We start from the raw sequence: 53,153 nt of genomic DNA, 5'->3' as shown, positions 1-53,153 counted from the left end.
GCTGGCGCAGCTGGCTCTTGTCGAGTTTGCGGAGATCTGCGGGCGTATCGACCGTGTCGAGCAGCGGCGTATCGGGGCGCGTCGTCATGGGAAGCGGCCTTACACGCTGAATTCATGCCTGTCGATGAACGCTTCATCGCTGACCGGCCCCGTTTTGTCGCTCCGAGAGAACGCCTTGCAGTCGAAATGCAGGCGCCTAGAATGTCGGCAAGAAAAAACGGGATTCGCCCAATGTCGCTGCCTCCGCTTTCGCCACCGATTGCGTTCGTGCTTACCGCTAATCGCTCGCTGTCCAAGCCGTTCTATTCGAAGATTCTCGGCCTGCCTTTGCTTGGCGAAGATGATTTCGCCGTCGCTTTCGATCTGGGGCACGGAGCGATGCTGCGCCTCACAGACATGGCCAGCCACATACCCTCACCGCATACTGTCCTGGGCTGGCGGGTGGAGGACATTGCCGCGACCATGGCGGACCTCACGGCAAAGGGCGTCGCGTTTCAGGTCTATGATGGGATGGGCCAGGACGAGAACGGCGTCTGGTCGGCAGGACCGGTCAAGGTCGCCTGGTTCCTCGACCCCGAAGGCAACAACCTCTCGATATCGCAGTTCGACTGATCAGGCAGCGCAATCGTCGCATAGACCGCGCAGTTCGACCACAGGGCGCACGTCGGTAAAACCGGCATCCTTGCCCGCCTCGCGCAGGGCGCCGGTCACGCGCTCGTCGTCGATGTGGGTCGCCTTCCCGCAATCGTCGCAGATCAGGAAGATGCAGTCGTGCCTGCACCCGGGGTGGGTGTTGACGAGATAGGCGTTGGCGCTCTCGATCCGGTTGGCAAGGTTGGTGCGCACGAAGAGGTCGAGGATGCGGTAGACGCTGTTTGGCGCGACACGCTTGCCGCGGGCAGCGGAAAGGTTGTCGGCGATATCGTAGGCACTGGCCGGCTTGTCGTGCTTGGCCAGTTCCTCGAACACGGATTGACGCATGCCGGTCCATTGCTCGCCGCTGTCGATCAACGTGCTGCGGGCCGCATCGATGAGGGCAGCGCCCTCGTGTTCCTTGTGAGCGTGGGAATGTCCTGCCATGCGCACCGAGGTAAGCCCGCGCAGGGCGAGTATCAAGCTAGTTGCGCTGGAAGCTCTCGCTGTAGGCACTGGGGTAGAGCCGCTTGAGCGCAGCCACCTTGGGCGCGTCCCACCGAACTATATATCCGTGACGCGGGTTCTTCAGCATGAAGTCCTGGTGGTAGCTTTCCGCAGGATAGAACCCCTGCGCACGCTCGATCCGGGTGACGATCGGCTTGTCCCACAGTTTCGCTGTTCGCAGCTGGGCAAGGTAGGCCTTTGCGACGGCGTTCTGCTCTGCCGACATCGGGACCAGGGCATTTCGGTACTGACTGCCCGTATCGGGACCCTGGCGATTGAGCTGGGTGGGGTCGGTCACGACCGAAAAGAAGATGCGCAGCAGCTGGTCGTAGCGGATCACGGCAGGATCGTAGGTCACCTTCACCGCTTCGGCATGATCGGTGACGCCGCTCGATACCACCTCATAGCTGGCGGACCGCTCTGTCCCGCCGTGGTAGCCCGACACCGCGCCTTTGACGCCCTTCACGTGGCTGAAGACGCCCTCCACGCCCCAGAAACAGCCACCGGCGAATACTGCGGTCTTGAGGCCCTTGCCCTCTTTCGCGACCCGTTTTGCCGCGGGCGCCTCGACCACTTTCTCGGCGGCAAGCGCCGGGCCCTGGCAGGCAGCCGTAGCAATTGCGATGGTGGCCGCGAGGAGAGAAGCGGCCCTGCGCATCAGAAGATGGACGCGATGACCTGCGGCACGGCGGACAGGAAATCGCCGCCGTTGGCGATGAGGATCGCAAGCGCGCCAGCACCGAAACCGATGCCGAAATTGCGATAGAGGTCAGGGGTGAACAGGCTCATGTCACGGGTTCTTTCGTCAGCATTGCCGACGTGGTTACAGTTGGAGCTATTGCAACATGCTTAATGCGCATGTCGTTCGAGGTTCATAAACATGAACGCGCCGGTAACTCAGTGGCGGAAGTGGCGCATTCCGGTGAATACCATCGCCAGCCCTGCCTCGTCGGCAGCGGCAATGACCTCGTCATCGCGGATCGAGCCGCCCGGCTGGATGATCGCCGTCGCACCCGCTTCGGCCGCAGCAAGCAGTCCGTCGGCGAAGGGGAAGAAGGCGTCGGAGGCGACAGCACTTCCCACTGCGCGGCTTTGCGGCCACCCGTATTTCTCGGCAGCCTCGGCGGCCTTCATCGCGGCGATGCGACTGGAATCACGGCGGTTCATCTGGCCCGCGCCGATACCCGCAGTCGCCCCGTCCTTGGCATAGACGATGGCGTTCGACTTGACGTGGCGCGCGACGGTCCAGGCGAAAAGGCAGTCCTTCAATTCCTGCTCGGTCGGCGCACGCTTGGTCACGACCTTCAGCTCTTCCGCGGTGATCGCGCCATTGTCGCGGCTCTGGACGAGGAGGCCGCCGGTGATCGGCTTGATTGCCAGCCCCCCGCGGCGCGGATCGGGCAGCTCGCCGGTGACGAGCAGGCGCAGGTTCTTCTTCTTGGCGAAGGCAGCCTTGGCTTCCTCGCTGACCGACGGAGCGATCACGACCTCGGTGAAGATTTCGCAGATTGCTTCGGCCGTCGGACCGTCGAGTTCGGTGTTGACCGCGACGATGCCGCCAAAGGCCGAAACGCTGTCGCAATGAAGCGCTTCATTCCAGGCGTCCAGCAGGGTGTTCGCCTGGGCGACACCGCAAGGATTGGCGTGCTTGACGATGACCACCGCCGGGTCCTGCCCGCGGAACTCCGCGCAGAGTTCGAGCGCGGCGTCGGCGTCGTTGTAATTGTTGTAGCTGAGTTCCTTGCCCTGGAGCTGCTCGGCCTGCGCGATGCCGCGACCGTGCGGACCGACCGGGGTGTAGAGCGCCGCTTTCTGGTGCGGATTCTCGCCATAACGCAGTTCGGTAACGCGGTTACCGTTCACAGCGAGCATGTCGGGGAAGAGCTGCTGCTGGTCGGCGAAGGCGAACCACTGGCTGATCATCGAATCATAGGCAGCGGTTGCGCTGAAGGCCTTGGCCGCGCAATTGCGGCGGAAGTCGAGCGTGGTGGCACCGGTGGCTTCCAGTTCGGCGATCAGCGTCGGGTAATCCGCCGGGTCGGTGACGATGGTCACGAACTGGTGGTTCTTGGCTGCCGAGCGGACCATCGAGGGGCCGCCGATATCGATGTTCTCGATGATCTCATCACGCGAGGCGCCGCGCATGACGGTCTGGACGAAGGGGTAGAGATTGACAACGACGAGGTCGATCGCGCCAATCGCATGTTCGGCCATCGCCACAGCATGCTCGGGATTGTCGCGCACGGCGAGAAGGCCGCCATGGACCATCGGGTGGAGCGTCTTCACCCGCCCGTCCATCATTTCGGGGAAGCCGGTCAGGTCCGAAACGTCGCGCACTTCGAGGCCCGCGTCGCGCAGCGCCTTGGCGGTGCCGCCGGTCGAGACCAGTTCGACGCCCTTGGCTGCCAGAGCCTGCCCCAGTTCCGCCAAGCCGGTCTTGTCGGACACCGAGAGCAGTGCCCGCTTGATCGCTACGTCGGTCATGAATTCTATCCCATTCGTTTGAGCAGCCAGGGGAAGCGTCCCCCGCTGCGCGGCGTCAGTCCTTCGACCACGATCTGGCGTGTGGCGCGCGGGCGGCCCTGCCCGTCGACCCACAGGCTGTCCTCGAGTCCGATTTCGGCCTCGCCGCTATCGCCTCCGAGGCGGAATTGCCAGTAGCTTCCGTCGGGAAGTGCGAGGCCCACGCCGCGCTTGTCTTCCGACAGGCCCGCCTCGATCCCGTATCCGAGGTGGAAGCGGATGGCGAAGCCGATCTTGCCGCGCTGCCCCTTGCGACCCGAAGGCTCGAGCAGGTCCTCGCCGCGGAGCTCTTCCCCGTCGGCGGAAAGCAGGAGGATGCGCCGGTGCATCAGCCCGTGGCGCGCGGCATAGCCGTTATGCACCGCCTCCAGCCGCGTCGCGTCGCGGCCGCGCTGCTTCACGGTCGTGCGGGCGACGTCGACTTCCTCGACGCCCTTGCCGATCTGGCCCTTGATCAGGACCGCGGTCGAATTCGCTTCGTCGAGCACGAGCGTCGAATGGGCCGCCGTGCCACGCAGCCCTTGCTCGATGCGGATCGGGGTCTGGCCACCTGCGAGTTCGGCACCACCGCAATTGACGATCAGGCGCTGCTCGCCATGCGACAGCTCGAACGCAAGCGTGGAAGCGCAGCCGAAACGCGCGTGGCGGGCCCGCGGGGGTGGCGCGGCATCGAGGACCAGAACGGCCTTGCCGGCATCGACGCGCTGGTAGCCCCAGTGGCGCATGTCCTTGGCTGGGCGTGCGCGCACCCCGCTTGCAGAGACCAGCGCGTCGAGGCGCGAGGCCGAAGTAGCGCCCGAACCCTGCCAGCTGCCGAGCGCGCGGTCGCCCATGCGCAAGGTGAGGAGCGGCGGCACGAGCAGGCCGATCATCGTGTCGAGCGCCTGCGGCGGGTCGCGGTTCACTGCGGCATAGCAAGCCTTGAGATCGATCAGCAGGGCGATGGCTTCCATTTGCGCCAGCGGGCTGCGCGAGAGAACGCCGCCATCGTCGCTGACCAGTTCGCCTAGCGCGCGCAGAAGGCCCGCCTCGCCATAGAGACGACGCGCACGACCATCGGGCAGCAGCAGCCCTGCAGCCACGATGGCGCACCATCCCGCGACTTGGCCCAGCCGGTCCTCCGCCCGGGCAACCTGCCGGTCGAGCCAGCGGGCGGTCGCTTCGAATTGCTCCAGTGCGCGGGCGCGGAGCTTGGCATCGCCCGACAGGATCAACGGCGCATGGGTGAGCCATGCGAGCAGGCGAAGGCCTGCATGTTCGACGGTCCAGGCGGCACCCTTGGCCGGCTCGGGGTTAGCGGCGAGCCATTTCTTGAGCAGCTTCTCGCCGATGCCGGAGCATTCTTCGCGCGGGCCGCTGGCGGCAAGGTCGCGCAGCCAGGTGAAACCGTGCACGGCGCGCAGGAAGGGGGGCGTGAGCGGCGCGCTGCTGGCGAAATCGACTTTGTCGACGGGAGCCTTTAGTCCGTGGACGAGGAACTGGCCCGCACGCAGGGCCATTCCCGACGCCCGATCTCCGTTGAGCGCGCTTGCCACCGTGCCGAGCAGGCGCGGGGCAGCCGGCTTGCGCAGTGGCGAGGCCAGCACCGACCCGGGTATGCCGAGGCGGTAAGCCCAGCGCAGCATGCTGTCGACGGCCCCCGCGTGCGGCGGCTGGAAATCGGAAAGTACGAGCGAACGGGCAGGTTCGAGCGGTACGGCATCGGCCAGCGTTTCGTCGGTGCGGGTGACGACCAGCGGCTCATCCGCATCGCCCAGCGGGAGCGCCGGGGAAGCCGCAGCAGGCGAGGCACCCTTCGCCTCGCGGAGGAGGGTGCGCGCCATGTCGTTCACTGTCCGCCTTTCAGCGCGGCGATGTTGGCCGCGTAATTTGCCGGTCCGCCCTTGAATGTCGCCGATCCCGCCACGAGCACGTCCGCCCCCGCATCGACGCACAGGCGCGCGGTTTCGACATTGACCCCGCCATCGACCTCGAGATGGATAGGCCGCCCGCTCTTCTCGATCATCTTACGGATCGCCTCGACCTTGCGCAGCTGGCTGGAGATGAAGCTCTGCCCGCCGAAGCCGGGATTGACGCTCATCACCAGGACAAGATCGACCTCGTCGATGAGGTAGTCGAGCATCTTCGCCGGCGTGCCCGGATTGAGCACCACGCCCGCCTTCTTGCCCAGCGCCTTGATCGCCTGGACCGTGCGGTGGATATGCGGCCCCGCTTCGGGATGGACGGTGATGATGTCCGCGCCCGCCTCGGCAAAAGCCTCGAGATAGGGGTCGATCGGCGCGATCATCAAGTGCACGTCGAAGGGCTTGTCGGTGTGGGGACGCAGCGCCTTCACCACGGCCGGGCCGATGGTGATATTGGGCACGAAATGGCCGTCCATCACGTCGACATGGATCCAGTCGGCCCCGGCCTCGTCGATCGCACGCACTTCTTCGCCCAGCCGTGCGAAATCGGCCGAGAGGATGGAAGGGGAAATCAGTGGAGTCATTTGCGCGGGGGCCCTGTCGCCTTAGCCTTGCCCAGCCCTACGCGCGCGAAAGGACGGTTAACAAGCGCGCCGCGCCGCCTTTTCCACATGGTGCCGAGGGGCTAGGCCCATGGCATGGCGATTCCCCGCAAGCTGACCGCGAACTTCGTCGCGACCGAGGTCGACGACGAGACTCTGATCGTCGATCTCGACGGCGGTTTCCTGTTCTCGCTGTCGGGCACGGCCCGCGCCGTCTGGCATGCGATCGACGGCGTATCGGATGCTGCGCTCATCGCCGAAAGCATGGCGATTGCCCATGATGGAGATGTGCGCCTGATCGCAGACGATATCGATGAGCTACTCTCCGACCTCGAACGGGCTGCATTGGTCGAATTGGTATGACTTCCTGTGCCTGCAGTGATTTGCTAATGTACCGCCAACCAGTGAAGGGCGCGATGCTATGACGGAAGAGCAAAAGAGCGGCAGCAATGCGAAGCCGACATGGAGCAAACCGCGGCTCGACAAGGTTGGGTCGATCCGCGACATCGCCGTGCGCAATTTCCCCAACAACCAGGCCGCCAATTCCAAGAAATCCTGATCACGCTTTCCGGCTCCCGAGATCATGATCGCTGCGTGGAGCCGCTGGGGCGGCGCGGAAGAGCCGCCCGCCCAAGCCATCAGGGCCAGCCTCGCGCTCTATGATGACACGGGCGTCGAAGTCCGCTCGGCAGCCGGGTTTTGCCTCGGCGCAGGGCCTCGCGACCGCATCGCCACAAGTCACGCGACAGGCTCGGCCTTCTGCGGGTGGATAGACAACGCCGCGGAACTGGCCGGGACGCTGCAGGTGGCTGCGGACGACCTTGCGGCTCTTTATGCTGCAGCAGTCGCAAGTTGGGGAAGCGATGCCGATGCCCGCATCATCGGCTGCTATGCTGCGGTTCTGGTAATGCCGAACGGCTGCCTGAGGCTGAGCAGGTCCCCCTGGGAGGCGCCGCCACTCTACTATCACCGCGACGCGAACCGCGCGGTCGCTTCGCCCCTTCTCCGAGTGCTGTTCGCCGCAGGAGCGCCGCGCGAGCTCGACTACGAACGCATTATCGACGAACTCGCACTCGACTGGCGCTCTGGCGACGAGGCGGCATGGTACCGCGGCATCGGTATGGTCCCTTTGGGCGCGATCGTGTCGCTCACGCCCGGCGGACGGGAAACCCACCGCTGGTATTCGCCTCCCGCTCCGGCGCCGGACAACGAATTCGACGAGGATGCTGCCGTTGCGCAGGCCATCGCCTTGCTGGACGAAGCGGCCGGCAAGGCGCTGGCCTGGGCAGCGAAGCCCGCCCTGGCGCTTTCGGGCGGCCTCGATTCCCCGCTCGTCGCACGCGCCCTGCTCGACAGGCTTCCGCAGGCGGAGACTCTGACGGCCATTACGTTTGCCCCGGACGAGGAGTGGCAGGGAGAAACGCCACCCGGTACCATGGGCGACGAGACAAGCCTCGTCAGGGAATTCGTTAAAGGAAACCCGGCACTCGACTGGCATCTTGCCGACCGCCACCCCGGGGCATTCGACCGCCGGGCAAAGGAAATGTACGCTGCATCGGGCGTGTTTGCGCAGGGCCTGTCGAACGTTGGCATGTACCACGATGTCTACGCCAAGGCGCGCGAACTGGAATGCGACGCTCTATTGGTTGCAGACTTCGGCAACCTCACTTTCAGCAATGAGGGACTGGAAGCCTATACCGAATACGTCCGACCAGGACGGTTCCGGCAGCTCAAGCGGTTGCTCGAAGCGAGAAGCGGCGATCCCCGGTCTTTGCACCGCAAGTTCATCGCCTTGAGCCTCCTTCCGCGCGCGCCGCGCTCGTTGCGCAGTGTCCTTCGCGCCCTCGTCCATCCCGCCCGGCGTGACTTCGCGGCATTCTTGTCACCTCTATCCCCGAGAGGGTGGAAGAGGCAGAGACGGCTTGCAGCGGCAAGGGGTACTGAGGCCGCGCTCGAAGACTTCACCTACGATCTCACCCGCCGGGCGATGATCGAACGCGAATGGCAGGACGCGGACGGTCCGGCGCGCGACGTCGATTTGGCGTTCGAACAACTCTACCGCATCCGCAAGCGCGACGTCTGCGCCTATCGCCCTCTGGTCGAGTTCTGTCTCTCGCTCCCGCTGCGCGCCTATGCCTGGGACGGGACCGACCGGCGCCTTGCCCGACTGATGGGACGCGGCCGGGTTCCGGAGAGCATCCGCACCAACGTCCTCCACGGGCAACACAATGTCGACTGGCACGTGCGCATGTCGCGCGAGAGGGAGGCGATGCGCGCGGCCTTTGTTGCCGCCGCGGACCATGGCTGGCTGGCCGAGAACCTCGATCTCGAAAGGTTGATCGGCATGCTCGACACCTGGCCCGAAGCACCCGACTTCACGATCGAACATGACTGGCCGCTGCGCACTGCCTTGCCGCGCGCCCTGATGGCCGTGCGCTTCATTGGGACAGTCGAGGGAAGGAACGAGTTTTGACAGCGCCGGGCGAGCGCGGGCAGACGGGATGCGACATGAACCGGTTCCTGGTCTCGCTCCTGTCCTACGCCGGTGGCAAACGCGTCGCCGGCTTCGTCATGCTGGCCGCAATTGCAGCCGCGACCGAGGGCTTCGGCCTGGTCCTGATCGTCCCGTTGCTGGCATCGCTCGGCGGAGGCGAGAACCTCATTCCCGGCTTCCCCGACTGGTCGCTTGGCGTTCTGCTGGCGATTTTCGTGGGACTGGTAACGCTAAGAGCCCTTGTCGATGCGTGGCGCGGGCTCGCCGCCTTCGATCTCCAGGTGCGCCTCGTCGACGGTCTCCGCAGTGAGGCCGTGGCCGCCCTGCTCGGAGCGGAATGGCGTGTGCTTGCGGCGATGCGACAGAGCGCCAATCGCGCTTTGCTGATAACTTCGGTAGACCGCGCCGGCGAGGCGGTGGGCCATGCCACGGCGTTCGTCCGCAGTCTCGTTGCCCTGCTCGCCCTGCTGGTAGCCGGGCTGTTTCTGTCGCCACCCTTCGCGCTTTCCATGCTCGTTGCCGCAGCGCTGGCCGTTGCTCTCTTCGCTGGAACGCGGCGTACGGCGCGCTCGCTCGGCGAGGCGCTTTCGGTACGTTACGAGCAAGTCTACCTGAGGCTTGAGGAAACCCTGTCCAGCATCCGCATAGTGAAGAGCTATGGCAGGGAGGCTGACGAGGCAGTCCGTGTCAGTGTGGCCTTCTCCGACCTGCGCAGAGCGGAGCGGCAGTATCTTCGCCAGTCGGCCTTCGCGCGCTCGGTCCTACAAGTGGCAGCAGCAATCCTCCTGGCGATCTTCCTCTGGCTGGCGGTCGAGCGCTGGGGTGTGCGGCCGGCCCACCTCATCACCTTCGCAGCAATTGCCGTGCGCGGCATTCCCCTGCTCGAAGCCTTGCAGGAAGGTTGGCAGGGATGGAACCACGCCGCACCTGCCATTGCGGAGGCGCAGGACCTTATCGCCGGCGTCGAGGCTGTTGCCGAGATGCCTGCCGAGGCCTGTCCGCCGATGCAGGAAAGCATTGCCTTGTCCTCGGCCAGCGTCTCGCACGCTGGAGGCCGCGCGGCGCTCGATGGTGTCACGCTCTCGATCCCGCGTGGCAGCATCACAGCCGTCGAGGGTCCCTCGGGCGCGGGCAAGAGCACGCTCGCGGATCTCCTCGGTGGCCTGATTTCCCCTGACACCGGCCAGATGCTGCTTGATGGGCGCGGATTTTCACCGGCTCAGAGGCATGGCTGGCGGGCGCGGGTCGCCTACGTCCAGCAGGAGCCGGTCCTGTTCACCGGTACCGTGAGATCCAACCTGCTCTGGGCGAAGCCCGATGCCAGCGACGCGGAGTGCGAACGCGCACTGGATCGGGCGGCAGCGCGCTTCGTGGCAGACCTGCCCGATGGCCTCGATTACCAGCTGGGAGAAGGGGGGCGAAACCTGTCGGGCGGCGAGCGGCACAGGATCGCCCTTGCCCGCGCATTGCTGCGCGAGCCCGACCTCCTGATCCTCGACGAGGCAACCAGCGCGGTCGATCCGGAGAGCGAGCGCCTCATCGCCGGAGCTGTGGCTGCCCTCGCGGGTTCGTGCACCGTCCTCATCATCGGCCATCGCGGCGCGCTGGTTGACGTGGCGAGCCTGCGTTTCCATCTGCGCGGTGGGCGGCTGCAGGAAGCATGAACGGCACTTGGCGGGCAAATTCAGCCGCAATTCAGTGCCAAATGCTAATAAGCCCAATGAAGAGGGCCGTGGTTCGGCCTTGGCCGCGATGTCCGCGGCCGTGTGAATGAAGCAACAGGGATCGAAATGACCAAGACGAAACTCGCCCTTGCCGGCATGGCCGGCGCTGCCCTGGCCGCCACGGCAATCGCCGTTCCGGTCCAGGCCCAGTACCGCGACAAGATTTCCAACAATCCCGCCAACTGCAGCGCGGGTGCCGGCTCCGCCGTGCGCGTCACCATCACCGACATCAAGGAATCGCGCGGCACCATCCGCGTGCAGAGCTACCGCGCGACCAAGCAGGACTGGCTGGAGAAGGGCAAGTGGATCAATCGCATGGAGGCACCGGCAAAAGCCGGCAGCATGACCTTCTGCGTTCCCGTCCCCGGACCCGGGTCCTATGGCATCGCCGCAAGGCACGATCTGAACGGCAACGGCAAGACCGACATCTTCGGCGATGGCGGCGCCATGTCGAACGACCCGAGCGTCAGCGTCTTCAACTTGGGCAAGCCGAACTACAAGAAGGCCGCTTTCGACGTCGGCCCTGGCGTGCGCTCGATCACCATCGAGATGCGCTACCGCTGAGCGCGGCGCTTTCTTAGCAGCTCGACCAGTGCGCCCGGCATCGCAAGCAGCGGATGGCGGGCGCGGAACGGCGTGACCTTCAGTTCGATGCCGGTATGCCGGTGGAGCTTCCACGCGGCATAGTCGGCAGCGCCGTCGAAAGTCGTTGTCGCCTTGGCCAGACGCAGCACGTTGAGCGGCTTGCCGAGGCGCGCACGACTGTTCCACCATTTCAGTATCGAGCGGCGCCGTTCCTCCGGTAAGTCCGGATGTAATTCCGTACCCTCGCATTCGAACGCGATGCCCTCGGCCTGCCATGCCGTGGGCAGCAGCCCGTCGAAATGCTCGCGGTTGACAGAGAGGATCGAATCCTCGCGCCCGGGCTTCTCGACCCGGAACTCCGCGCGGTAGGTCGCCCTGAAAAGCGCCCGCCAATAGTCCTCGGCCTCGCCGGTTTCCGGACCCAGAGCCGCTGCGAGCCTTGCAGCAGTCCGCGCGGCACCGGTCACCGCATCGGCGATCGCTTCCCGCGCAGCCTCGTCTCGCACCCAGATCAGCGCGCTGGGCTGGACGAAACGCGCCCAAATCGTCGTGTCGCGAGACTTGCCCGTTGCTGCTGCCGCAAACTGCTCGAGCGACATCGTCGCGATCTTGGCGCGCAGGACTTCGCCGCCGTACTCCCACTCGCGATAGCTCACGCGCGGCCACACGCGCTCGCGCTGCGGGCCGGGCAGCAGGACATAGAAATCGAGTACCCCCTCAAGCGATCCTGAGCGCAGGTTCGAACCGTAGAACAGCACGCCGAGCGCGCCCGCCTCCTCGCCCAGCTTGCGGGCATAGGCAGCGACTTCGGGACGGATTTCGCGCGCCAGCGAAGCGCGCACGCGCTGGCCGAGCGTTTCGCTCACGGGGTGACGAAGGTCAGTTCCGGACCTTGCCCGATGATGTAGCGGCCCGGCGGGAAAGCCTCGCCATCAAGGATTACCGCCTCGTCGATGTCGACCGAGAACGCTTCCGCGTCCAGCTGGTGGAAGCCTGCTTCGCCCAGCCAGGCCGGTCGCCAGCCGAAGAGGATAGCAGGTGCGGACACGATGATCCGGCGCAGCGGCTTGTCGAGCAGGCACAGTTTCAGCCCGTCACGCTCGGGCCCGAAAAGCTGGATGCCGCCAGGCATCTTGCGCAGGGTCGACGACAGCAGGAACGCCCTGCGCTGCTGATTGCCATGCCGCGAGCGCGGCACCGGTTCGCGCGAAGGCAGGTATTCGAGCACCATTCCGGTCCCGCGACGCCACTTGTTCTCGTCACTGCCGAACAGCGCCTGCGCGAGGCCCCATGCGCCCGACACGCCCACCGCGAGGCTATTGAAGAAGCCGAGCTTGTGCGCATCCTGCCCCGTCTCTACGCCCAGCGTGAAACCGCCGGCGCCGAAGATGAAGCCGATCATCGGCGGCTCGCCAGCACCCTCGCGAACCACCTCGAGCGGGCGGCGAACGATGCGCTTGCCATCGCCATAGGCTGCGATGGCATCGGCAAGATTCCATCCCGCGGGTGCGCCAAGGTCCACGTTCAGCGCATTGGTCTTGCCCTTGGGTAAGATGGCGAGCGCCGGCCAGTTCGCCCCGAAGACGCCCTGGCCCATGGTGAGCACATCGCGCACCGTTCCGTCGCCGCCGTTGATGATGAGATAATCGATGCCACGCTCGGCGAATTCGGCAAGCGCGGTCGCTATGTCCTCGCGCTGCTTGGGCTGGGCAACGGTAATGTCCGCACCCTGCGTGCAATCAAGGTCCTGCCCGCGGTTGCGGTGGCTGCGGGGATTGTAGATGACCCCGATCCGCGGCCGCACAACCCTTGCCCTTCCCGCGGCACGCGCAGGCATGCGCTCGCCCTCGCCGCCGAAGGCGTTCATCTGGAGCTGGTCGAAACGGTAAATCGTGCGGTCCATGGTCGGCCCAAGCCTTAGCCCGTGCAGTGCCGGCTTATCTAGGAATTTCTCTGGCAGTGCCAACCGCGTGGCGCACCCGACAGGATTCGAACCTGTGGCCTCTGCCTTCGGAGGGCAGCGCTCTATCCAGCTGAGCTACGGGTGCCTGGAGCCGCGAGGGCAGCCTTTCGGCGAGCGGGGCGCTTAGCAAAGGGCGGGGTGGCTCGCCAGTGCAAATCGCGAGCGGGCCATGGCTTCACGCGTTAGCCATTTGGCAAGCATGCCGGGTTAATCATCGCATGCATGAGCGCGATGTCCCACGAATTCGACCTGAGCCAGGCCACCATGTTGCCGCCGGTTGCCGCGTCGCCCCGCCTGTTGGGGGATGTGGCGACATTGGCGAACCAGTGGGAAGCGGTGCACGAGGCCGCCGCCGCAGTCGGCCACCTTGCCCAGTTGGGTCGCGAGGAACCGAGCGACGAAGTGCTCGCCCTGCCTTTGCGCGCTGCCGAAACCGGCGGCTACACCTTCGAGGCGGTCGCCCGCGGGATCGACGATCTCTCCGCCGTGATGCAGCCTGGCCTGCGCGCCCTCCTGGCGATCACGGCGCAGGGCAAGGACACGACCGCCGCCGCCCTGACGCTGTGGCGCGAATTCCACCACGCGCGCGCTGCTATCCTGAGCATCGTCGAGACCGACTGAGCCAACTTTCGCGTTCGATCGACGGTTGACGTCGTTCGCCATCTGTTCCAGTTTCGCCGGATGACGGATTCGGCATTGGCACAGGCGGAAACAGCGGCAAGCGTGTCGCGTGGCATTGCACGGCTGTTCGCCCGCAACGACATCTGGTGCATTCCCGAAATGCCCCTGCGCAACGGCCGCCGCGCCGATCTCATGGGCGTCGACCCCAAGGGTCGGATCATCATCGTAGAGATCAAGGTCCAGCGAGGAGACCTGCTGGGCGATGGCAAGTGGCCCGACTATCTCGACTTTTGCGACCGCTTCTACTGGGGTCTGCCGCCGGGGCTCGATCGTTCTCCGCTGGAGGGGCCCGACTATCGCCCTGGTTGCTGCGGCATCATTGTGGCCGACGGGTATGACGGCGAGATCCTGCGCCCCGCACCACTGCACCCGCTTGCCGCTGCACGCCGCAAGGTCGAGGTCGAACGTCTCGCCCGCGCGGCGCTGCGCCGGATGACCGTTGCCATCGATCCACACTGTGCGCCCTGGGGCACCGCCGAATAGCAACGCCCCTGTTCGCATTTGCACGCCTCGGGCATAGGGTGGCGCAAGCATGTGGACCGGGATCGCCTTTTCAGCACTCGCCATGACCGCCATCGTCGCGGTGCGTTACCTGGCGACCAGCGGCGGCTTCGCCCTGCTAACGCGGCATGTCCGCCCCGGCTATCACACGAAGCTCGGCCCGCAGATCCGGCGCGAGATCGGCTGGTCGTTCGCCTCGGCGGCCATTTACGGCATCCCCGCGGGCGTCGTCGCCTGGGGCTGGCAGGAGCATGGCTGGACCCGGATATACACCGGTTGGACCGACTACCCCGTTTGGTACCTGCCGCTGGCGCCGCTCATCTTTCTTTTCGCGCACGACACCTGGTTCTACTGGACCCATCGCTGGATGCATCGGCCGCGCCTGTTCCGCATTGCCCATGCCGTCCACCATGCCAGCCGCCCGCCGACGGCCTGGGCCGCGATGAGCTTCCATCCGTGGGAAGCGATTACAGGGGCGGTGGTAATCCCGGCGCTCGTTTTCCTCGTACCCATCCATGTCGCCATGCTCGGACTCGTGCTTCTGGTCATGACGGTGATGGGCGTCACCAACCACATGGGCTGGGAGATGTTTCCCCGCCGGCTCGTTCATTCGCGGTTGGGAGAATGGTTGATAACGGCCAGCCATCACCAGCGTCACCATGAAGAGTATCGATGCAATTACGGCCTCTATTTCCGTTTCTGGGACCGGCTCTGTGGCACCGACCACGGACTGAGCGCGAACATATGAGCCGCTTCGCCGCCTTACTGGCCCTGCCCCTGGCCGCCATGCTCGGTGGTGCAACAACGCCCGCCGGCGGGGCAACGATTACCGTCAAGGTTACCGAGGTGCGCAACGCCAAGGGCATCGTTCGCGCCTGCATGACCACCGATATGAAGAGTTTCCCGAAGTGTCGCGGTGTGCCCGGTGCCTATGGCGCGACGGCCCAGGCGCACGAGGGTAGCGTGAGCTTCACCTTCACCGACGTAAAGCCGGGCCGATACGCCATTGCTCTCCTCCATGACGAAAACTCCAACGGCAAGGCCGACCGGGCACTGGGCATGATGCCCAAGGAAGGCTTCGGCTTCTCACGCGATGCGGCAGTGCGCATGGGCCCGCCGAAGTTTTCCGATGCTGCCATCGATATCGGTGGCCAGGACCAGGCACTTACCATCCGCATGCGCTACATGCTCTGATGCGCCGACCCTGCCGCCGGGCAGAGTTGGCAAACGTATTTAACCCAATGTTTACCACGCAGGGGTCATACCCTCTTCCGAATGAGCACAACTCTTTCGGGGGCAGTGGAATCCAATGGACAGGCTTGGCGGCTATTTCGGCACGCATGACGAAGAAGAACTCTTCGACGATTACGTCGATGAGGGGGATGCCGATCTCGATCCGCCGCCCTCGCCCGTGGGGCAGGACGAGCGGCGCATGCAGGTGCGCGCCTATAATCATTGGGCAAGCCTGCTCGGCGACCTGAACTACCCCAATATCGATGATCTCGAGCCGGAGAAGCTCGATGATTTCGGTCCTTATTCCGTCCTCCTCGGCATGGTCGACGGTATCGAGGATCCCGATGTCCTGTTCGTCGGCTCCGAGCTCGTCGAGGAATGCGGCGAAGCCGGTGCCATGGGCAAGCTGTCCGACGTGCCGAGCCGTTCGGTCCTCAGCCGCATCACCGACCATTACATGCAGATCCTCGCCAACCAAGCGGCGATCGGCTTTGAAGCGGAATTCGTGAACGAACGCGGTGTGACCGTGCTCTATCGCGGCATCCTGCTGCCCTATTCGAGCGACAACGAGACGATCGACTACATCTACGGCGTGATCAACTGGAAGGAGATGGCCGACCAGCAGACCGCCGACGAACTGCTGCTGCAGATCGGCCAGGCCCTGGGCGACTTCGACGACGACCTTGCCGACGAAGAGCACCACATCGAGACTGCCGAAACCCTGACCGCCGTCGATGCCGATGGCTGGGACGATGACGAAGCCGAGAGCGAAGAGGACGATGCCGACGTGCTCGAGCTAGGCAGCATCGCCGGAGCCGCAGACGCTTCGCTTTCCGCACTGCCCGAACCGGCTTTCGGCGCGGCCGAGGAAGTTTCCGACGCAGCGATCAAACCGCACCGCGGCGTCGATGCGCTTGGCAATCCGATTGGCAGCCTGCGCGACGACGAGGGATACGAGCTCTCGGACGAGGGCGAAGATGATTTCGACGGCGGCCTGAAGACTGCTGCCGACTACGGCCTGCCCGATTGGGACGACGAGGAAGACCTCGAGAACGAGGACGTCGACGACGTGGTCGATCCGCTGGCGGACGAAGACGTATCGAGCAGCCTCACTTCGCTGGTGAGCCGCGGCGAACGGACCAAGAAAGCCGTTGACCTGTCCGCCATGGACGATGGTCCGGCCACTCCGCAGGAGTTCGTTCCGGAACCGCCGACCATTACATTCTCTTTGCCCGATCCGTATGAGGTCGCGGACGAGATCGACGAAGACTTCGCCGCATCCGAAGTGGTCGAAAGCGAGGCATTCGAGCTCAGCGATGAAATTTCCGTCGAAACCTCCGGCTTCGATGCCGATGGCGAAGACGAGGACGACGCCTACGAACTCGGGTTCGAGGCAATCGCCGAAGACGACGACAGCGAAGACGAGATTTTCGAACTCGAGGAAGTCGTCGAAGACAGCGTCGAGGAAATTGCCGAACCGGTCGCTACAGTCGATGCGGAAGTCTCCGAGGAAATCCAGGATGACGAGCCGGTCGTGGTGCCGGAGGAATCGCCGGAGGGCCTCTACGACTGCCTCGCTGCTGCGCGCGAACTGGCCCAAGCGGCTCAGAACACCGAGGACCGCAGCCGCAAGGCGCTCTACGCCGCAGTCGGCCTTGCCTACGACTTCAGCCTCGAGACCGAGGCAGACCCCGAAGGTTTCGACGAACTGCTATCCGACAACGGCCTGACCGTTCAGGATCGCGCGCCGATGACCCCGGTCGTCAAGCTCGTGTTCGGCGCGGAATACGACAAGACCCGCCTCACCGAATATGCCGCCGTGCTGATGCACGCACATCGCATCGGAGTGGAACGTGGCGCTCTCGCCGGCTTCCTTCACGAAGCAGAGGGCGGCCTCAAGGGCGTCGTCAATGCCGAGCGCCGCGCGCGCAAGGAAGAGCAGGGCAAGCCCGTCGAAGATACCGACGGCGTACGCTCGACCCTGGCGAAAAAGCTGCGCAAGATCGATCCGGTCGATTTCGACGCGCTGCCCCAGGGCGGGCCCGAGTTCGCGCTTGTCATGGTCCGTCGCACGCCCGAGGGCGAACTGGTGGTGCTGGGCGAAGTGCCAGAGGACGTCCCGCTGGTCGAACGCGCCGCGCGCAAGCTGCTGGGCTAAACCCCTTCTACACCGAGAAATTCCTTGTCGCCCGGGCGCTCCATTGGGTAGCGCCCGGGCGATGCCGTTTTTCCCCACCGCTCCGGTCCGCATCCAGCCTTATTTCGGATACCGCAATCGCGAGCGGCTCCACATCACTGCCCGGGCCCTGCGCTCGCGAGTAGACCGGTTCGAGAAGGGCGGCCGCTGGCGCGCAGTGCGCACCATGCTGGCGCAGTTCGTCAGTCACGAGGTCCCCGACCTCCCCGTCGAGCTCGAAATCGCGCGCCCCGGCGGTACCAGTCATCGCCACCAGGGCCTGACCGACAAGGAGGGCTACGTCCACTTCGACATCCGGCTCGATCCGGAGTGGGCCCTGGCCGAGCAAACGCAATGGGAGACGGTCGTCTTCCACTGGACCAACGGGACGGGGGCGCACTGCATCGATGGGCACGTGCTCGCTCCGGGCACTGCAACGGGTCTCGCCGTCATTTCCGACATTGACGACACGATTGTCGAAACCGGAATCACCGGCGATTTTGGGGCGGTCATGCGCAATTGGCGCCGCGTGCTGCTCGAAATGCCCGAGGAACGCATCCTCGTTCCAGGTGCCGACATATTCTACAATGCCTTGGGAGGCGGGGCCATTTTGCCGGCGGGTGACGGGCATGCCGGCGAAAGCCAGCCGGCAACCAACCGACCGTTCTTCTATGTCTCGTCCAGTCCGTGGAACCTGTTCTCCTATCTGGTCACCTACATTCGCGGACGCGGACTGCCGCTGGGCCCGATCATGTTGCGCGACTGGGGCCTCAACCGCGACACCTTCGGTTCGGCCAGCCATGGGGCGCACAAGCTGGTCGCAATCGAGGCAATTCTCGCCACCTATCCGGAGCTCAAGTTCGCCCTCATCGGCGATGACAGCCAGGGCGACCTCACGGCATTCTCGGCGATCGCCACAGACCACCCCGGCAGGATCCGGGCGATCTTCATTCGCAAGGTGGGAGAAGCCATGAGCCCCGAGGAGCTCGCGGCGCAAAAGGCCATCGAAGCGGCCAAGATACCGCTTTGGCTGGGCGACAGTTACGCCACCGGACGCGATTTCCTTGCCTCGATCGGCCTCCTCGGCGACGAGGAGGCGCGAGCCATCGTCGAAACAGTAGAAACCACCGACCCGCAAAAGAAATGAGGCGCATGATCAAGATACTCGGCGGCATCGTGCTGGTGCTGCTCCTCGCCGGTGGAGCGCTCTTGCTCGCCATCCGCAACAACGGGCCCGCCGTGCTCGACGCGGTCGACCGGATCGCCGGCGGCAAGCGCGACGTGGTTCTGGTCGAAAAGGCCCGCTACGGCGATGCGGCGAAGCAGAAAGTCCGCGTCTACCGCCAGGGCAAGGCCGGCGAACCGATTCCGGTCTTCCTGTTCGTCCACGGCGGAAGCTGGCGCTGGGGCGATCCGGATGATTACGGCTTCGTCGCGCGGGCCATGGCGCCCGAAGGCTATCTGGTTGTGCTCGCCGCCTATCGCCTGGGCGAATCGGGACGATATCCGGCGATGCTCGAGGACACGGCAGCCGCGATCGCCTGGACCCGCGCCAATGCCGCAAGGCTGGGCGGCGATCCCGACCGCATCGTTCTGGCGGGCCATTCGGCCGGCGCTTACAATGTGGTCCAGGTTGCGCTCGAGCCCAAGTGGCTGGCAGCACGCGGCGTGCCCGAAGCGAGCATTCGCGGGGTCGTCGGCCTTGCCGGACCCTATGACTTCTTCCCCTTCGACAGCGATTCGACCAAGGCCAGCTTCGGTTCGGTCGGTGCCGGGGCCGAAAGCCAGCCGGTAAACCACTCCAGGGCCGGTGCGCCGCCGATGCTGCTGGTCCATGGCGAAGAGGATACCCTCGTGAAACCGCGCAACACGCGTGCGCTTGCCGCCGCACTCGAGGCCAAGGGGGCCAAGGTCGAAACGCTGTTCTATCCAGACGCGGACCACAATGCGCCGCTGATCTGGCTCGCCGCTCCATGGCGCGACCGCCGCGACGTCGCTGCGCGGATTTCCAGGTTTGCGCGCGAAGCCACCGCAGTTTCAGTTCCGGTTCAGGCCGGAAAGCCTTAGCAAGGGCGCAATGCGTTTCCTCTCGCGCCTGCTGGCATTCCTTGCCCTCGGCATTCTCGCCGCCCAACCGGTTGCGGCCCAGAGCGTTTTGCGCGACGCCGAGACCGAACACTTCCTCAAGGAAATCTCCGATCCGCTGGTGGAAGCCGCCGGTCTCAAGCCCGGCAATGTCGAAGTGGTGTTGCTCAACGACCCATCGATCAACGCCTTCGTCGCCGGCGGACAGACCGTTTACATCCATAGCGGGCTGATCGAGGCAGCCGACAGCGCCGAGGAAGTGCAGGGCGTCATCGCCCACGAAATCGGCCACATCACCGGTGGGCACATCCTGCGCTATGGCGAAGGCGCGGCGAATGCGACCAAGATCACCATCCTGTCGATGCTTGCCGGGCTCGGCGCGGCGCTGGCCGGGGCGGGTGATGCCGCCATGGGCATCATGGCCGCCGGGCAGCAGGCGGCACTGGGCAAGTTCCTCGCCTTCAGCCGGACGCAGGAATCCTCGGCCGATGCGGCGGGGGCAAAGTATCTGTCCGGCGCAGGGATTTCCGGACGTGGATCGCTGAGCTTCTTCGGCAAGCTGCTCAACCAAGAATTCCGCTATGGCTACAGCCAGAGCGACGAGGCCGGCTTCTACCGCACCCACCCCCTGTCGGGAGATCGTATCTCGGCACTGAAGCAGGTCTACGAGACCGATCCCGCGTGGGACAAGCCCGCCAATGCGCGCAACCAGCGCAGTTTTGAACGGATCAAGGCCAAGCTCACTGGCTATATCGCCAAGCCCAACGAGACGCTGCGCGACTATCCCGAGAGCGATCGCAGTATCCCCGCCCTCTATGCCCGCGCCTATGCCTATCACAAGAACGCCCGCGTGGACCGCGCGCTTGAAGCGGCCGATGCGTTGCTCAAGGTCGATCCGCAGGATCCCTATTTCCTCGAACTGAAGGGGCAGGTCCTGCTCGAATCCGGGCGCCCCGCCGAGGCGATCGAGCCACTGCGCAAGGCGACCGAACTGACCAATGCCGAGCCGCTGATCGCCGGCCTCCTCGGCCATGCGCTCATCGCTACCGAAGACCGCTCACATTACGACGAGGCTGAAAAAGTTCTGCGCGCCGCAGTCGGCCGCGATCGCCTCAACCCCTTCGCATGGTACCAGCTCGGCGTGGTCTATGCGGCCAAGGGCGACATGCCGCGCGCCCGGCTCGCCAGCGCGGAACAACAGGTGATGAGCGGGCAATACGCCTTCGCCCTGCGCAGTGCGCAGGCAGCGGAGGCCGGTCTGGAAAACGGAACTCCTGACTGGTTGCGCGCACAGGATATCGGTCTTGAGGCCCGTGCCATGCTGGAACGCGAGTGCGAGATGCAGCGCGGTCGCAATTGCGACAGGCTTTAGGGCCGCATAGGAGGGGGCATGAGAAACTACATCGTCACCGCAATCATCGCGCTGGTTTTCGGCTTTGCCGGGGCAGGTATCTGGTCCATTTCCGGCCTCGGTAATGGGCAGGTGCGCGACTATCTCGTCGCCAATCCCGAAATCCTTCCCGAAATGGCACAGGCTTACCAGCAGGGACAGTCGCAGGAGCGGCTGGCCGAGGTTAAGGATGCGGTCGACGACGTCTTCCCCGGCGCGGTGCTGGGCAATCCGAACGGGTCGAAGATCCTTGTGAAATTCACCGACTTCGCCTGCACCTATTGCCGCCAGAGCGTGGCGCAGGTCGATCGCCTGATTGCCGCAGACCCCGAATTGAAGGTCGTGATTCGCGAATGGCCGATCTTCGAAGGCAGCGAGACGTGGGCGCGCATCGGCCTCGCCGCGGCCAAGCAGGGCAAGTATGCCTCTTTCTATCACGAGATGTTCAAGCTCGGCCCGCCCAACGCAACGACCATCGAGCAGGCAGCCAGGATCGCCGGTGTCGATCTGGAGGCCGCAAGCGCCTACGCCACGTCGGAAGAGGTGACCGCGGAGCTCGAGCGCAACATGGCCCTTGCCCGGACGCTGGGCTTCACCGGGACGCCGAGCTGGATCGCCGGTGGCGAAGTGGTCGAAGGGCTCGTACCGACATCGCGCCTCGCCGAGGCGCTCGACATCAAGATCTGAGGCTTACTCTTCGGCGATAGCCTTAGCGTACATCGAAGCGAGCGGCTTCTCCATCACGCGGCGCACCATCGGCTCGAAGAATTCGAGCGGCTCGCTGTCGTAGTCCGGATCGAAGGCCGACTGGTCGTACTTCTCGCAGAACTCGCGGCACGCCTCGTAATGCGGGTGCCCCATGAACTTGTCGCGCGCGTTCTGGTCCATGCCGAGGAAGTGGAAGTAGTAATAGCCCTGGAAGGCCCCGTGGTTCTGGCAGATCCAGTGGACTTCTTCGGAAACGAAGGGCTTGATGATCGAGGCCGCGACTTCGGGATGGTTGTAGCTGCCGAGCGTGTCGCCGATGTCGTGCAACAGCGCCATCACGACATACTGTTCGTCCCGCCCGTCGCGATGCGCGCGAGTCGCGGTCTGCAGCGAATGCTCCAGCCGGTCGACGGGGAAGCCGCCGAAATCACCGTCGAGCAGCTTGAGATGGTCGAGCACGCGGTCGGGCAGGCCCTTGGCAAAGGCGCGATATTCCCCGCCGATGATCGCCCAATCCTCGGCCGTGCCTTGCTTCATCTCACGGAACTTTGCCCGTTCGCGGTTCTCGTGGTCGATCGTTTCGTGCACGCCCATCGCGTCTCTCCCTCGCTTCGTCAGCATGGGTGAGTGTAGCGACTGGTGCAATTCGTCGCAATTGGGCTAGAGGGGGCGGCAATGGCAGTGCTGCCCATTCGACCGACGCCGTTCTTTGCCAACAAGAACCAGGCGTTCTGGAACCTCCAGCTGGCCGGCTGGGGCGGGACCGCGATGCTGCGCGCAATGTCGTCGCTTGCCAATGGCCAGCCGACCGACCGCCTGGTCATCATCCTCATCGCCACGATCACCGGCTTTTCGGTCAGCCTCATCCTGGCGGTGATCTACTCTCAGCTGATCAAGCAGCGCCCGCTGATCACATGGGGCGCGACGGCGGTCGTGCTGATGGTCGCGACCGGGCTCTATGCCTTCATCGACAGCTGGGTGCTCGAACTTGCCGGGGGCGCGACTTCGGGCAGCTTTGCCAGCCTGTTCGTCGGCATCTACTTTATCGACCTGACCCTGCTGGGCGCGTGGTCGGCGCTCTATTACGCAATCAATTTCTTCCTCCAGGTCGAGGAACAGGCCGACCGGCTGGAACGACTGGAGGCGCAGGCAACCAGTGCGCAGCTCGCCATGCTGCGTTACCAGCTCAACCCGCATTTCCTGTTCAACACGCTCAATTCGATCAGCACTTTGGTCCTGCTCAAGCAGACCGAGACTGCGAATGCGATGCTGACGCGACTGTCCAGCTTCCTGCGGCATACCCTCGTCACTCAGCCCGGCGGCAAGGTCACGGTCGCGCAGGAGGTCGAGACGCTGAAGCTCTATCTCGATATCGAGCGCATGCGGTTCGAGGAGCGCCTGCGCACCGATTTCCGCATCGAGCCCGAAGCAGCGAAGGCCTGCCTTCCGTCCATGCTGCTCCAGCCGCTGGTCGAGAATGCGATCAAGTACGGCGTCAGCCCGCAGGAAGAGGGTGCCGAAATCAGCGTGGTCGCACAGGTCGTCGGCCCGCGCCTGCGCGTGACCGTCGCGGACACCGGGCCGGGCATGTCGTTCAACAGTGTCGAGGCGGGGCTCCCTGCAGTGCGGCCGACGAACGCCCGGCGCGATTCCACCGGCGTCGGCCTGGCCAATATCCGCGACCGGCTCGCCCAGGCCTATGGCGACGAGCACCGGTTCGAAATCCGCTCGCCCGAGAGCGGCGGCTTCTCGGTTCTCATCGAACTGCCCTATGAGAGCGACGAAGCGCCCGCTCCGTTCACCGCAGCGCCAGATAGCGGCGCTCAAATCGCAGCCTCCCAGAAACAAGCGGGCGCCTCGCCCGTTATTCCGCTGCAACCTCCCCGGAAAGCACCACAGGCATCATGACTATTCGCACCATCCTCGTCGACGACGAGAAGCTCGCCATCCAGGGTCTCCAGCTCCGCCTCGAACCCTTCGAGGACGTCGAGATCATCGAAACCTGCCAGAACGGGCGCGAGGCGATCCGCGCGATCAAGACACTGAAACCCGACCTCGTCTTCCTCGACATCCAGATGCCCGGCTTTGACGGCTTTTCGGTCGTGCAAGGGGTAATGGAAATCGAGCCGCCGCTGTTCGTCTTCGTAACCGCTTTCCAGGAACACGCGATCCGTGCGTTCGAAGCGAATGCGGTCAACTACCTGATGAAGCCGGTCGACGAGGACAAGCTCGCTGACACCATCGAGCGCGTGCGCCAGCGCCTTGCCGAGAAGAAATCGACCGAAGAAGCCGAGAAGCTGAAGAGCGTGCTGTCCGAAGTCGCGCCCGAGGCCGCCGAGGAATTCTCGACCGATGACGATGCCGAGGCCGCAAGCCGTTACGAGAAGCTGATCAACGTCAAGGACCGCGGCCAGATCTTCCGGGTCGAGGTTGGCACGATCGAGCATATCGAAGCCGCCGGCGACTACATGTGCATCTACACCGGCGACAATTCGCTGATCCTGCGCGAAACGATGAAGGACCTCGAGCGTCGCCTCGACCCGCGCAAGTTCCAGCGCGTCCACCGTTCGACCATCGTCAATCTTGACCAGGTCCGGCAGGTCAAGCCGCACACCAATGGCGAATGCTTCCTGGTGCTGGATAGCGGCGCCGAGGTGAAGGTCAGCCGCTCGTACCGCGACGTCGTGGCCCGTTTCGTCCACTGATGGCATTCACTCTCGAAGGCTTCGACCTCGACCGCTTCGTGCGCGATACGCTGGCGGAGGACCTCGGCGAGGGGCTTCCGGGCGGCGGGATCGACGTCACCAGCGAGAGCGTCATCCCCGCCGATGCGCGCTTCTCCGGTGTAATGGACACTCGTGATGCCATAGAGGTTGCGGGGCTTCCTGTAGCAGAGGCGTTCCTTCGCGCACTCGATCCGGACATGACAATCGACATCCTCGTGGACGAGGGTGCAAGCGTCCCGGCCGGCACCGACCTGATGCGGCTGGAAGGCAATGCGCGGGCCATGCTTACGGCCGAGCGCAGCGCGCTAAATACCGTCCAGCACCTCTCCGGCATCGCTACCATGGTCGCCGAGTATGTGCGGGCGATGGACAATCCCGATTGCACCCTGCTCGACACGCGCAAGACCATCCCGGGTCTCAGGCATCTGGAAAAATACGCCGTGCGCATGGGTGGCGGTGCGAACCATCGCATGGGCCTGTGGGATGCGGCGATGATCAAGGACAACCACGTCCTTGTCGCCGGATCGGTGGGCGAGGCGGTGCGACGCGCGGTCGCGGCGGGAGTGAAGGACATCATCTGCGAGGTCGACCGGATCGACCAGATCGAACCGGCGCTGGCCGCGGGTGCGACACGGCTCCTGCTTGACAACATGGACCCCGCGACGCTGCGCGAGGCGGTGGCGTTGGTGGCGGGCCGCGTTCCGACCGAGGCGAGCGGCGGAATCAACCTCCAGACGATCAAGGCCAAGGCCGCGACGGGCGTCGATTTCGTCTCCGTCGGGCGCCTGACGCAAAGCGCGCCCGCAGCAGACATCGGTCTCGACTTTACCCCGCTCTAGCTTTGCGGCATTTGCCGCGAGAACGAACTTGGGAGGTTGCATGAAGCCCGCATCGGTGAAGAAGTTCGACATGCTCTATCTCGGCTCGGTGGCCGTGGGGCTGGTCGGGGTCGCGCTCAATTACGGAAATATCGTCGATGCCGCGAATGCGGAGATGGCCGCACAGGGCCTCGAAGCCACGATGGGCGGCGGGGTGATCGTCGTCTCGCTGCTTTTCGGCGTCGTCATCAGCCTGGCGCTGTGGTTCCTCGTCTCGGTCCTCAGGATCGAGATGGTGAAGTGGATCATCGCCCTGTTCACCGGCTGGAGCGTGGTGTCCTACATCGTCTCGTTCGATTCCCGGATGGATCTGTCGATCATCTCGGGGCTTGTCAGCACGGTGATGACCGTGGCGGCGATCTATTTCCTGTTCCGGCCCGATGCGAAGGCATGGTTCGCCGAGAAGCGGGGCGCCTAACATCGGGAAGCTGTTGCGCGGCCTGCCGTCGGCAGCCGTAGCGCTGCTGGCGCTGCAACCCGCGACGGCGCTGGCACAGGCCTACCAGTGCCGCATTCCGGGAACGCTGGCGGTGCCGAAGGTCACGCCGGACGGGCCGCCACGGCGCAGCGCGGTCACCGGCTACACGCTGTCGCTGAGCTGGAGCCCGGAATACTGCCGCGGACGCGAGACCCGCGCTGCCGATCGCCAGCAATGCTCGGGGCGCAGCGGCAGCTTCGGCATGGTCGTCCACGGCCTGTGGCCGGAAGGCTCGCGCAGCTGGCCCCAATGGTGCGCCGCCGGGACCCAGCCGCGCCCGCAAGACCTCAAGCCGAACATGTGCCTGTCGCCCTCGGCGGCCCTGCTTGCGCGGCAATGGGCCAAACACGGAAGCTGCATGGCGCGTCGCCCGGCGACCTACTTCAAGGTCACCCGCATATTGTGGGACGGCCTCGCCATGCCCGATTTCGACCGCATCAGCCGCGAGGAAGGCCTGACCGCAGGGACTATCCGCACCCGCTTCGTCGACGCCAACCCGGGCTGGAAGGCCTCGGCAGTGGGCGTGAAGCTCAACTCGCGCGGCTGGCTGGAGGAATTGCGCCTCTGTTATGACAAGCGCTTCATGCCGAAGGCGTGCGAGAGGGGTCGGCTCGGCGCGCGCGATAAGGCATCGGTGAAAATCTGGCGAGGGTTGTAATAGCGAATTGATTGGCAGCGATCGGGTGGAAAACTGCTGGTTTCACATGTAAATGTCTCGGAATGCGATATTTGCTCCCCGCCGCCTTGGTCTGCGCATCTGTGTCGTCACCAATATATGCCGATGCCAACCTCGAGAGAGGGTTCGACGGCGCGCTGCGCGGTTGCGAAGAATGGCTGCTGAATCCTGCGAGCTGGGCAGATGGAACCGGCCTTTTCGTCGAGGCTGTGGGCCTTGGAGCGCAGATGGGTCTTGTCGACCGAGTAGAAGAGGTGAATTTCCCACCGCCACAACTCCGGCGCGCCAACCACTATTGGCGTATCAACTCTTCGCCGGATGCAGGATATGTCCTTGTTGTCTCTGATCAGCTGCCGATGTGCCACATTACTGGCGGCGGCGTCGATCTCCAACCAAGCGTCCAGAGCGTCCTTTCTTCCACTGACTTCGAAAACAGGTGGCAGTCCGAAACTTCGACGGTGAAGGATGGCATTGCGACGACCGTTTTCCGCAACAGGGAAGAACCGGCTCTGACCATCACCATCAGTCGAGCGGACAAGTCAGGTGAGCGGCTCGATAGGGTGCAAGTATTGGCAACTGCCATTTTCGAGATCGCCAGCTAGCCGCAACTGCCCGCCAATTTCTGCGGGTTGCTGGCGCATAAGCCGCGCCTACCGCCGCTCCCTGAAAAACTCGCGCAGCAATTCCGCCGCCCGCGCCTCACCCATGCCGGAATAGACCTCGGGCTTGTGCAGGCATTGGTCCTGTTCGAACACCCGCGCGCCGTGTTCGACCGCGCCGCCCTTGGGGTCGCTCGCGGCGTAGTAGAGCTTGGCGATGCGCGCATGCACGATGGCCCCGGCGCACATGGCGCAGGGTTCGAGCGTCACCCACAGCTCGCAGTCGGTCAGGCGCTCGCTGCCCAGCGCCTCTGCCGCTCGCCGAATCGCGAGGATTTCGGCATGGGCGGTGGGATCGTGCGTGGCGCGCGGCTCGTTATGCGCCTCGGCAACGACCTCGCCCCTGCAGGTGACGACGGCGCCGATGGGCACTTCGCCCGCAGCCGCCGATTGCTCGGCCTGAGCCAGGGCACGGGCCATGGGTACGGGAAGGGTCCAGCCGGTCATCGCAGCGCCGCGCTAGCCCCTCGCATCCGGGGGCGCAACGTGCTTGACGATTCGCGAGGTCGCCGCTATGCGCGCCGCTTTCCGGGATAAATGAGCCCCGCGCCCGCAAAATGCGGCCAAGGGAACTCGCCCAGCCATTTGAACGAGAGACGTATCATGTCGCGCATTTGCGAACTCACCGGCAAGGGCCGCCAGGTCGGTCACAATGTGAGCCACGCCAACAACAAGACCAAGAAGGTCTTCCTGCCGAACCTGCAGAACGTCACGCTGCTGAGCGAGAAGCTCGACCGCAGCTTCAAGTTCCGCGTTTCGACCCAGGGCCTGCGTTCGGTCGAGCACAACGGCGGCCTCGACAACTGGCTGCTGAAGACCAAGGACGAGAAGCTTTCGGCCAACGCGCTCAAGGTGAAGCGCGAGCTGAAGAAGGCTGCGGCGGCTTCCTAAGAACGCTGCAAGGTTTGGGGCGCTTCGGCGCCTCTTCCTCAACGGACAACAGCAAGGGCGCGCGGGTTCACTCGCGCGCCTTTTGCCGTTCGCGGCCCTCGTTCCAGCGCAGTTTGAGCAGCAGCGTGCGCTGGTACTGCATGAGATTGTCGTCCGAGATGAGCCAGACATGCGTGCCCTGTGAATCCCGGGTCAGGGCCATGCCCTCGTAATTGTCCTGCGGAATGCGCCCGTCGAACCTGGCGAGCACGCTGGTGCGGATGTCCCCGCCATCCTTCGCCGAATCCAGGTCAATGATACCGATCGCCGTGCGAAATCGCGGCGGGAGGCCGAAGACGAGGTCGCGGAAAAGCACCAGCGCCCGCCCGCCCCCGACTGCCACCAGGTCCACCGGACGATAACCCGCGATACCCACGAAGGTCAGCTTCCTCGCCTTGCCGCCCGCTACGGGGTCACCGTCGAACAGCACTGCGCGATGGCGCGCGCCGTCCCATTCCAGCTCCCGCTCCTCGATCGCGAGGAAGCGTCCGTCGGCAAGACGGGTAAATGCTTCGGGACCGGAATTGCTGCCCCAGTCGGCCATTGCCGCGGGACGTATTTCGCCACGCCGCTCCATGTCGGTGGTGAAGCGAACGATGGAATTGCTCATCTCATAGGCCCCCCAGATCGTGCGTCCGTCCGCATCGCTGGTCAGGGCTTCGAGATCGACCGATTGCTTGTCGGCCATTTCGGCCTTTGCCATCCAGCGCACACGTCCATTGCCGGGATCGATATCCGGCTGCTGGAAATCCAGTGACGAACCGCCATCGCTGCCTGCGCGCAGCGTACCATCGGGCAGCGCAACCAGCGCCGAATAGCCGCCGAAGTTCTTTTTCGGATTGATCAGCTGCCAGGCCTTCTCAAGCGTGAAGGGGCCAACTTTGGCGGGTGTCGATATCAGGCGCGCGAAGCGGATTGCGGGCTTGGGATCAGCAGCCGGCAGGTCGCTGCGCAACCACGTCGCAGCACCGAGCGTGCCGGCCACGAGGAGGCCCAGTAACAACCTTGCCCTACGCACCATTCCTCCCGGGGCCGTCAGTCCATCGGCCCGGTGAAAAGCAGCGGATCGAGGCGCGCCTCGTGCCACTTGATGCTCCAGTGCAGGTGCGGGCCGGTGGCGCGGCCCGACATGCCGATATCGCCGATATGCTGGCCCTGCTTCACCACGTCCCCTTCCTTTACATACAGCCGCGAGGAATGGAGGAAGGCGCTGTTGAGCCCGTTGCCATGGTCGATGATCAGGAGGTTGCCCTCGAGGCTGTAACCCTGCACCGCGAGCACGACGACGCCGTCAGCCGGCGCCACATAGGGTGTGCCGCTGGTCCCGGACGAGATGTCGAGGCCCGTGTGGTAGGCGCCGGGCTCGCCGCGATAGATGCGCTGCGAACCGAAGCGGCCCGAGATGCGGCCCTTCACCGGCCAGATGAACTCCTGCTGCCAGCCTTGCGCCCCGGTCTGCTTCTGCCGCGATGCCCAGATCGCGTCGAGCTCGGGCTGGCGGATCTTCATGTACGAATCGGATGCGCCGCCCGGGGTGCGGGCGACATTGATGCGCTCGATCTGCCAGTCGCGCGGGGATATGCTGACGGGACTGCGGATCTCGCGCCCGTCGGGCATGGTCGCGACCAGCGTGGCATTGGTGCCTGCGTCGCGGTCGAAAGCGGCGAAGAAGCGCCCGTCGCTGCCGAAGGCGACATCCTCGCCATCCAGCTTCACCGACACTGCGCCGCCGGGCACGGTGCCGCGCAGGAAGCCGCCCTGCGTAAGTTCGCCGGCGAAGGTGAAGACCTGCGGGCGCGAGGAGACTGCCGATGGCGGCATGCTGGCGGGCGCAGGGGTGGGAGCGGGGGTGCGAATCGGCTGGACCGTCTCCGCCACCGGCACAGGAACGCTCGTCCCGACCGGCTCGGATGCCGGGACGCAGGCGGCAAGGGCGATAGTCGGAAGGAGCGGTGCGACCCGGCGCGCGGTCACGGCTTCAGTCGCTCGGTCGCCAGTTGCGCAGTCGCGTAGGGTTCCTGGTACTCGACCGACCAGTAACGCAGCTCCTCGAGCGCGATGGGCACGCCGCTCATCGCACAGGTCACGAACTGGCCGGCGCGAAGTACGCGAAAGCCGCTCGGCCCGTAATGGAGCCGGGCCTCGCCGTTGGAGGGGGTCGAGTTCTTGTTCATCAGCATGGCCGCGCTCCTAGCACTTCGGGCCTATCCGAACAAATCGTCCTGCTTCGGCGGCGTTCCCTGGGGCGCGGGCTTGCGCCGCACCGGGGGCGATGCACTGGCGGATGGAGTAACCGCAAGGTCGCCGTCGCGGAACTTGAGGGTCAGCAGGGCCTCCTTCGCAGCGACCGCCTTGTCGGTCACCGTGCCGCCCGATCCGACCACCCGGACATAGCCGCGCTGGAGCACATTGTCGGGATCGAGCGAGATCATCAGCCGCGCCACCGCGCTCAACCGGTCCTGCGCCCGCTCGATTCTGGCCCTGAGCAGCGGGGCATTGAGCCGTGCGCGATCCGACTGGAGCCGCTCGCGCGCCCGATTGGCCCTTTCCCGCAAGCCATTTCCGAGGCGCCCCACCAGATCGTCGAGGCGCTGCGCCTGCGGCTGGAGCAGTGCCTCGGGCCGCGGCAGGCGCTGGACGCGCGCTTCCAGCCGTTCGCGCCCCAGCTGCACGGGCCGCAGAATAGCGCGCTCCTTGCGCGCACCGAAATCCTTGAGCGTCGCGGCGAGTTCGGCGCGCACCGGCACGGCCATTTCGGCGGCCGCGGTGGGTGTGGGTGCGCGGCGGTCGGCGGCATAGTCGGCCAGCGTCGTGTCCGTTTCGTGCCCGACCGCGCTGATCGTGGGGATCGAGCATTCGGCGATGGCGCGGACGACGACCTCCTCGTTGAAGGACCACAGGTCCTCGATCGAGCCGCCACCGCGCGCGACGATGACGAGGTCGGGGCGGTCCGGATGGCCCTCGGGCATGGCGGAGAAGCCGCGCACTGCCGCGGCCACCTGCTCTGCCGCGCCCTGCCCCTGCACCAGCACCGGCCAGACGATGACGCGAGTGGGAAAGCGGTCGGCAAGGCGGTGGAGGATGTCGCGAATGACCGCGCCGGTAGGCGATGTGACGACGCCGATGGTCCTCGGCAGGAACGGCAGCGCCCGCTTGCGGCGTTCGTCGAACAGTCCCTCCGCCGCCAGCCGTGCACGGGTCTTCTCGAGCAGCGCGAGCAGTGCGCCCTCGCCCGCAAGCTCCATGCGGTCGATGACGATCTGGTACTTGGAGCGGCCAGGATAGGTGGTGAGCTTGCCGCTGGCGACGACCTCCAGCCCGTCCTCCGGCCGGAACGGCAGGCGCTCGGCACTGCCGCGCCACATCACCCCGTCGATGACCGCCTTGTCGTCCTTAAGCGCGCAATAGAGATGGCCCGATGCCGCCCGCTTCACTCCCGACAGCTCGCCGCGCAGGCGCACGAAGCCGAAACGGTCCTCGACCGTGCGCTTCAGCATCTGCGAGATTTCGCTGATCGAGAGCGGCTCGGCGTTGTCCCCGGCGCGACCCTTCGCTACCAGCCCCTCATCTTCATCTTCGTAATCCTGGGGAACGTCGGCCATGAATATCCTTCTGCTCGGCAGCGGTGGGCGCGAACATGCGCTGGCGTGGAAGCTGGCGCAATCGCCCATGTGCGACAAGCTGTGGGCCGCGCCAGGCAATCCCGGCATTGCGCAGGAGGCGGAATGCGTCGCGCTCGACGCGACCGACCATGACGCAGTAATCGCTTTCGTGCGCGAAAACGACATCGCTCTCGTGGTCATCGGGCCCGAGGCGCCACTGGTCGACGGGCTTGCGGATTCGCTCCGCGCCGCGGGGATCGATACCTTCGGTCCCTCCAGGCAGGCAGCGCAGCTCGAAGGGAGCAAGGGCTTCACCAAGGAGCTGTGTAAGCGGGCCAACATTCCCACAGCCCGCTACGAACGCTGCGCCTCGCTCGAACAGGCCTGGGGCGCGCTGAAACGCTTCGACCCGCCCTTCGTGCTCAAGGCCGATGGCCTCGCGGCGGGCAAGGGCGTGATCATCGCCGAAACGCGCGATGAAGCGCAGCACGCGCTTCACGACATGTTCGACGGCCAGTTCGGCGCCGCCGGGAGCGAGGTGGTGATCGAGCAGTTCCTCACCGGCGAAGAGGCGAGCTTCTTTGCGCTCACCGACGGCACGACCATCACTCCCATCGGCACCGCGCAGGACCACAAGCGCGTCGGCGATGGCGACACCGGTCCCAACACCGGCGGCATGGGTGCCTATTCGCCCGCACCCGTGCTGACCGAGGCGCTGCAGGCCCGCGCCATGCGCGAAATCGTCGAGCCGACGGTCAGGACCATGCGCGAAGAGGGCATGCCCTATTCGGGCGTCCTCTATGCCGGGCTGATGCTGACGAGCGAGGGGCCGCAGCTGATCGAATACAACGCCCGCTTCGGCGATCCCGAGTGCCAGGTGCTGATGATGCGGCTGGAAAACGACCTCGTCGAACTGATGCTCGCCTGCGCGCAGGGGAAGCTGGGCGAAGTCGCCGCGCCGAAGCTGGCGGACGAATTCGCGCTGACGGTGGTCATGGCGGCCGAGGGTTATCCCGGCACGCCCAAGAAGGGCGGCGCCATCGATCTCGGAAATGCCGAGACCGACGGGGCCAAGGTCTTCCACGCCGGCACGACGATGGATGGCGGAAAGCTGGTCGCAAGCGGCGGACGCGTTCTCAACGTTACCGCCAAGGGCGCAAGCGCGACCGACGCGCAGCGCAAGGCCTATGCTGCCGTCGACGCAATCGATTTTCCCGATGGCTTCTGCCGCCGCGACATCGGCCAGCGCGAGGTGAGGCGCGAACGCGACGCGTGACGCAGGGCGCGCAAGCAGCAGTGCCGATTTTGCAGTTGATCTGACAGCCATGGCGGGCGCACAATTGTCCTATGGCCTATCGCACACCCGCCCTCATCGCCGGCTTCGCCATCGCGCTGACGTCCTGCATTGCGACCAGTGAACCCGGTGCGACCCATGTCTCGTCAGTTCCGAGACCTATCCTCGCGGAGGAAGGCGGGACCGACGCCGCCACCGACCTTGCCTTTGCGCAGGCAGCATGCGGCGGTTGCCACGCAGTCGAGCCGCCGGGCCTTTCGCCCAACCCCAAGTCTCCGCCTTTCGCCGATATCGCCAACAGCCCGGGGCTGACCGATGCGACCCTGGCGATCTGGCTGGCCGACGCGCACAATTATCCCGAGGAAATGGATTTCGACCTCAACCAGAAGCAGGTCGAAACGATCGCGCGCCACATGCTGCGATTGCGCGACCCGAACTACGAAAAGCCGGTCTATTGAACATGGGCGGCGTGCGATGATCAAGGGCGCACGCTTCAACCATATCGGCATTCCGACGCAGGACGGGTTCGAGGGCGAAATCGACCTGCCGCACCTGCAGATCACCGTCAGCGATCACCAGGACAACCCCTTCGGCATCCAGTGGCAGCGATACTGGGAGGGTGCGCCCTACCCCGATCTCGTCAAGACCGTGCCGCACGTCGCCTTCGAGGTGGACGACCTCGAAGCGGCAATGGCGGATCACAAGGTGCTTATCGCGCCCAACTCGCCGAGCAAGGGCGTGCGCGTGGCCTTCGTTGAAGTGCGCGGCGCCCCGGTCGAACTGATGGAGATCGACCGGACGCTGCGTCCGGACCTTTAGCCGAGCTTTTCAGCCACCAGCGCCCTCAAGTCGACCTCGCTGCGCGCGCCGTAGTGCGAGATGATCTCAGCGGCGCAGATCGCACCCATGCGCAGGCACCGCTCGAGACTGGCGCCACGGGCATGGCCGGTAAGGAACCCGGCGGCAAAGAGGTCGCCCGCGCCCGTGGTGTCGACCACCTGTGCAACCGGCTCCGCCTCGACTTCGGCGCGCACGCCATGCGCTACCGCGATGGCGCCCTTGGCACTGCGCGTGGCGACGAGCACGGGAACCTTGCCCGCAACCGCCGCAACACCCTTCTCGAAATCGCTCTCCCCGGTCAGGGAGGCGAGTTCGTGTTCGTTGACGAAGAGGATGTCGATCTGGCCTTCGTCGATGAGCGCGCGGAAATCGTCGCCATGGCGGTCGATGACGAAGCTTTCGCTGGCCGTGAAGGCGACCTTGCGACCAGCCTTGCGCGCGACCTCGATCGCGCGGCGCATGGCACTGCGCGGCTCTTCGGGGTCCCACAGATAGCCTTCGAGATAGAGGATCGCGGCGCTGGCGATGGTTTCGTCGTCGAGAGCGGCGGGCGGCAGGAACTGGCTCGCGCCGAGAAAGGTGTTCATCGTCCGCTCGCCATCGGGCGTAACGAAGATCAGGCAGCGCGCGGTGGAAGGCTGGCCTTCGCGTGCAGGCGTGTCGAAATCGATGCCGACGGCGCGAATGTCGTGGCTGAAGACGTCGCCAAGCTGGTCCTTCGCGACCTGGCCGATGAAGGCGCACTGCGCGCCCAGTGCCGACATGCCGGCAAGCGTATTGGCCGCCGAGCCGCCGGAAATTTCCTTCGCCGGACCCATGGCATCGTAGAGGCGGCGGGCGCCGTCTTCGTCCACCAGCGTCATCCCGCCCTTGGCGAGGCCGAGCTCCTCGATCAGCTCGTCGGTGCAGGGGGACATCACGTCGACGATGGCATTACCGATCGCGATGACGTCGTAGCGGGGTTCGGTCATGGGTACTCCGGGTAGGGGGATTCTGGATACGTCGGGCGCGGTTAGCGGTTCGTCGGGCATTGGCCAAGGGCGGCGTTGACTCGGGCGCACCACGCCGCCAAGTCCGCCGCCTGATGACCTCGCTCATGCGCGCCCTTGCCCTCTCGGTCGGCCAGCTCGGCGATCCGGCAATCCTCCGGGTTCTCGGCAAGACCGCGCTGATATCGCTGGGTATTTTCGCAGGGCTTGGTGTCGGGCTCTATTTCCTCCTCGAGGCCGCGCTGGAGCGCTATGCCGGGGGCGACCCGCAAGGGTTCGGCGCGCTGCTCGCCGCGGCGGGGATGCTGGTAGCCGCGTGGTTGCTGTTTCGTGTGGTTGCGCTTTTTGTCCTGCAATTCTTCGCTGACGAGGTCGTCGAGGCCGTCGAATCGCGACACTATCCCCACGCCGCTGCCAGCCTGCGGCGACTCCCGCTGCGGGAGGAACTGGCGAACAGCCTTCGCTCGCTCGGAAGGACCGTAGGGTTTAACCTCCTCGCCCTACCGCTTGCCGCGGCCCTACTGGTGACCGGTATCGGCACCGCGCTCGTCTTCTGGACGGTCAACGCGCTGCTACTGGGCCGCGAATTGCAGGACATGGTCTGGCTGCGCCATCGCCGGAATGCGGACGAGATCGCGCCCATCGGTGCTCTGACCCGCTTCGCGCTCGGCGGCATCGTCGCGGCCATGCTGCTCGTTCCCTTCGTCAATCTTCTCGCACCCGTGCTCGGCGCGGCGAGTGCAACCCACCTCGTCCATCGCGGGCGGACCGAAAGACTTCATGCGTAGACTCCCCATCCTCCTCATCCCGCTCCTCGCCGCATGCGGATCGAACCCCGCGCCCCAGGTGGGCGCGCCAGCGCCACAGCGACCGGTCGTCAGGTCCGCGCCGCCGCCGCAGGTGACGCAGCCCGCGCCCTCCACCACCGCTTTCCGCGCGCCCAAGGTGATGAACCTGCCGGGGTTGGAGGGCGTGATCGGGAAGAACGAAACCGCCCTCGCCAACATTTTCGGCCCGCCGCGACTGGCGGTGAAGGAGGGGGATGTGCGCAAGCTGCAGTTCGTCGGCGATGCCTGCGTGCTCGATGTCTACCTCTACCCGCTGCAGCCGCGCGCCGAACCCAGCGCGACCTACGTAGATGCGCGCCGCGCGAGCGACGGGCTCGACGTCGACCGTGCCGCCTGCGTACGGGCGCTCAGGCGCTGAGACACGGGAATTTCTTCAGGTTCGAGCGAAAGTCGTGACGACCGAGAACCGGAGCGGAGCGGGCATACGGCCCGTGAGCACCGGAAGCGCAGGACGGCGCGGTTTGCAGCCGAAGCTGGAGAAATTCAGACCATGAAACTCTCGCCGCAGCCGCACGCGCCCTTGGCATTGGGGTTGTCGAACACAAAGCCGGCGGTGAAATCGTCCTCGACCCAATCCATCGTGCTGCCGACGAGGTAGAGCACGCTGGCGCCATCGATATAGAAAATGCCGCCGGGGGTGGCGATCTTCTCGTCGAATTTCGTTTCCTCGCTGACGTAGTCGACCGAATAGGCAAGGCCCGAACAGCCGCGGCGCGGGGTCGACAGCTTCACGCCGATGGCATCGTCAGGCGCCTTGGCCATGAGTTCGGCGATACGCTCCTCGGCGCGCGGCGTCAGGATGACGGCAGCCTTGGGGGCGGGACGGGTGCGGGTTTCGGTCATCACAACATCCCCAGTTCGAGGCGCGCCTCGTCGGTCATCTTGTCCGGGCCCCATGGCGGATCCCACACGAGATTGACCTCGGCATCGCGCACGCCAGGCACCGAAGCGGCGCGCAGTTCGACCTCGCCCGGCATCGATTCGGCAACCGGGCAATGCGGCGTAGTCAGCGTCATGGTGATCGCGACATCGGCATCAGCGGTCACATCGATCCCGTAGATGAGTCCGAGATCGTAGATGTTGACCGGGATTTCCGGGTCGTAGATTTCCTTCATCGCTGCGACGACCGCCTCGTACAGCTCGCCGCCCGGCGCGCCTGCGGGCAGGTTTTCCGGCTTCTTCTGCAGGAACCCCTCAAGGTAGTCGCGCTTGCGCTCGAGCTTCTCGCCCGCGGTCTCGTCGGGATCGACGGCGTCCTCAACCCGGGCGCGGGGCGGCTTGCTGAGCACGTCCTCGATCGAAGCCGGGGCGGCGATGAAATCCTTGTCGTCCATGTCCTCGCTCATCCGAAGATCCTCTGGGTGCGTTCGATGCCGCGCAGCAGCGCAGCAATGTCGGTTTCGTCCGAATAGAGGCCGAAGCTGGCCCGGGCGGTCGCAGGTACGCCGAGGTGGTCCATCAGCGGCTGCGCGCAATGGTGTCCGGCGCGGATCGCAACGTTCTCTTCATCCAATATGGTGCCGAGGTCGTGCGGATGCACCCCCTCCATCGCGAAGCTGACGATGCCCGCGCTGTCCTCCGGCCCGAACAAGGTGATCGAGTTCAAGTTGCGCAGTTCCTCGCGCAGGGTCCGCGCCAGCGCCGCCTCATGGGTGAACAGGGCATCGGGGCCGAGCGCCGCGACATAATCGATTGCCGCATGGAGCGCGATCGCCTCGGTGATCATCGGCGTTCCAGCCTCGAAGCGCTGCGGCGGCGGGGCGTAGGTGGTCTTGTCGAAGGTCACCCGCTCGATCATCGCACCGCCGCCCTGCCAGGGAGGCATGGCATCGAGGATGTCCTCGCGCGCCCACAACACGCCGATGCCTGTCGGACCATACAGCTTGTGCGCCGAGAAGGCATAGAAGTCGCAATCGAGCGCGACCATGTCGAGCGCCATGCGTGGGGCCGCCTGGCACCCGTCGAGAAGGATTTTCGCCCCCACCGAATGCGCCAGGTCCGCCGCCGCCCGCGCGTCGAGCACGCTTCCCAGGACGTTGGAAACATGGGCCAGCGCGACCAGTTTCGTGCGCGGCGTCAGCAGCGCCTCGAGCGCGCCGAGATCGATCCGGTGGTCCTCGGTCAACGGGCAGACGTCGATCTGCGCGCCGGTCCGCTCGGCCACCATCTGCCACGGGACGATGTTGGAATGGTGCTCGAGCGTCGACAACACGATCCGGTCGCCTTCGCCGATGTGGACCATGCCCCAGCTCTGCGCGACGAGATTGATCGCCTCGGTCGCGCCGCGCACGAAGACGACCTCGTTTTCGCTCTTCGCGCCGATGAAATCTGCCACCCGCTTGCGCGCCGCCTCATAGGCCAGCGTCATGTTGGCCGAGCGCGAATAGACGCCGCGATGGACGGTCGCATAGTCGCGGCCGAGCGCACGGGTCATCGCGTCGATCACGACTTGAGGCTTCTGCGCCGTCGCGGCGGTGTCGAGGTAATGCCACGGCTGCCCGTCGGCGGTGACGAGGCCGGGGAAGTCCGCTTTCCGGGTGAGGGTGGCGGCGTCGCTCACAGCGCCCGGTCCACCTTGTCGAGCGCGACTTGCATCATTGCATCGCGCAGGTCGTCGTCGTCGAGCGCGACCAGTGCATCGCCGAGGAAAGCCTGCACCAGCAGTCGCCGGGCAAGGTCGGGAGAAAGCCCGCGCGCGGCCATGTAGAAGCGCGCCGTCTCGTCGAGCTGTCCGATGCTGGCGCCGTGCGCGCACTTCACGTCGTCGGCGAAAATCTCGAGCTGCGGTACCGCGTTCACGCTCGCGCCCTTTTCGAGCAGCAGGCCCTTGAAGTCCTGCGCCGCGTCGGTCTTCTGCGCATCGCGCAAGACGTCGATATTGCCGAGGAAATTGCCCGTGCCATGGCCCCAGTGGACCGCGCGAACGACCTGGTTGCTGGTCGCTTGCGGCGAGGCATGGACCACGCGAGTGACAAACTCGCGCACGGTCTCGCGCCCGCCGACAGTGATGCCACCCAGTTCGAAATGCGCGCCCCTGGCCAGCGTCACCTCAATCTCGAGCCGCGCATATTCGGCGGAGGAGAGCACCGCGAAAAGTTCGCAGGTCGCACCCTCGCCCACGGTGACGCGCCAGCGGTGGAGTTCGGTCGGCTTCGTCGCCGCGCCGTCGGCGATGACCAGCGTGTCGCGGAAGCTCTCGCCCGCCGGAACATCGATCACGCGCCAGTCGTCGAGCGCCACGCCCTGCAGCCGGTCGACCGCAGAATAGCGCCATGCCTCCTCGCGTCGCGTAGGGAGGGTCGCCGCCTCAGGCATCTGCCATCACCGCGTCGTAGCCCTCGTTTTCGAGACGCAGGGCGAGGTCGGGGCCGCCGGTCTGGACGATGCGGCCCGCCGAAAGGATAGACACGCGGTCGGGCTTCACGACGTCGAGCAGACGCTGGTAGTGGGTGATCAGCAGCACGCCCTTTTCGGGGCTGCGCATGATCGCATTGATCCCTTCGCCGACGATCCGCAGCGCGTCGATGTCGAGGCCGCTGTCGGTCTCGTCGAGCACCGCGAATTTCGGGTCGAGGATACCCATCTGGACCATTTCGGCGCGCTTCTTCTCGCCCCCGGAAAAGCCGACGTTGACGTGGCGCTTGAGCATCTCGGGATCAAGCTTGAGCAGCGCGGCCTTTTCGCGCGCGAGCCTGAGGAAGTCACCGCCCGACAGCGGTTCCTCTCCGCGCTGCTTGCGCTGCGAATTGAGAGCTTCGCGCAGGAACTGGAGGTTCGACACGCCGGGAATTTCGACCGGGTACTGGAAGCCAAGAAACAGGCCCGCGGCCGCGCGCTCGTGCGGGTCCATGGCAAACAGGTCCTCGCCGTTGAAGCGCACGCTGCCCCCGGTCACCTCATAGCCGGGGCGACCGCCCAGCACATAGGCGAGCGTCGACTTGCCCGCACCGTTGGGACCCATGATCGCATGCACCTCGCCCGCGGCGACGGTGAGCGAGAGGCCCTTGAGGATGGGTTTGTCGGCAACGGTGGCGTGAAGGTCGGTAATTTCGAGCATCAGTAGTCGTTCCTGCGCGGCGCCGGTTTACGGTTCGGCCGCGAATAGTGCTGGTTGGGATTGGCCGCGGCGTGGGCGCGTGCCTTTTCCTTCTTGTCGGCAATGCATTCGCGCATCGCGACGGTGAGGCGCTGGAGCACCTCGTCCATGTTCTCCAGGATATCGGAAGCCGCGACGCGCTCGACCCGGATGCCGACCGCCTCGAGGCTCTTGTCGCGGCGCTTGGCCAGTGCTTCGTCCTGCCCGTCCTCGTCGATCATGATCGCAAGGCCGAGGTTGTGGCAATTTAGGTCGACGATTGCGCTACCGACCACCGCGTGGCGGGTGAACTTGTAGCGGCCCATGTCGGCCTCGGCGAACTTCTTCGCCAGCGACTTGTGTGCCGGAGAAGAATGCCGGCGCATGTCGCGCGCACGCTCGTGCAGCGCATCGAGCCGCTTCTCCGAAATCTCCCACCCACGACCCTTCTTCTTGAGCGCGGGGGTGTCTTCGGCGGTTTCGGAGGGGGACTTGAGCTTGAGAGTCTTCTTTTCGCTCATCCGACCGATCCTTCCAGGCTGATGGCAAGAAGCTTCTGAGCCTCGACGGCGAATTCCATTGGCAGTTCTTTCAATACGTCCTTGGCGAAGCCGTTGACGATCAGCGCCACAGCCTCTTCCTCGTCCAGCCCGCGCTGCATGGCGTAGAACAGCTGGTCGTCGGAAATCTTGCTGGTGGTCGCCTCGTGCTCGATCTGCGCGCTGGGATTCTTGACCTCGATATAGGGCACGGTGTGCGCGCCGCATTTGTCGCCTAGCAACAGGCTGTCGCACTGGGTGAAGTTACGCACGCCATCGGCATTGGCCGCCACGCGGACCAGCCCGCGATAGGTGTTGTTCGACTTGCCCGCCGAAATGCCCTTGGAGATGATCGTCGAGCGGCTGCCCTTGCCGTTGTGGATCATCTTGGTGCCAGTGTCGGCCTGCTGGAAATTGTTGGTCACCGCGACCGAGTAGAACTCGCCGACGCTATCCTCCCCGTTGAGCACGCACGACGGATATTTCCACGTCACCGCACTGCCGGTTTCGACCTGGGTCCAGCTGATCTTGCTGCGCGCGCCCTGGCACAGGCCGCGCTTGGTGACGAAATTGTAGATCCCGCCCACGCCCTCGGCATTGCCGGGGTACCAGTTCTGCACCGTCGAATACTTGATTTCGGCATCCTCGAGCGCGACCAGCTCGACCACTGCGGCGTGGAGCTGGTTCTCGTCGCGCATCGGCGCGGTGCAGCCCTCGAGATAGCTGACGTAGGCGCCCTTCTCGGCGATGATCAGCGTGCGTTCGAACTGTCCGGTGTTCTCCGCATTGATGCGGAAATAGGTGGAAAGCTCCATCGGACAGCGCACGCCTTCAGGCACGTAGACAAACGTGCCGTCGGAAAAGACCGCGCAATTGAGCGTCGCGAAGAAGTTGTCGTGCTGCGGCACGACCTTGCCGAGCCACTTCTTCACAAGGTCAGGATATTCCTTCACCGCCTCGCTGATCGAGAGAAAGATCACGCCTGCGCGCTTGAGCTCTTCACGGAAGGTGGTGGCGACGCTGACGCTGTCGAACACCGCATCGACCGCGACCTTGCGCGCGCCTTCGACCCCGGCGAGCACTTCCTGCTCTGCCACGGGAATGCCGAGCTTGTCGTAGACCGCCTTGATCTCGGGATCGAGCTCGTCGAGCGAGGCCAGCGTCGGCTTCTTCTTCGGCGCGGCGTAGTAGTAGGCGTCCTGGTAATCGATCGCAGGATAGCCGAGCTTGGCCCAGTCGGGCTCTTCCATCTCCTGCCACAGGCGGAAGGCCTTGAGGCGCCATTCGAGCATCCACTCGGGTTCGCCCTTCTTGGCGCTGATGAAGCGGACGGTGTCTTCGCTTAGGCCCTTCTCGGCGAATTCGGTTTCGATGTCGGCCGACCAGCCGTGCTCGTACTCGGCAGCCTTGGCGGCGGCTTCACGAGCCTCGCGATCCTGGATTTCTAGCTCTTCGCTCATGCTACTTCTTCGATTCGCGCCAGTTGCGTCAGCGGGATGGCCGCCAGCGCACCGCGCAGTGCTTCGTTCACGACCGGCCAGTGAGGTCGCACCGAGCATTCGTGCTCGACCGAACACTCCGCGCCTTCGACGCAAGCCGTCAGCGCGATCGGCCCTTCGACCGCCTCGACAATGTCCGCGACCGTAATGGCGGCAGCGGGTCGAGCGAGTTGCAGGCCACCACCGGTCCCGCGAGTCGACCTGAGCAATCCCGCTGAGGACAGCTTGCTGACCAGCTTCTGCACCGTCGGCACCGGAAGGCCGGTTTCCGCCGCCAGCTCTGCCGCACTGGTCCGCCCCCCGCCGCAGTGGCGGGCCGCAGCGCTCATCGTAACGACAGCGTAATCGGCAAGGTTTGACAGGCGCATGTTTTAATCGGACCAATTCGTTCCGATTGGCGACCTATGCATGAGCGAAGGCTAATTCAACGCATTTCCGCTTATTGCGAGTCGTTAGCAGTCCAGCGGGTCCTGGCCCAACTGGCGTGCCTCGCTCGAGCCGAAGAGGTCGACCGAGCTGTATCCTTCGGGTCCAAGCATTTCGTTGATCGCCGACTCGCCCTCGGGCAGCAGGCGCTTGGGCGTGCGGCCGGTAAAGAAACGCAGTTCCTTGATGAGGTGCGCCTGGTCGTAGAAGGCCGCGTGAATATCGGCTTCCACCTCGTCGGGCAGTGCGGGAAGCGACAAGAGCGTCGCCGCGCGGACCGCACGATAGCGTCGGACGAGTCGCACGGGCGACTGCCCGAAGAACTGCGCGACGAGCCGCTGCACCTGGCGTTTCGAATAAGGCAGGGTCGAATAGAGCGACTCGAGATCGGGACGAAACGAACTCGACAGCCATTCGAGCGTGCGGTCGATCACCTGCAAATGGGTCTTCGGCAGCTCGCTTATGCCGCGCCTGACGATGTCGGCCATGGCATCAAGGAAAGCGTCGTCGTCCAGATCCCCCTTGCGCCAGCGCGGCGCCAGGGTGGCGAATTCGTCCGCGAGGGCTTCACCAATCACCATCTCAGAAGGGAGGAAACTGTCATGGTGATCGTGGACCGACAGACCGGACAGCGCCGCCCAGCCACGAAAGTTGAGGGAGACCCCGAAGAGCTTGGCCGGACCACGGACGCTGAAATGCCGTGCCTGGCAAAGCGGGGCGAGGAAAAAGGCATCGCTGGTCTCGCCGACGATGCCGTCATCGAACGCCATTCGCGCTTTGCCCGTGACGAACGCAGTCATTTGCGCCGAGTAGGCTGGCAGGACTTCGTCGAGAGTGGGGAATTCGGTCTGCCAGATGTAGAGCGAATTGAGGTACGGCGCCAAGTCGGCAGGCGCTGGCACAAAATGGAACTGGTGAGGTTCGTTGCCCCCTGGCGAACCGGACAAGACTATCGCTCCCGAAGTAAGTTGCGATTCGATATTGTATAAATTCGCCATCGGCAATAGCAGCCGACAACGAATGGATTCGCACCGAAAGTCAGAAATAAATCAAGTGCGAAAAAAAGGGCGGCCCTGTTAGGAGCCGCCCCTTGAAGTCGAGAACTCGTTGCAAAGCTGCTCCGAGCCCTTCGGGTCGCAAGCCCTAGATAGGCAGAATCGGTCGCGCTTGATTGTATGCAAGCGACACTTTCGGAAAAATCGAGACTGTCCCTCCGCAAGACAGGTGCGTGGGAGAGGCGATATGCGCCATAGTCGACACGAATCACCCGGTGCGTCATAGCGCGCCGCCATGTTCTTCGATCTCGCCCGCCCCGTCCTTTTCGCACTCGATCCGGAGCGCGCCCACCGCCTTACAGTCCGCGCACTTGCCGCCTCCCCCCTGCGCACTCCGCCGCGACCGGGACCGCTCGCCATCGGTGTCGCGGGCATCGAGTTCCCCAACCCGCTCGGCATGGCTGCGGGATTCGACAAGGATGCCGAAGTTCCCGACGAACTGCTTGGCCTGGGCTTCGGTTTCGCCGAGGTCGGATCAATCACCCCGCTCCCCCAAGCCGGCAATCCCAGGCCGCGCCTGTTCCGGCTGGTCGAGGACCGGGGGGTCATCAATCGCATGGGGTTCAACAATGCTGGTGCCGATGTCGCGAGGCGCCGCCTCGAGAGGCGGCGCCACCGTCCCGGCATCGTTGGTATCAATATCGGGGCAAACAAGGACAGCCTGGACCGGATAGCCGACTATGTGGCGATGACCCGCGTCATGGCTCCACTGGCTAGCTATCTTGCGGTCAACATCTCCAGCCCGAATACGCCTGGCTTGCGCGCATTGCAGGATGAATCGGCACTGACAGGCCTGATTGATGCCGTACTCGAAATGAGAAGTGACAAGGGGCCCCCGGTCTTCCTCAAGGTCGCGCCAGATCTCGAACCCGCCGACATCGACGCGATCGCACGTATCGCGCTGGACAAGAAGCTGGGCGCATTGATCGTCTCGAACACCACTATTTCCCGGCCGGAGCTGCGCTCGCACCATCGCGGCGAGACCGGGGGACTTTCAGGCGAACCCCTGCGCGACCTCGCCCAGCAACGCATGCGCGACTTCCGCAAAGCTACCGGCGGGGCAATCCCCCTGGTGGGCGTCGGCGGGATTTCCAGTGCCGAGGATGCCTGGGCGCGAATCCGGGCCGGGGCCAGCCTGGTGCAGCTTTACAGCGCCATGGTCTTCGAAGGGCCGGGACTACCGCGAAAGATAATCCGGGGGCTCGAAGGGTTGATGAAGCGCGATGGATTCTCTTCGATTGCCGAAGCGGTCGGAAGCGAATAGCACCCGCGGCATGAGCCGCTTACCATTAGTCTCGCTCGTCGCCCTTGCCCTCGCTGGCTGCGCGACTCTGCCGCAAGCAGCGGCGCCCACCGAAACCACTGCCTTCATCGGCGCCGTAAGCGCAGCGGATCCCCGCGCGCAGGCCGCTGGTGAAGAGGTGTTGCGCAAGGGCGGCAACGCCACCGACGCGGCAATCGCCACCATGCTTGCCCTTACCGTTGTCGAACCCCAGAGCTCGGGCATCGGCGGCGGCGGCTTCCTGGTGCGCGGTACCGAGGGCGGGGAGGTGACAACCTACGACGGGCGCGAAAAGGCCCCCGCCGGCGCTACACCCGAATGGTTCCTCGACGCCGACGGCAAGCTGCCCTCGTTCGAGAAATCCGTCCGCAGCGGGCTGTCGGTCGGGGTCCCCGGCAACATCGCTCTCGCAGCCAAGGCACATGCCGAGCACGGCAAGCTCGCATGGTCAGAGCTGTTCAACCCGGCCATCCGCCTGGCCCGCGAAGGATTCCAGATCAACCCGCGGATGAACGATGCCCTGACCCGCTCTCGCGAGACGGGGGCATTCAGCGATACGGCACGGGCAATTTTCTACGCACCCTCGGGAGAGGCCCTTCCCGCCGGTACGCTCGTACGCAATGAAGAGCTGGCCCGGACCTTCGAGGCCATCGCGAAGGAAGGCCCGAAGGCCTTCTACAGCGGAGCCAATGCCATCGCGCTGGCGGCAACAGTGGCAGCCGACACACCCAAGCCGGGCGCGATGACCTATGCCGACGTCCAGGCCTACGAGGCGAAGGAACGCGAGGAGGTCTGTTCGAGCTACCGCTCCTACCGGATCTGTTCGATGGGGCCACCGACTTCGGGCGGCATCGCGGTCCAGCAAATCCTCGGCCAGCTCGAGCGGTTCGACCTCACCGCGCTGGGCAAGGACAATCCGGTCACCTGGCACCTCTTCGTCGAGTCCCAGCGCCTCGCCTACGCCGATCGCGAACTCTACCTCGGCGACAGCGATTTCGTCAGCGTGCCGGTCGCCGGACTGCTGGACAAATCCTATATCGCTTCGCGCAGTGCGCTGATCTCGCCGCAAACCTCGCTCGCGACGGTCGAGGCAGGTCGCCCGGCCGGCGCTCCCTTGGCGCTCGCCGACGGTGATGAGCCGGTCGAACACGGCACCTCTCATCTCGCCGCTGTCGACAGCGAAGGCACCATGGTCAGCTACACCAGCACGATCGAGAGTGCTTTCGGATCCGGTCTGATGGTCGGGGGATACTACCTCAACAACGAGCTGACCGACTTCAGCCGTTCACCCACGGTCGGCGACCGACTGGTGGCGAACCGGGTCGAAGGCGGGAAACGCCCGCGCAGTTCGATGTCGCCGACCATCATCTACGACCCGCAGGGGCATCCCTTCATGGCCGTGGGTGCCGCAGGTGGCAGCACCATTCCCATCACCACGGCGCGCGCCATCATCGGCGCGATCGACTTCGGACTCGATGCCCACGAATCGCTGCGCCTGCCGTTCATCATGGCCTTCGGTGACCGCGTTCTGCTCGAGCAGGGGACCTGGCTGGAAACCAGTGCCGATGCCTTCAAGGCGCTGGGACATGGCCAGCTGATCATCGGCGCGGCACCCATCAAGGGTGGGGCGGTTCTCTATCGCAACGGCTCGTGGGAAAGTGCGCGCGATCCGCGCCTAGAGGGCCATCTTGACATGCCCTGAGGCAAAGCGCCGGCAGCTTGCCCTCGCGCTGGCGGGAGCCTAAGCCAAGGCGCACCGTTGGGTCACACAAGATAAGAACCAAGTTGAGGAGCCTGCCGTGCTGTCCGAGATCGATTCGGCCAACAATCTCGTCGAACTTTTCCTGACGCGCGCCGATCCGAGGGCTGCCAAGCCCTTCCTCGGCGCCAAACGCGATGGGTCCTGGCAGACGATCAGCTGGGGCGAAGCGGTCGACCAGGTATGCCTTCTGGCGGAAAACCTGCGAAAGCTCGGCTTGAACAGCGGTGACCGCGTGTGCCTCGTATCGGAGAACCGGCCCGAATGGTGCATAGCGGATCTTGCGATCATGGCCGCCGGCTGCATCACCGTGCCGGCGTACATCACCAATACCGAACGCGACCACCTTCACATCCTCGACAACTCGGGCGCGAAGGCGGTGATCGTCTCCAACGAGAAACTGCTCAAGCCGCTCCACACTGCCCTTCAGGCATCGGGCGTGGCGGAACATGTCATCGGGATCGAAGACCTCAACCGTCAGCAATCTGGAAGCTTCGAGTTCCATAGTTGGGCCTCGATGCTCCAGGGGGACCCGGCAGCGACGCGCAAGGCGGTCGAGGAACGCATCGCCCACATCGGCCGCGGCGACACCGCCTGCATCATCTATACCAGCGGCACCGGTGGCGCACCGCGCGGAGTCCTGCAGCATCATGGCGCAATCCTCTGCAATGCGGCGGGTGCAGCGGAAATCCTGATCGAGGATTTCGGGATTGCCGACGACGAGCGCTTTCTTTCTTTCCTGCCGCTGAGCCACGCTTACGAGCACACCGGCGGACAATTCCTGCCGATCAGCGTGGGTGCGCAAATCTATTATGCCGAAGGGCTGGAGAAGCTCGCCAGCAATATCGAGGAGACGCGCCCGACGATCATGGTCGTTGTCCCGCGCCTGTTCGAAGTGCTGCGCAGCCGCATCATGAAGCAGATCGAGAAGCAAGGGGGACTTGCAGAGAAGCTGATGAACACTGCGCTCGGTGTCGGCGAACGCAAGGCCGCTGGCGTGCGCAAGTTTGGCGACGGGACCAAGGACATGGTCGTCAGTCGATTGCTCAAGCCCAAGATCCGCCAGAAGTTCGGCGGACGCATCAAGGCAATGGTGTCTGGCGGGGCGCCGCTTAATCCGGAAGTCGGCGTCTTCTTCGACTCGATGGGTCTCACCATGCTCCAAGGTTACGGCCAGACCGAGGCCGGGCCGGTGATAAGCTGCAACCGCCCCCGCGCGGGCCTCAAGATGGACACGGTCGGCCCGCCGATGCGCGGGGTCGAAATCAGGATCGCCGAAGATGGCGAGATCCTGTGCAGGGGCGAGCTTGTCATGCACGGCTACTGGCGCAACGATGCGGAAACCGCGCGCACGATCAGGGACGGCTGGCTGCACACGGGCGATATCGGCCATCTCGACGAGAAAGGCCGGATCGTCATTACCGACCGCAAGAAGGACATGATCGTCAACGACAAGGGCGACAATGTCGCGCCGCAGAAGCTGGAGGGCATGCTTACTCTTCAGCCCGAAATCGCGCAGGCGATGGTGAGCGGCGACAAGCGGCCCTACATCGTTGGCCTCATCGTTCCCGACGCCGAATGGGCGGTCGAGTGGGCAAAGGCCAATGGCAAGAAGTTCGACCTCAAGTCATTGCAGGACGATCCCGAGTTCCGCGGCGCCGTGCGCGCCGGGATCGACCGCGTGAACAAGGACCTCTCAGTCATCGAGAAAATCCGCCAGTTCGCCTTCGCCGACGAGGCATTCAGCATCGACAACGAGGAGCTGACGCCCAAGCAGTCGATCCGCCGCCACAAGATCAAGGAACGCTACGCCGACCGGCTGGACGGGCTTTACAAGGCCTGAGCGTGATCGCCCCGGGACGAACCATTGGCGCTGCAATCGGCCTTGCGGCACTGGGTGCCTGTGTCACTGCGAACGCGGGCGACAATCCCTTGCCGTCCGCACTCGAGGCGGGCTGGAAGGGGAAGCCCGTTTGCGAACTGCTGCACCGGTCCGACATCCACCGCGTCCTGAAATGCAGCTTTGCGCCGGGCGTGGGGCATGAAAGGCATTTCCACCCCGCCCATTTCGGCTACGCGCTGAGTGGCGGAACGATGAAGTTGACCGACGCCAATGGCGACCGGATCGCGAGGATCGCGACCGGATCGAGTTATTCGAGTGACGGGGTGGCCTGGCACCAGGTGGTCAATGTCGGCGATACCACAGTGACCTACCTGATCGTCGAGGAACTCTAGGCCGCTTCGCTCTCGATGAATTCGGGATAGAAGCTCGGTGCGCGGTCTGACCAGCCGGGCGCGGTCGCAGCGGCTTCGCTGAGGCTCTGGAGCAGGGTCTTGCGCCGGTCCGGGCGGATTTGCGGCAAGGCGGCGGCGGCGCAGAAGGCGCTCGGGAGCCAAGGGCGCGCCTCCGCGGAAATCAGGCGCTCGTAGAGAAAGCGGAATGCGGAGAAGGTCTCGATGCGCTCCTGTGCAAGGTCGAAGGCAGCGACACGGGTGAGCTTGCCGACGAAGCCTTCGATCATGTCGAAGCCCGATGATTGCGGGATCGACTGCCGCAGCGCCTTGAGCTCCTGGTAGGCGACGTACTGGCTGCGGATCGCGGCATTCTCGCCAGCATTGCGGCCCCAGATGCGGAAGGCGTCGCAGCGGCCGAGGCCGATGTCGAGACTGCGGCGGATGTAGCGCTGCTCTGCGGCAGTGAACCCTGCGAACTCGCGCATTTCGGCGATGGTCAGCGTAGCGGTATTCGTAACGGCCATGATCGGTTGCCCCCGTTCAACAGGGGCAATGTCACCGAAGATGGTTAATTTTTCGTTTGAGGAATCAGATCAAACCGGCGAGCGGACTCGACGGATCGGCATACTTGCGCGTGCCCATGCGGCCCGAAAGATAGGCGTCTCGCCCGGCCTCGACCGCGAGCTTCATTGCGCGCGCCATTCGGATCGGGTCCTTCGCTTCTGCGATCGCGGTGTTCATCAGCACGCCGTCGCAACCCAGCTCCATGGCGACAGCCGCGTCCGACGCCGTGCCGACGCCGGCATCGACCAGCACCGGCACCTTGGCGCCTTCGACAATCAGTCTGATCGTGACCCGGTTCTGGATCCCAAGACCGGAACCGATCGGCGCGCCCAGTGGCATGACCGCGACTGCGCCTGCCTCTTCGAGTTGCTTCGCCGCAATCGGATCATCGACGCAATAGACCATGGGGTGGAACCCCTCCTTCGCGAGAACCTCGGTCGCCTTCAGCGTCTCGCGCATGTCGGGATAGAGCGTGCGCGCCTCCCCCAATACCTCCAGCTTTACCAGGTCCCAGCCCCCCGCCTCGCGCGCCAGGCGCAGGGTGCGGATAGCCTCGTCGGCCGTGAAGCAGCCTGCGGTATTGGGCAGGTAGGTGACCTTCTTCGGGTCGATATAGTCGGTCAGGATCGGCGCCTTGGGGTCGCTGACATTGACCCGGCGTACGGCGACGGTGACGATCTCCGCCCCCGACGCTTCCAGCGCGGCGGCATTCTGGGCAAAGTCCTTGTACTTGCCTGTCCCGACGATGAGGCGGGACTTGAACGTCCGCCCGGCGACGGTCCACGTATCGTCCTGACCGCCGCCCACGAAATGCACGATCTCCAGTACGTCGCCTTCCGCTATGGGATGCGAGGCAAGTTCGCTGCGCGGTGCGATGATCCCGTTATGCTCGACAGCGACCTTGGTAGGGTCGAGTTCCAGCTCGCGCACGAGATCGGCGATGGTGGTAGCGGCAGTGCGGCGGGTCTCGCCATTGACGGTCAGGGCAATCATGCGGCCCGACTTAGTCTCCGCAGCGCTCCATGCAAGCGGCGGAATGCGAATGACGCAGGTTGAGGATGTGACCAAGCGACACCAGCGCCACGCCGATGATGGTCAGGATCGCTTCCTTGTAACCATGCGGGACCGCCAGAGCACCGCCCATGAAAGTCAGACCGGTCATGGCAACGACGAAAGGTGCCGCCATCCGATGGCGCAAAGCTCCCCAACCGATGGCGACGGCGGCGATAAGGGTGGCGAAGACGAGGCCGATGCGATGGATGTCCGGGGACAGGAAGAATTCGCCCCCGATGCCGAGTCCGGACACGAGCACGATCGACAGCAGGCAATGCACGGCGCAGGCCCCCGACAGCAGGATTCCTGCCCGGTCGAGGCGACGGCGAATCGGCGAGATGGCGCGATCAAGCATTGCGAATTGCCACTTATGTGACGATGTAACATATTTCAAGACACAGGAGGGCCTGGCGTGTCAGTTTGTCGCCCTCAGTGGCCAACCTGTCGCGCACCCTATTCCCCCTTGCGAAATGCACCGGTCGCCAGCAGAGGGGCGGCATGGATTCGAGCATTTCCCAATCCCGCCCGCGGGCCATAGCAACGTGGCTGTTCGTCGTTGCTTCAATGGTGGTCCTGATGGTTTCTGTCGGAGGCATCACGCGCCTCACCGAAAGCGGCCTGTCGATCACCCAGTGGAAGCCCATCACCGGAGCGATCCCGCCGCTGACCCAAGCCGACTGGCAAGCCCAGTTCGATCTCTACAAGGCCACCGGCGAATATCGGAACGTTTCGGGTCCGGCGGGCATGGACCTTGAAGCGTTCAAGTTCATTTTCTTCTGGGAATGGTTTCACCGTCTGCTTGGCCGCCTCATCGGCATGGCCTTCGCACTGCCGCTGGCATGGTTCTGGATCCGCAAGGCGATCCCTCAGGGATACAAGCCGCGCCTCCTCGCCCTCCTCGCGCTGGGAGGGCTGCAGGGGGTGTTCGGCTGGTTCATGGTGCGCAGCGGACTTGCCGGGACCATGACCGACGTAAGCCACTTCTGGCTTTCGATCCATTTGCTGACCGCGCTGATCACACTCGCGGGCCTCATCTGGACTGCGCTCGACTTGCGCCAGCTTGCGGCAGGAAACGTCGTGCCTGCCCGCTGGACGAAAATGGCGAGCGGGGTCGGAGCAATCCTGTTCATCCAGTTGCTCCTTGGCGCCTGGGTCGCCGGCCTCAATGCCGGATTGGCCTCCGATACCTGGCCGCTGATGCAGGGCCGCCTGGTCCCGGAATTCAATGACGGTAAGGGCCTGTTCCATGCCACCACGCACGATCCCTTCCTGATCCATTTCCTCCACCGCTGGTGGGCCTGGGTCGCGGTTGCTGCGCTCGTCGTCATGGCACGCAAGGTGAAACCCATCGAACGCAAGGCATCCGTCGCCATCCACAGCGCCTTCGGAACGCAGATCCTGCTGGGCATCGCGACCGTGATGACAGGCGTTGCCCTGTGGGTTGCCGTCGCCCACCAGGTGGTCGGTGCGCTGCTGGTCGCAAGCTTCGCCTGGGGCGCACACGCCCTAGGCCGGCGGGCATGACTGCGCTGATCTATTGCCCATTTCCGAATGAGGAATGCGCGTTCGAAATTGGGCGCGAGCTGATCGAGGAAGGCCTTGTTGCCTGCATCAATGTGGGCGGAGGCATCCGCTCCTTGTTCAAGTGGCAGGACCGCATCGACGAGGGGAGCGAAGTCGCAGCAATCCTGAAGACGAACGCCAAGCTGATCGATGCGGCGATTGCGCGGCTAGAGCACTTGCATCCCTATGAATCGCCAGCAATATTGGGCTGGCATTGCGACGCAGCCGGAAGCGCGACGCAAGCCTGGTTGGGTGGACTGCGCCCGGCAGACTAGGGGTCGACAGGAATGGACAATTGGAATCGCAGGGAGAGCCTGCGTGTTCTCGGCGCGGGCGGCATACTCATGCTTGCCGGGTTGGCATTGCCAATGCCGTTACGCGCCACAACGGCGGTTCGCAGTGTCCCGAACGGCGGTTTCCGGCTGACGCGGCTTCTCGAACGTGAACTGTTCGATGGTGCAAGCCTGCGGGTGGAGCGCAGCTGGTCGTGCCGTTTCTCCGTCGCCGGCAGGGGAATGCTCGTCGAAGGTGCCGATCTCGATTGCCTCGTGTCCGCACCGCCCGCTCTTGGGGCGCTGGCCGAAATGGAACGGAACCGGAAGGGAACCGGTCCTTTTCCGGCGCTTCTCGATGCTTCCGGGCGGATCGCCGATTCTGCCAGCGAACCCATGGTCGACGCCACCAAGGTGATCGATGCCGCCCTTGCGGTCCTCTCACACAAGGGTGCCAAGGGTGCTGAACTGATTGATGCCCGCCGCGCCTTGTCGCAGTTGACAGCGGCGGCACAGCAATCGCTCAGCGAGGTTCCCGCCGACCTCTTCTTCCCGCTCGAGGAGACCCGAACGCTACAGCGCGAGATTGAGATCGCGCCCGGGACCGAAGGTCGCATCGATGTCGAGACCCGTTCGAGCGCGGATCCCGCAACCGGATTGCTCGTCACGACCGAGCGGCGCATCATGACCAGGATCGGTGAAGATGAAAGGCTCGCCCGCGAAGTCTGGAGCCTCTCGCGGCTCTAGCTGATGTTGTGGGGTTCTATTTTACCGCACTCAAGAACCGCGGAATCGCTTGACTTGGAGCACCCCTGACGCCATTTGGCGCGCGCTTCGCGGGTTTGGGCATGCACCGGATTCGCCGAATGGACGCCGCCGCTCACCGCGCGCGGCACGAACACTAGAAACGGAACACCAGCCATGAAGGCTCTCACCAAGGTGACCCGGTCGATCAAGCCGGCCGAGGTCGAAAAGAAGTGGCACATCGTCGATGCCGACGGCCTCGTCGTCGGACGTCTGGCCGCGATCGTCGCCAACCACCTGCGCGGCAAGCACAAGCCGAGCTACACCCCGCACGTCGATTGTGGTGACCACGTCATCATCATCAACGCCGACAAGGTGAAGTTCACCGGCCGCAAGATGACCGACAAGGTCTACTACAAGCACACCGGCCATCCGGGCGGCATCAAGGAAACGACCCC

63 protein-coding genes and 1 tRNA gene (2 of these 64 running past the window's edge) are annotated in these 53,153 nt (G+C 64.8%); 35 read left to right on the top strand and 29 right to left on the bottom strand.

Going from position 1 to position 53,153, the window contains the following annotated elements; genetic code table 11:
- Positions 1-88, bottom strand: partial view of a 1-deoxy-D-xylulose-5-phosphate synthase gene (gene dxs / locus IRL76_RS13265; RefSeq protein WP_200981791.1) — the beginning only. Its footprint begins 1,835 nt before the window's first position; the window shows 88 of its 1,923 coding nt (coding positions 1-88); the start codon lies at positions 86-88; the stop codon falls past the left edge of the window.
- Between the two features lie 143 nt (positions 89-231).
- Here dxs and IRL76_RS13260 point away from each other — a divergent pair, with 143 nt between their 5' ends.
- On the top strand, positions 232-612 hold the full coding sequence (locus IRL76_RS13260) for a VOC family protein (RefSeq protein WP_200981790.1): 381 nt from the start codon (positions 232-234) through the stop codon (positions 610-612).
- On the opposite strand, the gene IRL76_RS13255 is transcribed toward IRL76_RS13260, so the two are convergent.
- The 6 genes from IRL76_RS13255 to rpe all read right to left on the bottom strand — a co-directional run bounded on the left by IRL76_RS13255 (position 613) and on the right by rpe (position 6,151).
- Positions 613-1,080 (bottom strand): Fur family transcriptional regulator, encoded by a 468-nt coding sequence (locus IRL76_RS13255; RefSeq protein WP_200981789.1) that lies wholly within the window; start codon positions 1,078-1,080, stop codon positions 613-615. It abuts the gene before it with no gap.
- A gap of 37 nt (positions 1,081-1,117) precedes the next feature.
- Entirely contained in the window at positions 1,118-1,798 is a 681-nt protein-coding gene (gene msrA / locus IRL76_RS13250; RefSeq protein WP_200981788.1) for a peptide-methionine (S)-S-oxide reductase MsrA, read from the bottom strand.
- On the bottom strand, positions 1,798-1,929 hold the full coding sequence (locus tag IRL76_RS14665) for a hypothetical protein (RefSeq protein WP_281388117.1): 132 nt from the start codon (positions 1,927-1,929) through the stop codon (positions 1,798-1,800). The genes msrA and IRL76_RS14665 overlap by 1 nt, the downstream gene beginning before the upstream one ends.
- Positions 1,930-2,037: 108 nt before the next feature.
- On the bottom strand, positions 2,038-3,624 hold the full coding sequence (gene purH / locus IRL76_RS13245; RefSeq protein WP_200981787.1) for a bifunctional phosphoribosylaminoimidazolecarboxamide formyltransferase/IMP cyclohydrolase: 1,587 nt from the start codon (positions 3,622-3,624) through the stop codon (positions 2,038-2,040).
- A 5-nt stretch (positions 3,625-3,629) separates the two neighbouring features.
- Positions 3,630-5,486, bottom strand: a complete 1,857-nt coding sequence (locus IRL76_RS13240; RefSeq protein WP_200981786.1) for a heparinase II/III family protein — start codon at positions 5,484-5,486, stop codon at positions 3,630-3,632.
- 5 nt (positions 5,487-5,491) lie between these two features.
- On the bottom strand, positions 5,492-6,151 hold the full coding sequence (rpe, locus tag IRL76_RS13235) for a ribulose-phosphate 3-epimerase (RefSeq protein ID WP_200981785.1): 660 nt from the start codon (positions 6,149-6,151) through the stop codon (positions 5,492-5,494).
- Between the two features lie 114 nt (positions 6,152-6,265).
- On the opposite strand from rpe, the gene IRL76_RS13230 reads away from it, so the two are divergent.
- The 5 genes from IRL76_RS13230 to IRL76_RS13210 all read left to right on the top strand — a co-directional run bounded on the left by IRL76_RS13230 (position 6,266) and on the right by IRL76_RS13210 (position 10,951).
- On the top strand, positions 6,266-6,532 hold the full coding sequence (locus tag IRL76_RS13230; RefSeq protein WP_200981784.1) for a PqqD family protein: 267 nt from the start codon (positions 6,266-6,268) through the stop codon (positions 6,530-6,532).
- Positions 6,533-6,590: 58 nt separating this feature from the next.
- Positions 6,591-6,728 (top strand): hypothetical protein, encoded by a 138-nt coding sequence (locus tag IRL76_RS13225; protein WP_200981783.1) that lies wholly within the window; start codon positions 6,591-6,593, stop codon positions 6,726-6,728.
- Between the two features lie 24 nt (positions 6,729-6,752).
- Complete coding sequence (locus tag IRL76_RS13220; protein WP_200981782.1) at positions 6,753-8,642, top strand: asparagine synthetase B family protein; 1,890 nt, start codon at positions 6,753-6,755, stop codon at positions 8,640-8,642.
- A 35-nt stretch (positions 8,643-8,677) separates the two neighbouring features.
- Positions 8,678-10,327, top strand: coding sequence for an ABC transporter ATP-binding protein (locus IRL76_RS13215; protein WP_200981781.1), 1,650 nt, complete (start codon positions 8,678-8,680; stop codon positions 10,325-10,327).
- Between the two features lie 126 nt (positions 10,328-10,453).
- Positions 10,454-10,951 carry a DUF2141 domain-containing protein gene (locus IRL76_RS13210; protein ID WP_200981780.1) on the top strand — a complete coding sequence of 166 codons (498 nt, stop codon included), beginning with the start codon at positions 10,454-10,456 and terminating at the stop codon, positions 10,949-10,951.
- Here the strand turns inward: IRL76_RS13210 and IRL76_RS13205 are convergent.
- From IRL76_RS13205 to IRL76_RS13195, 3 genes are all read right to left on the bottom strand, one after another.
- Positions 10,942-11,838 carry a hypothetical protein gene (locus IRL76_RS13205; protein ID WP_200981779.1) on the bottom strand — a complete coding sequence of 299 codons (897 nt, stop codon included), beginning with the start codon at positions 11,836-11,838 and terminating at the stop codon, positions 10,942-10,944. The two genes, IRL76_RS13210 and IRL76_RS13205, sit on opposite strands and share 10 nt — an antisense overlap.
- Complete coding sequence (locus tag IRL76_RS13200; RefSeq protein WP_200981778.1) at positions 11,835-12,875, bottom strand: diacylglycerol/lipid kinase family protein; 1,041 nt, start codon at positions 12,873-12,875, stop codon at positions 11,835-11,837. Before IRL76_RS13200 ends, IRL76_RS13205 begins: the two co-directional genes overlap by 4 nt.
- Positions 12,876-12,943: 68 nt before the next feature.
- Positions 12,944-13,020, bottom strand: a tRNA-Arg gene (locus tag IRL76_RS13195).
- A gap of 137 nt (positions 13,021-13,157) precedes the next feature.
- On the opposite strand from IRL76_RS13195, the gene IRL76_RS13190 reads away from it, so the two are divergent.
- The 9 genes from IRL76_RS13190 to IRL76_RS13150 all read left to right on the top strand — a co-directional run bounded on the left by IRL76_RS13190 (position 13,158) and on the right by IRL76_RS13150 (position 21,688).
- Positions 13,158-13,556, top strand: a complete 399-nt coding sequence (locus tag IRL76_RS13190) for a hypothetical protein (RefSeq protein WP_200981777.1) — start codon at positions 13,158-13,160, stop codon at positions 13,554-13,556.
- A 60-nt stretch (positions 13,557-13,616) separates the two neighbouring features.
- Positions 13,617-14,099, top strand: coding sequence for an MmcB family DNA repair protein (locus IRL76_RS13185; RefSeq protein WP_200981776.1), 483 nt, complete (start codon positions 13,617-13,619; stop codon positions 14,097-14,099).
- Between the two features lie 49 nt (positions 14,100-14,148).
- On the top strand, positions 14,149-14,865 hold the full coding sequence (locus IRL76_RS13180; protein ID WP_200981775.1) for a sterol desaturase family protein: 717 nt from the start codon (positions 14,149-14,151) through the stop codon (positions 14,863-14,865).
- The gene (locus IRL76_RS13175) at positions 14,862-15,311 is read left to right on the top strand and encodes a DUF2141 domain-containing protein (protein ID WP_200981774.1); all 450 of its coding nucleotides are present in this window, start codon (positions 14,862-14,864) and stop codon (positions 15,309-15,311) included. Before IRL76_RS13180 ends, IRL76_RS13175 begins: the two co-directional genes overlap by 4 nt.
- Before the next feature lie 115 nt (positions 15,312-15,426).
- Complete coding sequence (locus IRL76_RS14720) at positions 15,427-17,508, top strand: hypothetical protein (protein WP_200981773.1); 2,082 nt, start codon at positions 15,427-15,429, stop codon at positions 17,506-17,508.
- 61 nt (positions 17,509-17,569) lie between these two features.
- Positions 17,570-18,673 carry a phosphatase domain-containing protein gene (locus IRL76_RS13165; RefSeq protein ID WP_200981772.1) on the top strand — a complete coding sequence of 368 codons (1,104 nt, stop codon included), beginning with the start codon at positions 17,570-17,572 and terminating at the stop codon, positions 18,671-18,673.
- 5 nt (positions 18,674-18,678) lie between these two features.
- On the top strand, positions 18,679-19,593 hold the full coding sequence (locus tag IRL76_RS13160; RefSeq protein ID WP_246449800.1) for an alpha/beta hydrolase: 915 nt from the start codon (positions 18,679-18,681) through the stop codon (positions 19,591-19,593).
- 10 nt (positions 19,594-19,603) lie between these two features.
- On the top strand, positions 19,604-20,983 hold the full coding sequence (locus tag IRL76_RS13155) for a M48 family metalloprotease (RefSeq protein WP_200981770.1): 1,380 nt from the start codon (positions 19,604-19,606) through the stop codon (positions 20,981-20,983).
- An 18-nt stretch (positions 20,984-21,001) separates the two neighbouring features.
- On the top strand, positions 21,002-21,688 hold the full coding sequence (locus tag IRL76_RS13150; protein ID WP_200981769.1) for a DsbA family protein: 687 nt from the start codon (positions 21,002-21,004) through the stop codon (positions 21,686-21,688).
- Between the two features lie 3 nt (positions 21,689-21,691).
- Here IRL76_RS13150 and IRL76_RS13145 read toward each other — a convergent pair whose 3' ends face one another.
- On the bottom strand, positions 21,692-22,303 hold the full coding sequence (locus tag IRL76_RS13145) for an HD domain-containing protein (RefSeq protein ID WP_200984330.1): 612 nt from the start codon (positions 22,301-22,303) through the stop codon (positions 21,692-21,694).
- An 81-nt stretch (positions 22,304-22,384) separates the two neighbouring features.
- Here IRL76_RS13145 and IRL76_RS13140 point away from each other — a divergent pair, with 81 nt between their 5' ends.
- The 6 genes from IRL76_RS13140 (at position 22,385) to IRL76_RS13115 (ending at position 27,069) form a co-directional block, all read left to right on the top strand.
- Complete coding sequence (locus IRL76_RS13140) at positions 22,385-23,617, top strand: sensor histidine kinase (protein WP_200981768.1); 1,233 nt, start codon at positions 22,385-22,387, stop codon at positions 23,615-23,617.
- Positions 23,614-24,414, top strand: a complete 801-nt coding sequence (locus tag IRL76_RS13135; RefSeq protein WP_200981767.1) for a LytR/AlgR family response regulator transcription factor — start codon at positions 23,614-23,616, stop codon at positions 24,412-24,414. Before IRL76_RS13140 ends, IRL76_RS13135 begins: the two co-directional genes overlap by 4 nt.
- Complete coding sequence (gene nadC, locus IRL76_RS13130; RefSeq protein ID WP_200981766.1) at positions 24,414-25,274, top strand: carboxylating nicotinate-nucleotide diphosphorylase; 861 nt, start codon at positions 24,414-24,416, stop codon at positions 25,272-25,274. Before IRL76_RS13135 ends, nadC begins: the two co-directional genes overlap by 1 nt.
- Before the next feature lie 40 nt (positions 25,275-25,314).
- Positions 25,315-25,731, top strand: a complete 417-nt coding sequence (locus IRL76_RS13125) for a hypothetical protein (RefSeq protein WP_200981765.1) — start codon at positions 25,315-25,317, stop codon at positions 25,729-25,731.
- 13 nt (positions 25,732-25,744) lie between these two features.
- Positions 25,745-26,449 carry a ribonuclease T2 family protein gene (locus IRL76_RS13120; RefSeq protein ID WP_246449798.1) on the top strand — a complete coding sequence of 235 codons (705 nt, stop codon included), beginning with the start codon at positions 25,745-25,747 and terminating at the stop codon, positions 26,447-26,449.
- Between the two features lie 62 nt (positions 26,450-26,511).
- Positions 26,512-27,069 (top strand): hypothetical protein, encoded by a 558-nt coding sequence (locus tag IRL76_RS13115; protein ID WP_200981763.1) that lies wholly within the window; start codon positions 26,512-26,514, stop codon positions 27,067-27,069.
- A gap of 48 nt (positions 27,070-27,117) precedes the next feature.
- Here IRL76_RS13115 and IRL76_RS13110 read toward each other — a convergent pair whose 3' ends face one another.
- Positions 27,118-27,573: a nucleoside deaminase gene (locus IRL76_RS13110; protein ID WP_200981762.1), complete on the bottom strand. Its 456-nt coding sequence runs from the start codon at positions 27,571-27,573 to the stop codon at positions 27,118-27,120.
- 156 nt (positions 27,574-27,729) lie between these two features.
- Here IRL76_RS13110 and rpmB point away from each other — a divergent pair, with 156 nt between their 5' ends.
- The gene (gene rpmB / locus IRL76_RS13105) at positions 27,730-28,017 is read left to right on the top strand and encodes a 50S ribosomal protein L28 (protein WP_200981761.1); all 288 of its coding nucleotides are present in this window, start codon (positions 27,730-27,732) and stop codon (positions 28,015-28,017) included.
- Positions 28,018-28,084: 67 nt separating this feature from the next.
- On the opposite strand, the gene IRL76_RS13100 is transcribed toward rpmB, so the two are convergent.
- From IRL76_RS13100 to xseA, 4 genes are read right to left on the bottom strand one after another with little or no spacing between them, the layout of a single operon-like run.
- A complete protein-coding gene (locus IRL76_RS13100; RefSeq protein ID WP_200981760.1) occupies positions 28,085-29,077 on the bottom strand; it encodes an esterase-like activity of phytase family protein in 993 nt (330 codons plus the stop codon).
- A 14-nt stretch (positions 29,078-29,091) separates the two neighbouring features.
- Positions 29,092-30,030: a M23 family metallopeptidase gene (locus IRL76_RS13095; RefSeq protein ID WP_246449796.1), complete on the bottom strand. Its 939-nt coding sequence runs from the start codon at positions 30,028-30,030 to the stop codon at positions 29,092-29,094.
- On the bottom strand, positions 30,027-30,236 hold the full coding sequence (locus IRL76_RS13090) for a DUF2093 domain-containing protein (protein ID WP_200981759.1): 210 nt from the start codon (positions 30,234-30,236) through the stop codon (positions 30,027-30,029). Before IRL76_RS13090 ends, IRL76_RS13095 begins: the two co-directional genes overlap by 4 nt.
- 24 nt (positions 30,237-30,260) lie before the next feature.
- Positions 30,261-31,658 (bottom strand): exodeoxyribonuclease VII large subunit, encoded by a 1,398-nt coding sequence (gene xseA, locus IRL76_RS13085; RefSeq protein ID WP_200981758.1) that lies wholly within the window; start codon positions 31,656-31,658, stop codon positions 30,261-30,263.
- On the opposite strand from xseA, the gene purD reads away from it, so the two are divergent.
- From purD to IRL76_RS13070, 3 genes are all read left to right on the top strand, one after another.
- Positions 31,657-32,934, top strand: coding sequence for a phosphoribosylamine--glycine ligase (gene purD / locus IRL76_RS13080; RefSeq protein WP_200981757.1), 1,278 nt, complete (start codon positions 31,657-31,659; stop codon positions 32,932-32,934). The two genes, xseA and purD, sit on opposite strands and share 2 nt — an antisense overlap.
- A 71-nt stretch (positions 32,935-33,005) precedes the next feature.
- Positions 33,006-33,410, top strand: coding sequence for a hypothetical protein (locus tag IRL76_RS13075; protein ID WP_200981756.1), 405 nt, complete (start codon positions 33,006-33,008; stop codon positions 33,408-33,410).
- A 16-nt stretch (positions 33,411-33,426) separates the two neighbouring features.
- Complete coding sequence (locus tag IRL76_RS13070) at positions 33,427-33,771, top strand: VOC family protein (RefSeq protein ID WP_200981755.1); 345 nt, start codon at positions 33,427-33,429, stop codon at positions 33,769-33,771.
- Here IRL76_RS13070 and IRL76_RS13065 read toward each other — a convergent pair.
- The gene (locus tag IRL76_RS13065; RefSeq protein WP_200981754.1) at positions 33,768-34,763 is read right to left on the bottom strand and encodes an adenosine kinase; all 996 of its coding nucleotides are present in this window, start codon (positions 34,761-34,763) and stop codon (positions 33,768-33,770) included. The genes IRL76_RS13070 and IRL76_RS13065 overlap by 4 nt on opposite strands.
- A gap of 113 nt (positions 34,764-34,876) precedes the next feature.
- Between IRL76_RS13065 and IRL76_RS13060 the strand changes: the two genes are divergently transcribed.
- Positions 34,877-35,569 (top strand): EI24 domain-containing protein, encoded by a 693-nt coding sequence (locus IRL76_RS13060; RefSeq protein ID WP_200981753.1) that lies wholly within the window; start codon positions 34,877-34,879, stop codon positions 35,567-35,569.
- The gene (locus tag IRL76_RS13055) at positions 35,562-35,987 is read left to right on the top strand and encodes a hypothetical protein (protein WP_200981752.1); all 426 of its coding nucleotides are present in this window, start codon (positions 35,562-35,564) and stop codon (positions 35,985-35,987) included. Before IRL76_RS13060 ends, IRL76_RS13055 begins: the two co-directional genes overlap by 8 nt.
- A gap of 125 nt (positions 35,988-36,112) precedes the next feature.
- Here IRL76_RS13055 and IRL76_RS13050 read toward each other — a convergent pair whose 3' ends face one another.
- The 9 genes from IRL76_RS13050 to IRL76_RS13010 form a co-directional block, all read right to left on the bottom strand.
- Positions 36,113-36,472, bottom strand: a complete 360-nt coding sequence (locus tag IRL76_RS13050; protein WP_200981751.1) for a HesB/IscA family protein — start codon at positions 36,470-36,472, stop codon at positions 36,113-36,115.
- Positions 36,472-36,975, bottom strand: coding sequence for an SUF system Fe-S cluster assembly protein (locus tag IRL76_RS13045; protein WP_200981750.1), 504 nt, complete (start codon positions 36,973-36,975; stop codon positions 36,472-36,474). The genes IRL76_RS13050 and IRL76_RS13045 overlap by 1 nt, the downstream gene beginning before the upstream one ends.
- Positions 36,972-38,189 (bottom strand): cysteine desulfurase, encoded by a 1,218-nt coding sequence (locus IRL76_RS13040; RefSeq protein ID WP_200981749.1) that lies wholly within the window; start codon positions 38,187-38,189, stop codon positions 36,972-36,974. The genes IRL76_RS13045 and IRL76_RS13040 overlap by 4 nt, the downstream gene beginning before the upstream one ends.
- On the bottom strand, positions 38,186-38,944 hold the full coding sequence (locus IRL76_RS13035) for a SufD family Fe-S cluster assembly protein (protein ID WP_200981748.1): 759 nt from the start codon (positions 38,942-38,944) through the stop codon (positions 38,186-38,188). Before IRL76_RS13035 ends, IRL76_RS13040 begins: the two co-directional genes overlap by 4 nt.
- Positions 38,937-39,677 (bottom strand): Fe-S cluster assembly ATPase SufC, encoded by a 741-nt coding sequence (gene sufC / locus IRL76_RS13030; protein WP_425504524.1) that lies wholly within the window; start codon positions 39,675-39,677, stop codon positions 38,937-38,939. The genes IRL76_RS13035 and sufC overlap by 8 nt, the downstream gene beginning before the upstream one ends.
- An 8-nt stretch (positions 39,678-39,685) precedes the next feature.
- A complete protein-coding gene (locus IRL76_RS13025; RefSeq protein WP_200981746.1) occupies positions 39,686-40,225 on the bottom strand; it encodes an endonuclease domain-containing protein in 540 nt (179 codons plus the stop codon).
- A complete protein-coding gene (gene sufB, locus IRL76_RS13020) occupies positions 40,222-41,703 on the bottom strand; it encodes a Fe-S cluster assembly protein SufB (protein ID WP_200981745.1) in 1,482 nt (493 codons plus the stop codon). The genes IRL76_RS13025 and sufB overlap by 4 nt, the downstream gene beginning before the upstream one ends.
- On the bottom strand, positions 41,700-42,110 hold the full coding sequence (locus IRL76_RS13015; protein ID WP_200981744.1) for an SUF system Fe-S cluster assembly regulator: 411 nt from the start codon (positions 42,108-42,110) through the stop codon (positions 41,700-41,702). The genes sufB and IRL76_RS13015 overlap by 4 nt, the downstream gene beginning before the upstream one ends.
- A gap of 84 nt (positions 42,111-42,194) precedes the next feature.
- Positions 42,195-43,070: a helix-turn-helix transcriptional regulator gene (locus IRL76_RS13010; RefSeq protein WP_200981743.1), complete on the bottom strand. Its 876-nt coding sequence runs from the start codon at positions 43,068-43,070 to the stop codon at positions 42,195-42,197.
- 388 nt (positions 43,071-43,458) lie between these two features.
- Here IRL76_RS13010 and IRL76_RS13005 point away from each other — a divergent pair, with 388 nt between their 5' ends.
- From IRL76_RS13005 to IRL76_RS12990, 4 genes are all read left to right on the top strand, one after another.
- Positions 43,459-44,487: a quinone-dependent dihydroorotate dehydrogenase gene (locus tag IRL76_RS13005; protein WP_200981742.1), complete on the top strand. Its 1,029-nt coding sequence runs from the start codon at positions 43,459-43,461 to the stop codon at positions 44,485-44,487.
- A gap of 10 nt (positions 44,488-44,497) precedes the next feature.
- Positions 44,498-46,207, top strand: coding sequence for a gamma-glutamyltransferase (ggt, locus tag IRL76_RS13000; RefSeq protein ID WP_200981741.1), 1,710 nt, complete (start codon positions 44,498-44,500; stop codon positions 46,205-46,207).
- Between the two features lie 97 nt (positions 46,208-46,304).
- On the top strand, positions 46,305-48,107 hold the full coding sequence (locus IRL76_RS12995; protein WP_200981740.1) for an AMP-dependent synthetase/ligase: 1,803 nt from the start codon (positions 46,305-46,307) through the stop codon (positions 48,105-48,107).
- Between the two features lie 2 nt (positions 48,108-48,109).
- Positions 48,110-48,499, top strand: coding sequence for a cupin domain-containing protein (locus IRL76_RS12990; protein ID WP_246449794.1), 390 nt, complete (start codon positions 48,110-48,112; stop codon positions 48,497-48,499).
- Here the strand turns inward: IRL76_RS12990 and IRL76_RS12985 are convergent.
- The 3 genes from IRL76_RS12985 to IRL76_RS12975 all read right to left on the bottom strand — a co-directional run bounded on the left by IRL76_RS12985 (position 48,496) and on the right by IRL76_RS12975 (position 50,471).
- On the bottom strand, positions 48,496-49,023 hold the full coding sequence (locus tag IRL76_RS12985; protein WP_200981739.1) for a hypothetical protein: 528 nt from the start codon (positions 49,021-49,023) through the stop codon (positions 48,496-48,498). The genes IRL76_RS12990 and IRL76_RS12985 overlap by 4 nt on opposite strands.
- 64 nt (positions 49,024-49,087) lie before the next feature.
- A complete protein-coding gene (gene thiS / locus IRL76_RS12980; RefSeq protein ID WP_200981738.1) occupies positions 49,088-50,056 on the bottom strand; it encodes a sulfur carrier protein ThiS in 969 nt (322 codons plus the stop codon).
- 10 nt (positions 50,057-50,066) lie between these two features.
- Positions 50,067-50,471 carry a MerC domain-containing protein gene (locus tag IRL76_RS12975; RefSeq protein WP_200981737.1) on the bottom strand — a complete coding sequence of 135 codons (405 nt, stop codon included), beginning with the start codon at positions 50,469-50,471 and terminating at the stop codon, positions 50,067-50,069.
- Positions 50,472-50,614: 143 nt separating this feature from the next.
- Between IRL76_RS12975 and IRL76_RS12970 the strand changes: the two genes are divergently transcribed.
- The 4 genes from IRL76_RS12970 to rplM form a co-directional block, all read left to right on the top strand.
- Positions 50,615-51,640, top strand: coding sequence for a COX15/CtaA family protein (locus IRL76_RS12970; protein ID WP_200981736.1), 1,026 nt, complete (start codon positions 50,615-50,617; stop codon positions 51,638-51,640).
- Complete coding sequence (gene cutA / locus IRL76_RS12965) at positions 51,637-51,954, top strand: divalent-cation tolerance protein CutA (RefSeq protein WP_200981735.1); 318 nt, start codon at positions 51,637-51,639, stop codon at positions 51,952-51,954. Before IRL76_RS12970 ends, cutA begins: the two co-directional genes overlap by 4 nt.
- 12 nt (positions 51,955-51,966) lie before the next feature.
- Complete coding sequence (locus IRL76_RS12960; protein ID WP_200981734.1) at positions 51,967-52,698, top strand: hypothetical protein; 732 nt, start codon at positions 51,967-51,969, stop codon at positions 52,696-52,698.
- Between the two features lie 174 nt (positions 52,699-52,872).
- A protein-coding gene (gene rplM, locus IRL76_RS12955; RefSeq protein WP_200981733.1) for a 50S ribosomal protein L13 crosses the window boundary here: on the top strand, positions 52,873-53,153 show its 5' portion. The gene runs 199 nt beyond the window's last position; the window shows 281 of its 480 coding nt (coding positions 1-281); its start codon is at positions 52,873-52,875; the stop codon falls past the right edge of the window.

Origin of the sequence: Qipengyuania soli (genome assembly GCF_015529805.1) — a bacterium.
Taxonomy (GTDB): domain Bacteria; phylum Pseudomonadota; class Alphaproteobacteria; order Sphingomonadales; family Sphingomonadaceae; genus Qipengyuania; species Qipengyuania soli.
The sequence above is the reverse complement of the archived record's forward strand: the minus strand, read 5'-3'. Positions and strand labels throughout refer to the sequence as shown.

Excerpts from the sequence above, each read along its gene's own strand:
- IRL76_RS13260 (WP_200981790.1), top strand. The coding sequence starts at position 232 with ATGTCGCTGCCTCCGCTTTCGCCACCGATTGCGTTCGTGCTTACCGCT.
- IRL76_RS13255 (WP_200981789.1), bottom strand. The coding sequence starts at position 1,080 with ATGGCAGGACATTCCCACGCTCACAAGGAACACGAGGGCGCTGCCCTC.
- msrA (WP_200981788.1), bottom strand. The coding sequence starts at position 1,798 with ATGCGCAGGGCCGCTTCTCTCCTCGCGGCCACCATCGCAATTGCTACG.
- IRL76_RS14665 (WP_281388117.1), bottom strand. The coding sequence starts at position 1,929 with ATGAGCCTGTTCACCCCTGACCTCTATCGCAATTTCGGCATCGGTTTC.
- purH (WP_200981787.1), bottom strand. The coding sequence starts at position 3,624 with ATGACCGACGTAGCGATCAAGCGGGCACTGCTCTCGGTGTCCGACAAG.
- IRL76_RS13240 (WP_200981786.1), bottom strand. The coding sequence starts at position 5,486 with ATGGCGCGCACCCTCCTCCGCGAGGCGAAGGGTGCCTCGCCTGCTGCG.
- rpe (WP_200981785.1), bottom strand. The coding sequence starts at position 6,151 with ATGACTCCACTGATTTCCCCTTCCATCCTCTCGGCCGATTTCGCACGG.
- IRL76_RS13230 (WP_200981784.1), top strand. The coding sequence starts at position 6,266 with ATGGCGATTCCCCGCAAGCTGACCGCGAACTTCGTCGCGACCGAGGTC.
- IRL76_RS13225 (WP_200981783.1), top strand. The coding sequence starts at position 6,591 with ATGACGGAAGAGCAAAAGAGCGGCAGCAATGCGAAGCCGACATGGAGC.
- IRL76_RS13220 (WP_200981782.1), top strand. The coding sequence starts at position 6,753 with ATGATCGCTGCGTGGAGCCGCTGGGGCGGCGCGGAAGAGCCGCCCGCC.
- IRL76_RS13215 (WP_200981781.1), top strand. The coding sequence starts at position 8,678 with ATGAACCGGTTCCTGGTCTCGCTCCTGTCCTACGCCGGTGGCAAACGC.
- IRL76_RS13210 (WP_200981780.1), top strand. The coding sequence starts at position 10,454 with ATGACCAAGACGAAACTCGCCCTTGCCGGCATGGCCGGCGCTGCCCTG.
- IRL76_RS13200 (WP_200981778.1), bottom strand. The coding sequence starts at position 12,875 with ATGGACCGCACGATTTACCGTTTCGACCAGCTCCAGATGAACGCCTTC.
- IRL76_RS13190 (WP_200981777.1), top strand. The coding sequence starts at position 13,158 with ATGAGCGCGATGTCCCACGAATTCGACCTGAGCCAGGCCACCATGTTG.
- IRL76_RS13185 (WP_200981776.1), top strand. The coding sequence starts at position 13,617 with ATGACGGATTCGGCATTGGCACAGGCGGAAACAGCGGCAAGCGTGTCG.
- IRL76_RS13180 (WP_200981775.1), top strand. The coding sequence starts at position 14,149 with ATGTGGACCGGGATCGCCTTTTCAGCACTCGCCATGACCGCCATCGTC.
- IRL76_RS13175 (WP_200981774.1), top strand. The coding sequence starts at position 14,862 with ATGAGCCGCTTCGCCGCCTTACTGGCCCTGCCCCTGGCCGCCATGCTC.
- IRL76_RS14720 (WP_200981773.1), top strand. The coding sequence starts at position 15,427 with ATGGACAGGCTTGGCGGCTATTTCGGCACGCATGACGAAGAAGAACTC.
- IRL76_RS13165 (WP_200981772.1), top strand. The coding sequence starts at position 17,570 with ATGCCGTTTTTCCCCACCGCTCCGGTCCGCATCCAGCCTTATTTCGGA.
- IRL76_RS13160 (WP_246449800.1), top strand. The coding sequence starts at position 18,679 with ATGATCAAGATACTCGGCGGCATCGTGCTGGTGCTGCTCCTCGCCGGT.
- IRL76_RS13155 (WP_200981770.1), top strand. The coding sequence starts at position 19,604 with ATGCGTTTCCTCTCGCGCCTGCTGGCATTCCTTGCCCTCGGCATTCTC.
- IRL76_RS13150 (WP_200981769.1), top strand. The coding sequence starts at position 21,002 with ATGAGAAACTACATCGTCACCGCAATCATCGCGCTGGTTTTCGGCTTT.
- IRL76_RS13145 (WP_200984330.1), bottom strand. The coding sequence starts at position 22,303 with ATGGGCGTGCACGAAACGATCGACCACGAGAACCGCGAACGGGCAAAG.
- IRL76_RS13140 (WP_200981768.1), top strand. The coding sequence starts at position 22,385 with ATGGCAGTGCTGCCCATTCGACCGACGCCGTTCTTTGCCAACAAGAAC.
- IRL76_RS13135 (WP_200981767.1), top strand. The coding sequence starts at position 23,614 with ATGACTATTCGCACCATCCTCGTCGACGACGAGAAGCTCGCCATCCAG.
- nadC (WP_200981766.1), top strand. The coding sequence starts at position 24,414 with ATGGCATTCACTCTCGAAGGCTTCGACCTCGACCGCTTCGTGCGCGAT.
- IRL76_RS13125 (WP_200981765.1), top strand. The coding sequence starts at position 25,315 with ATGAAGCCCGCATCGGTGAAGAAGTTCGACATGCTCTATCTCGGCTCG.
- IRL76_RS13115 (WP_200981763.1), top strand. The coding sequence starts at position 26,512 with ATGCGATATTTGCTCCCCGCCGCCTTGGTCTGCGCATCTGTGTCGTCA.
- IRL76_RS13110 (WP_200981762.1), bottom strand. The coding sequence starts at position 27,573 with ATGACCGGCTGGACCCTTCCCGTACCCATGGCCCGTGCCCTGGCTCAG.
- rpmB (WP_200981761.1), top strand. The coding sequence starts at position 27,730 with ATGTCGCGCATTTGCGAACTCACCGGCAAGGGCCGCCAGGTCGGTCAC.
- IRL76_RS13100 (WP_200981760.1), bottom strand. The coding sequence starts at position 29,077 with ATGGTGCGTAGGGCAAGGTTGTTACTGGGCCTCCTCGTGGCCGGCACG.
- IRL76_RS13090 (WP_200981759.1), bottom strand. The coding sequence starts at position 30,236 with ATGCTGATGAACAAGAACTCGACCCCCTCCAACGGCGAGGCCCGGCTC.
- purD (WP_200981757.1), top strand. The coding sequence starts at position 31,657 with ATGAATATCCTTCTGCTCGGCAGCGGTGGGCGCGAACATGCGCTGGCG.
- xseA (WP_200981758.1), bottom strand. The coding sequence starts at position 31,658 with ATGGCCGACGTTCCCCAGGATTACGAAGATGAAGATGAGGGGCTGGTA.
- IRL76_RS13075 (WP_200981756.1), top strand. The coding sequence starts at position 33,006 with ATGGCCTATCGCACACCCGCCCTCATCGCCGGCTTCGCCATCGCGCTG.
- IRL76_RS13070 (WP_200981755.1), top strand. The coding sequence starts at position 33,427 with ATGATCAAGGGCGCACGCTTCAACCATATCGGCATTCCGACGCAGGAC.
- IRL76_RS13065 (WP_200981754.1), bottom strand. The coding sequence starts at position 34,763 with ATGACCGAACCCCGCTACGACGTCATCGCGATCGGTAATGCCATCGTC.
- IRL76_RS13060 (WP_200981753.1), top strand. The coding sequence starts at position 34,877 with ATGACCTCGCTCATGCGCGCCCTTGCCCTCTCGGTCGGCCAGCTCGGC.
- IRL76_RS13055 (WP_200981752.1), top strand. The coding sequence starts at position 35,562 with ATGCGTAGACTCCCCATCCTCCTCATCCCGCTCCTCGCCGCATGCGGA.
- IRL76_RS13050 (WP_200981751.1), bottom strand. The coding sequence starts at position 36,472 with ATGACCGAAACCCGCACCCGTCCCGCCCCCAAGGCTGCCGTCATCCTG.
- IRL76_RS13045 (WP_200981750.1), bottom strand. The coding sequence starts at position 36,975 with ATGAGCGAGGACATGGACGACAAGGATTTCATCGCCGCCCCGGCTTCG.
- IRL76_RS13035 (WP_200981748.1), bottom strand. The coding sequence starts at position 38,944 with ATGCCTGAGGCGGCGACCCTCCCTACGCGACGCGAGGAGGCATGGCGC.
- IRL76_RS13025 (WP_200981746.1), bottom strand. The coding sequence starts at position 40,225 with ATGAGCGAAAAGAAGACTCTCAAGCTCAAGTCCCCCTCCGAAACCGCC.
- sufB (WP_200981745.1), bottom strand. The coding sequence starts at position 41,703 with ATGAGCGAAGAGCTAGAAATCCAGGATCGCGAGGCTCGTGAAGCCGCC.
- IRL76_RS13015 (WP_200981744.1), bottom strand. The coding sequence starts at position 42,110 with ATGCGCCTGTCAAACCTTGCCGATTACGCTGTCGTTACGATGAGCGCT.
- IRL76_RS13005 (WP_200981742.1), top strand. The coding sequence starts at position 43,459 with ATGTTCTTCGATCTCGCCCGCCCCGTCCTTTTCGCACTCGATCCGGAG.
- ggt (WP_200981741.1), top strand. The coding sequence starts at position 44,498 with ATGAGCCGCTTACCATTAGTCTCGCTCGTCGCCCTTGCCCTCGCTGGC.
- IRL76_RS12985 (WP_200981739.1), bottom strand. The coding sequence starts at position 49,023 with ATGGCCGTTACGAATACCGCTACGCTGACCATCGCCGAAATGCGCGAG.
- thiS (WP_200981738.1), bottom strand. The coding sequence starts at position 50,056 with ATGATTGCCCTGACCGTCAATGGCGAGACCCGCCGCACTGCCGCTACC.
- IRL76_RS12975 (WP_200981737.1), bottom strand. The coding sequence starts at position 50,471 with ATGCTTGATCGCGCCATCTCGCCGATTCGCCGTCGCCTCGACCGGGCA.
- IRL76_RS12970 (WP_200981736.1), top strand. The coding sequence starts at position 50,615 with ATGGATTCGAGCATTTCCCAATCCCGCCCGCGGGCCATAGCAACGTGG.
- cutA (WP_200981735.1), top strand. The coding sequence starts at position 51,637 with ATGACTGCGCTGATCTATTGCCCATTTCCGAATGAGGAATGCGCGTTC.
- IRL76_RS12960 (WP_200981734.1), top strand. The coding sequence starts at position 51,967 with ATGGACAATTGGAATCGCAGGGAGAGCCTGCGTGTTCTCGGCGCGGGC.